The 55,827-nt window shown below is 70.3% G+C and carries 53 protein-coding genes, 4 tRNA genes and 1 pseudogene (2 of these 58 running past the window's edge); 28 read left to right on the top strand and 30 right to left on the bottom strand.

Translation table 11 applies throughout. From position 1 onward, the window contains the following. Both UG56_RS03790 and UG56_RS29190 read left to right on the top strand, forming a co-directional pair. On the top strand, positions 1–275 hold the 3' end of the coding sequence (locus tag UG56_RS03790) for an OFA family MFS transporter (RefSeq protein WP_143054894.1). It extends 1,123 nt beyond the left edge of the window; the window shows 275 of its 1,398 coding nt (coding positions 1,124–1,398); the start codon falls outside the window, past its left edge; the stop codon is at positions 273–275. Beyond that, the gene (locus tag UG56_RS29190) at positions 272–373 is read left to right on the top strand and encodes an MFS transporter small subunit (protein WP_442756957.1); all 102 of its coding nucleotides are present in this window, start codon (positions 272–274) and stop codon (positions 371–373) included. Before UG56_RS03790 ends, UG56_RS29190 begins: the two co-directional genes overlap by 4 nt. Before the next feature lie 15 nt (positions 374–388). Here the strand turns inward: UG56_RS29190 and UG56_RS03795 are convergent, their stop codons facing one another. Further along, positions 389–1,210, bottom strand: a complete 822-nt coding sequence (locus tag UG56_RS03795) for an aminotransferase class IV (RefSeq protein ID WP_045547579.1) — start codon at positions 1,208–1,210, stop codon at positions 389–391. Between the two features lie 168 nt (positions 1,211–1,378). On the opposite strand from UG56_RS03795, the gene UG56_RS03800 reads away from it, so the two are divergent. The 4 genes from UG56_RS03800 to UG56_RS03815 all read left to right on the top strand — a co-directional run bounded on the left by UG56_RS03800 (position 1,379) and on the right by UG56_RS03815 (position 2,455). Next, positions 1,379–1,451 (top strand) — tRNA-Gly (locus UG56_RS03800). Positions 1,452–1,486: 35 nt separating this feature from the next. Next, positions 1,487–1,557: transfer RNA gene (locus UG56_RS03805), tRNA-Cys, on the top strand. A 33-nt stretch (positions 1,558–1,590) separates the two neighbouring features. Continuing rightward, positions 1,591–1,665 (top strand) — tRNA-Val (locus UG56_RS03810). Positions 1,666–1,945: 280 nt separating this feature from the next. Then, positions 1,946–2,455, top strand: coding sequence for a DinB family protein (locus tag UG56_RS03815; protein WP_052693258.1), 510 nt, complete (start codon positions 1,946–1,948; stop codon positions 2,453–2,455). A gap of 51 nt (positions 2,456–2,506) precedes the next feature. Here the strand turns inward: UG56_RS03815 and UG56_RS27440 are convergent. Together UG56_RS27440 and UG56_RS03820 are read right to left on the bottom strand one after the other, a co-directional pair. Then, positions 2,507–2,687, bottom strand: a pseudogene (locus UG56_RS27440) (ISL3 family transposase); the annotation flags it as partial. 34 nt (positions 2,688–2,721) lie between these two features. Then, the gene (locus tag UG56_RS03820; protein ID WP_371264373.1) at positions 2,722–3,486 is read right to left on the bottom strand and encodes a DeoR/GlpR family DNA-binding transcription regulator; all 765 of its coding nucleotides are present in this window, start codon (positions 3,484–3,486) and stop codon (positions 2,722–2,724) included. 116 nt (positions 3,487–3,602) lie between these two features. Here UG56_RS03820 and UG56_RS03825 point away from each other — a divergent pair, with 116 nt between their 5' ends. Both UG56_RS03825 and UG56_RS27795 read left to right on the top strand, forming a co-directional pair. Further along, positions 3,603–4,793 (top strand): MFS transporter, encoded by a 1,191-nt coding sequence (locus UG56_RS03825; RefSeq protein WP_052693261.1) that lies wholly within the window; start codon positions 3,603–3,605, stop codon positions 4,791–4,793. A gap of 106 nt (positions 4,794–4,899) precedes the next feature. Next, positions 4,900–5,238 carry a hypothetical protein gene (locus UG56_RS27795; protein ID WP_143054895.1) on the top strand — a complete coding sequence of 113 codons (339 nt, stop codon included), beginning with the start codon at positions 4,900–4,902 and terminating at the stop codon, positions 5,236–5,238. A 9-nt stretch (positions 5,239–5,247) separates the two neighbouring features. Here the strand turns inward: UG56_RS27795 and UG56_RS03835 are convergent, their stop codons facing one another. The 5 genes from UG56_RS03835 to UG56_RS03855 form a co-directional block, all read right to left on the bottom strand. Further along, the gene (locus UG56_RS03835; protein ID WP_177191415.1) at positions 5,248–5,811 is read right to left on the bottom strand and encodes a flavoprotein; all 564 of its coding nucleotides are present in this window, start codon (positions 5,809–5,811) and stop codon (positions 5,248–5,250) included. A gap of 37 nt (positions 5,812–5,848) precedes the next feature. Continuing rightward, positions 5,849–6,331, bottom strand: a complete 483-nt coding sequence (locus tag UG56_RS03840; protein WP_045547583.1) for a (2Fe-2S)-binding protein — start codon at positions 6,329–6,331, stop codon at positions 5,849–5,851. A 15-nt stretch (positions 6,332–6,346) separates the two neighbouring features. After that, positions 6,347–8,752 carry a molybdopterin cofactor-binding domain-containing protein gene (locus UG56_RS03845; RefSeq protein WP_045547584.1) on the bottom strand — a complete coding sequence of 802 codons (2,406 nt, stop codon included), beginning with the start codon at positions 8,750–8,752 and terminating at the stop codon, positions 6,347–6,349. Between the two features lie 118 nt (positions 8,753–8,870). Then, positions 8,871–9,806, bottom strand: a complete 936-nt coding sequence (locus UG56_RS03850; RefSeq protein ID WP_084100459.1) for a helix-turn-helix domain-containing protein — start codon at positions 9,804–9,806, stop codon at positions 8,871–8,873. 56 nt (positions 9,807–9,862) lie between these two features. Then, complete coding sequence (locus tag UG56_RS03855) at positions 9,863–10,744, bottom strand: helix-turn-helix transcriptional regulator (RefSeq protein ID WP_045547586.1); 882 nt, start codon at positions 10,742–10,744, stop codon at positions 9,863–9,865. Positions 10,745–10,879: 135 nt separating this feature from the next. Between UG56_RS03855 and UG56_RS03860 the strand changes: the two genes are divergently transcribed. From UG56_RS03860 to UG56_RS03870, 3 genes are read left to right on the top strand one after another with little or no spacing between them, the layout of a single operon-like run. Next, positions 10,880–12,196 (top strand): MFS transporter, encoded by a 1,317-nt coding sequence (locus UG56_RS03860; RefSeq protein WP_045547587.1) that lies wholly within the window; start codon positions 10,880–10,882, stop codon positions 12,194–12,196. A gap of 54 nt (positions 12,197–12,250) precedes the next feature. Then, entirely contained in the window at positions 12,251–13,894 is a 1,644-nt protein-coding gene (locus UG56_RS03865; RefSeq protein ID WP_143054896.1) for an AMP-binding protein, read from the top strand. An 8-nt stretch (positions 13,895–13,902) separates the two neighbouring features. Beyond that, positions 13,903–14,670, top strand: a complete 768-nt coding sequence (locus UG56_RS03870; protein WP_045547588.1) for a thioesterase family protein — start codon at positions 13,903–13,905, stop codon at positions 14,668–14,670. 6 nt (positions 14,671–14,676) lie between these two features. On the opposite strand, the gene UG56_RS03875 is transcribed toward UG56_RS03870, so the two are convergent. Further along, positions 14,677–16,119 (bottom strand): MFS transporter, encoded by a 1,443-nt coding sequence (locus UG56_RS03875; RefSeq protein WP_045547589.1) that lies wholly within the window; start codon positions 16,117–16,119, stop codon positions 14,677–14,679. Between the two features lie 99 nt (positions 16,120–16,218). Here UG56_RS03875 and UG56_RS03880 point away from each other — a divergent pair, with 99 nt between their 5' ends. Further along, complete coding sequence (locus tag UG56_RS03880; RefSeq protein WP_045547590.1) at positions 16,219–16,779, top strand: TetR/AcrR family transcriptional regulator; 561 nt, start codon at positions 16,219–16,221, stop codon at positions 16,777–16,779. A 13-nt stretch (positions 16,780–16,792) separates the two neighbouring features. Here UG56_RS03880 and UG56_RS03885 read toward each other — a convergent pair whose 3' ends face one another. Together UG56_RS03885 and UG56_RS03890 are read right to left on the bottom strand one after the other, a co-directional pair. After that, the gene (locus UG56_RS03885) at positions 16,793–18,496 is read right to left on the bottom strand and encodes an AMP-binding protein (protein WP_045547591.1); all 1,704 of its coding nucleotides are present in this window, start codon (positions 18,494–18,496) and stop codon (positions 16,793–16,795) included. 52 nt (positions 18,497–18,548) lie between these two features. Continuing rightward, on the bottom strand, positions 18,549–19,028 hold the full coding sequence (locus UG56_RS03890) for an OsmC family protein (RefSeq protein ID WP_045547592.1): 480 nt from the start codon (positions 19,026–19,028) through the stop codon (positions 18,549–18,551). A gap of 101 nt (positions 19,029–19,129) precedes the next feature. Here UG56_RS03890 and UG56_RS03895 point away from each other — a divergent pair, with 101 nt between their 5' ends. Next, positions 19,130–20,794: an alpha-glucosidase gene (locus UG56_RS03895; protein WP_071326858.1), complete on the top strand. Its 1,665-nt coding sequence runs from the start codon at positions 19,130–19,132 to the stop codon at positions 20,792–20,794. A 6-nt stretch (positions 20,795–20,800) separates the two neighbouring features. On the opposite strand, the gene UG56_RS03900 is transcribed toward UG56_RS03895, so the two are convergent. The 4 genes from UG56_RS03900 to UG56_RS03915 all read right to left on the bottom strand — a co-directional run bounded on the left by UG56_RS03900 (position 20,801) and on the right by UG56_RS03915 (position 26,478). After that, positions 20,801–22,339: a glycoside hydrolase family 13 protein gene (locus UG56_RS03900; RefSeq protein ID WP_256206416.1), complete on the bottom strand. Its 1,539-nt coding sequence runs from the start codon at positions 22,337–22,339 to the stop codon at positions 20,801–20,803. Positions 22,340–22,428: 89 nt separating this feature from the next. Continuing rightward, positions 22,429–23,931 carry an MFS transporter gene (locus tag UG56_RS03905; protein WP_071326859.1) on the bottom strand — a complete coding sequence of 501 codons (1,503 nt, stop codon included), beginning with the start codon at positions 23,929–23,931 and terminating at the stop codon, positions 22,429–22,431. Between the two features lie 43 nt (positions 23,932–23,974). Continuing rightward, on the bottom strand, positions 23,975–25,144 hold the full coding sequence (locus UG56_RS03910; protein WP_045550700.1) for a CaiB/BaiF CoA transferase family protein: 1,170 nt from the start codon (positions 25,142–25,144) through the stop codon (positions 23,975–23,977). Positions 25,145–25,149: 5 nt separating this feature from the next. Next, complete coding sequence (locus UG56_RS03915) at positions 25,150–26,478, bottom strand: SLC13 family permease (RefSeq protein WP_045550701.1); 1,329 nt, start codon at positions 26,476–26,478, stop codon at positions 25,150–25,152. A 193-nt stretch (positions 26,479–26,671) separates the two neighbouring features. On the opposite strand from UG56_RS03915, the gene UG56_RS03920 reads away from it, so the two are divergent. The 4 genes from UG56_RS03920 (at position 26,672) to UG56_RS03935 (ending at position 30,572) form a co-directional block, all read left to right on the top strand. After that, positions 26,672–27,280, top strand: a complete 609-nt coding sequence (locus UG56_RS03920) for a TetR/AcrR family transcriptional regulator (RefSeq protein ID WP_045550715.1) — start codon at positions 26,672–26,674, stop codon at positions 27,278–27,280. A 28-nt stretch (positions 27,281–27,308) separates the two neighbouring features. After that, positions 27,309–28,976 carry an MFS transporter gene (locus tag UG56_RS03925; protein ID WP_045550702.1) on the top strand — a complete coding sequence of 556 codons (1,668 nt, stop codon included), beginning with the start codon at positions 27,309–27,311 and terminating at the stop codon, positions 28,974–28,976. Between the two features lie 136 nt (positions 28,977–29,112). Further along, positions 29,113–29,811, top strand: a complete 699-nt coding sequence (locus UG56_RS03930) for a FadR/GntR family transcriptional regulator (protein WP_045550703.1) — start codon at positions 29,113–29,115, stop codon at positions 29,809–29,811. After that, complete coding sequence (locus tag UG56_RS03935; RefSeq protein ID WP_045550704.1) at positions 29,811–30,572, top strand: sulfite exporter TauE/SafE family protein; 762 nt, start codon at positions 29,811–29,813, stop codon at positions 30,570–30,572. The genes UG56_RS03930 and UG56_RS03935 overlap by 1 nt, the downstream gene beginning before the upstream one ends. Before the next feature lie 13 nt (positions 30,573–30,585). On the opposite strand, the gene UG56_RS03940 is transcribed toward UG56_RS03935, so the two are convergent. Next, complete coding sequence (locus UG56_RS03940; protein WP_045550705.1) at positions 30,586–30,861, bottom strand: DUF4873 domain-containing protein; 276 nt, start codon at positions 30,859–30,861, stop codon at positions 30,586–30,588. Then, entirely contained in the window at positions 30,858–31,538 is a 681-nt protein-coding gene (locus UG56_RS03945) for a TetR/AcrR family transcriptional regulator (RefSeq protein WP_045550706.1), read from the bottom strand. The genes UG56_RS03940 and UG56_RS03945 overlap by 4 nt, the downstream gene beginning before the upstream one ends. 60 nt (positions 31,539–31,598) lie before the next feature. On the opposite strand from UG56_RS03945, the gene UG56_RS03950 reads away from it, so the two are divergent. After that, positions 31,599–32,486, top strand: coding sequence for an AurF N-oxygenase family protein (locus tag UG56_RS03950; protein ID WP_045550707.1), 888 nt, complete (start codon positions 31,599–31,601; stop codon positions 32,484–32,486). Positions 32,487–32,495: 9 nt separating this feature from the next. Here UG56_RS03950 and UG56_RS03955 read toward each other — a convergent pair whose 3' ends face one another. Beyond that, the gene (locus UG56_RS03955) at positions 32,496–33,074 is read right to left on the bottom strand and encodes a TetR/AcrR family transcriptional regulator (protein WP_045550708.1); all 579 of its coding nucleotides are present in this window, start codon (positions 33,072–33,074) and stop codon (positions 32,496–32,498) included. Positions 33,075–33,163: 89 nt separating this feature from the next. On the opposite strand from UG56_RS03955, the gene UG56_RS03960 reads away from it, so the two are divergent. After that, positions 33,164–33,610: a DUF1772 domain-containing protein gene (locus UG56_RS03960; protein ID WP_045550709.1), complete on the top strand. Its 447-nt coding sequence runs from the start codon at positions 33,164–33,166 to the stop codon at positions 33,608–33,610. 33 nt (positions 33,611–33,643) lie between these two features. After that, positions 33,644–34,072, top strand: coding sequence for a DUF4267 domain-containing protein (locus UG56_RS03965; protein ID WP_045550710.1), 429 nt, complete (start codon positions 33,644–33,646; stop codon positions 34,070–34,072). 78 nt (positions 34,073–34,150) lie between these two features. Here UG56_RS03965 and UG56_RS03970 read toward each other — a convergent pair whose 3' ends face one another. Next, a complete protein-coding gene (locus UG56_RS03970; protein WP_045550711.1) occupies positions 34,151–35,332 on the bottom strand; it encodes an acyl-CoA dehydrogenase family protein in 1,182 nt (393 codons plus the stop codon). Positions 35,333–35,473: 141 nt separating this feature from the next. Between UG56_RS03970 and UG56_RS03975 the strand changes: the two genes are divergently transcribed. From UG56_RS03975 to UG56_RS03985, 3 genes are read left to right on the top strand one after another with little or no spacing between them, the layout of a single operon-like run. Further along, positions 35,474–36,142: a YceI family protein gene (locus tag UG56_RS03975; protein WP_045550712.1), complete on the top strand. Its 669-nt coding sequence runs from the start codon at positions 35,474–35,476 to the stop codon at positions 36,140–36,142. Between the two features lie 32 nt (positions 36,143–36,174). Continuing rightward, on the top strand, positions 36,175–36,678 hold the full coding sequence (locus tag UG56_RS03980; RefSeq protein ID WP_045550713.1) for a sigma-70 family RNA polymerase sigma factor: 504 nt from the start codon (positions 36,175–36,177) through the stop codon (positions 36,676–36,678). Beyond that, the gene (locus tag UG56_RS03985) at positions 36,675–37,445 is read left to right on the top strand and encodes a zf-HC2 domain-containing protein (RefSeq protein ID WP_071326860.1); all 771 of its coding nucleotides are present in this window, start codon (positions 36,675–36,677) and stop codon (positions 37,443–37,445) included. The genes UG56_RS03980 and UG56_RS03985 overlap by 4 nt, the downstream gene beginning before the upstream one ends. Before the next feature lie 4 nt (positions 37,446–37,449). Here UG56_RS03985 and UG56_RS03990 read toward each other — a convergent pair whose 3' ends face one another. From UG56_RS03990 to UG56_RS04000, 3 genes are all read right to left on the bottom strand, one after another. Beyond that, positions 37,450–39,060, bottom strand: a complete 1,611-nt coding sequence (locus tag UG56_RS03990) for an AMP-binding protein (RefSeq protein ID WP_045551809.1) — start codon at positions 39,058–39,060, stop codon at positions 37,450–37,452. A gap of 31 nt (positions 39,061–39,091) precedes the next feature. After that, positions 39,092–40,690: a GMC family oxidoreductase gene (locus UG56_RS03995; protein WP_045551808.1), complete on the bottom strand. Its 1,599-nt coding sequence runs from the start codon at positions 40,688–40,690 to the stop codon at positions 39,092–39,094. A gap of 81 nt (positions 40,691–40,771) precedes the next feature. Then, positions 40,772–41,686 (bottom strand): tyrosine-type recombinase/integrase, encoded by a 915-nt coding sequence (locus UG56_RS04000; RefSeq protein WP_218145121.1) that lies wholly within the window; start codon positions 41,684–41,686, stop codon positions 40,772–40,774. A 149-nt stretch (positions 41,687–41,835) separates the two neighbouring features. On the opposite strand from UG56_RS04000, the gene UG56_RS04005 reads away from it, so the two are divergent. From UG56_RS04005 to UG56_RS04015, 3 genes are all read left to right on the top strand, one after another. Continuing rightward, positions 41,836–42,930, top strand: coding sequence for a hypothetical protein (locus UG56_RS04005; protein WP_071326861.1), 1,095 nt, complete (start codon positions 41,836–41,838; stop codon positions 42,928–42,930). 58 nt (positions 42,931–42,988) lie between these two features. Further along, positions 42,989–43,064, top strand: a tRNA-Gly gene (locus tag UG56_RS04010). Positions 43,065–43,203: 139 nt separating this feature from the next. Continuing rightward, entirely contained in the window at positions 43,204–44,097 is an 894-nt protein-coding gene (locus UG56_RS04015) for a DnaJ domain-containing protein (RefSeq protein WP_071326862.1), read from the top strand. 10 nt (positions 44,098–44,107) lie between these two features. Here UG56_RS04015 and UG56_RS04020 read toward each other — a convergent pair whose 3' ends face one another. Then, positions 44,108–44,656, bottom strand: a complete 549-nt coding sequence (locus UG56_RS04020) for a 2'-5' RNA ligase family protein (protein WP_045550128.1) — start codon at positions 44,654–44,656, stop codon at positions 44,108–44,110. A gap of 46 nt (positions 44,657–44,702) precedes the next feature. Between UG56_RS04020 and UG56_RS04025 the strand changes: the two genes are divergently transcribed. Continuing rightward, positions 44,703–45,341: a class I SAM-dependent methyltransferase gene (locus UG56_RS04025; RefSeq protein WP_256206417.1), complete on the top strand. Its 639-nt coding sequence runs from the start codon at positions 44,703–44,705 to the stop codon at positions 45,339–45,341. Here the strand turns inward: UG56_RS04025 and UG56_RS04030 are convergent. From UG56_RS04030 to UG56_RS04040, 3 genes are read right to left on the bottom strand one after another with little or no spacing between them, the layout of a single operon-like run. Then, positions 45,334–46,437 carry a prenyltransferase gene (locus tag UG56_RS04030; RefSeq protein WP_045550130.1) on the bottom strand — a complete coding sequence of 368 codons (1,104 nt, stop codon included), beginning with the start codon at positions 46,435–46,437 and terminating at the stop codon, positions 45,334–45,336. The two genes, UG56_RS04025 and UG56_RS04030, sit on opposite strands and share 8 nt — an antisense overlap. A gap of 7 nt (positions 46,438–46,444) precedes the next feature. Then, positions 46,445–47,212 carry a class I SAM-dependent methyltransferase gene (locus UG56_RS04035; RefSeq protein WP_045550131.1) on the bottom strand — a complete coding sequence of 256 codons (768 nt, stop codon included), beginning with the start codon at positions 47,210–47,212 and terminating at the stop codon, positions 46,445–46,447. 3 nt (positions 47,213–47,215) lie between these two features. Continuing rightward, positions 47,216–48,472: a glycosyltransferase family 4 protein gene (locus UG56_RS04040; RefSeq protein ID WP_045550132.1), complete on the bottom strand. Its 1,257-nt coding sequence runs from the start codon at positions 48,470–48,472 to the stop codon at positions 47,216–47,218. Positions 48,473–48,600: 128 nt separating this feature from the next. Between UG56_RS04040 and UG56_RS04045 the strand changes: the two genes are divergently transcribed. Next, positions 48,601–49,221, top strand: coding sequence for a DUF1707 domain-containing protein (locus UG56_RS04045; protein WP_052693844.1), 621 nt, complete (start codon positions 48,601–48,603; stop codon positions 49,219–49,221). Here the strand turns inward: UG56_RS04045 and UG56_RS04050 are convergent. The 4 genes from UG56_RS04050 to UG56_RS04065 all read right to left on the bottom strand — a co-directional run. Beyond that, a complete protein-coding gene (locus tag UG56_RS04050) occupies positions 49,218–51,203 on the bottom strand; it encodes a phosphocholine-specific phospholipase C (RefSeq protein ID WP_045550133.1) in 1,986 nt (661 codons plus the stop codon). The genes UG56_RS04045 and UG56_RS04050 overlap by 4 nt on opposite strands. A gap of 42 nt (positions 51,204–51,245) precedes the next feature. After that, positions 51,246–52,841, bottom strand: coding sequence for an ArnT family glycosyltransferase (locus tag UG56_RS04055; RefSeq protein WP_045550134.1), 1,596 nt, complete (start codon positions 52,839–52,841; stop codon positions 51,246–51,248). A 64-nt stretch (positions 52,842–52,905) separates the two neighbouring features. Next, a complete protein-coding gene (locus UG56_RS04060; protein WP_256206418.1) occupies positions 52,906–54,204 on the bottom strand; it encodes an MFS transporter in 1,299 nt (432 codons plus the stop codon). Between the two features lie 9 nt (positions 54,205–54,213). After that, a protein-coding gene (locus UG56_RS04065; RefSeq protein ID WP_177191416.1) for an ArnT family glycosyltransferase crosses the window boundary here: on the bottom strand, positions 54,214–55,827 show its 3' portion. Its footprint extends 36 nt past the window's final position; the window shows 1,614 of its 1,650 coding nt (coding positions 37–1,650); the start codon falls outside the window, past its right edge; the stop codon is at positions 54,214–54,216.

Genomic DNA, 55,827 nt, shown 5'->3' on the forward strand with positions numbered 1-55,827 from the left:
TCTTCGGCACCTTCCAGGTCGGCGCCATCCACGGTCGCCTGCTGACCGCCTGGTCGGCCGCGGGGATCGCCGGACCGCTCATCATCAACGCCTTCCTCGACGCGCAGGGCGAGCCCGGCACCCTCACCGCGGCGGCCTACCGGCCGGCGCTGCTGACCATGGTCGGGCTCCTGGCGGTCGGCTTCATCGCCAACCTCCTGGTCCACCAGGTGCCGGACCGGTTCCACGAGCCGACGGCCGCCGATCCGTCCACGACCGAGAGGAGCGCAGCATGAACCCCAAGATCGTCGTCGCCTGGGCCCTGGTCGGGATCCCCCTGGCCTACGGGATCATCGAGACGCTGCGCCGGGCGGCGCAGCTCTTCACCGGCTGAGACTCTCCTCCCGGCTCAGAGGCCGAGAAGGCTCGGCTCGTTCGTACGCCACGCCTCCTGCGCCGCCCGGGTCACCGGGCCGTGCGGGAGGGTGCGCGTGCCCCACGTCGTCACGGCCTGCACGTCGCGCAGGCTGGAGGTGAGGAAGACCTCCGTGGCGTACTCCTCGACCTCGGCCAGCGGCTCGTCGGTCTCCTCGGCGCCGAACCACTCCAGCACCAGGGCGCGGGTGATCCCGGCCAGCGGGCCGCTGGAGAGCGTCGGGGTCTTCAGCACCCCGTCGAGCACGTAGAAGACGTTGCTCCCGGTGCCCTCGCACAGGTCGCCCACGGTGTTGGCGAAGATCGCCTCGGTCGCCCCGTGCTCACGGGCCTGGGCGAGGGCGATGACGTTCTCGGCGTACGACGTCGTCTTGAGGCCGGTCGTCGCGCCGTGCTCGTTGCGGCGCCACGGCACGCTGACGACCTTGGTCGTGTCCGGGTTCGGGGTGGCGTCCTCGAGGCCGATGATGATCGTCGGCGCCACCTCCACGCGGCCGGAGCCGAACGGGGCCGGCCCGCCCGTGACGGTGATCCGAAGTCGTCCGTACGCCGTCGGGGCTGCCCCGAGCACGGCCTCGACGCCCTTCGTGATGGCGCCGCGGTCCAGGGTGGGCAGGCCGAGGCCGGCCGCCGACCGCTCCAGGCGGTCGAGGTGGCGGTCGAGGGCGAACGGCTGATCCTCGATCACCTTGAGCGTCTCGAAGACGCCGTCGCCCACCACCAGACCATGGTCACGGATGGAGACCGCCGGAGCGGCCGGGTTGTCGAGAAGCTGGCCATCGATCCACGCGCGCATGCGGCAACTCTAAGACGTCCCTGGTCAGGGCCCGGAATGCCCGTCGATGGGACTCCTGGGGCTGCTGGTGAATGACACGAAGGTGACCCCCGATTTGTCCCCCGGGAGCGGCTCCGTTAATGTTCTTCTCGTCGCCAAGGGCACGGGAAACCGGGCCGGAAGCAACAAGCGGACGTAGCTCAGTTGGTAGAGCGCAACCTTGCCAAGGTTGAGGTCGCGAGTTCGAGCCTCGTCGTCCGCTCGGAGTAGGTCTCCACCGGAGGCAATGCCTCCAGCGGTGGGTTGGCCGAGAGGCGAGGCAACGGACTGCAAATCCGTGTACACGGGTTCAAATCCCGTACCCACCTCGAAGCACCACCCTGATAAAATTGAATAACCACGGACGATTGGCGCAGCGGTAGCGCGCTTCCTTGACACGGAAGAGGTCACTGGTTCAAACCCAGTATCGTCCACCACGGAAACCAGCCCCTGATCAGTGGAAACGCTGATCAGGGGCTGGTTCGATTTCATCGCTTCGGAAGAGTGTTCGACGGTGCCTGACAAAGTGCCTGACTAGCTGGCTTCAGTTGGGGGCGCAATGCCGCCTGTCTCGACGGCATAGTCACCTCCATCCTTCGGGAAACCTCGACCCCTGCCCGGCCACCGACGCACCGACCGGACTACACCCTCATCTGCGACTGCGAAGAGCCCAAATAGCCCCGGTGCGAGGGTCGGCCCGCGTGCTACGTTCGGGCCATGACCAGACCCGGTGAGATCCTCGGCAGCGTGGTCGCCGCCAGCGAGCGCGAACAGCTCGGGACGTACCTGGATTATCTGCGCGACGCCGTCGTGCGCAAGGCCCGCGGGGTGTCGGAGGAGGACGCCCGGCGCAGCCCGGTGCCGACCGGCACGAGCCTCGGCGGCCTGATCAAACACCTGCGGTGGGTGGAACTGGGCGGGTTCGCCCAGCAGATCGGGCAGATCCCCGCCGCGGAGTTGCCCACGCCGCCGTGGACCGCCGAAGACCCGGAGGCCGACCTGCGGCTGGAGCCGAACGAGAAGCTCGACGACGTCATCGCCGCCTACCAGGCAGAGTGCGACCGCTCCCGCGAGATCGCCGCCCAGCACAGCCTTGACCACGCCGTCACCACACCGCGGGGCAGGGAGCTGACGTGGATGTACCTGCACGTGATCGTGGAGACCGCCCGGCACGCGGGCCACGCGGACATCCTGCGCGAGATGATCGACGGCAGCGTCGGCGACTGACGGCTCGCGGCGCGTCGTCGGTCAGCGTTCCGGGTCGTCGGAGGCGGCGTTACAACGGTATCGGCGGAGGCTGACCTCCAACACCGTGGGCCACCGTGTCCCTGGCCGCGCCCTGGCATCCACAGCGACGACGCCATCTGTCAGGCTCGACAACCCGGCACCGGAGAATCGCCCGATCGGGCTCCAACCGCTGCCCGAGCACTTCGAGCCCGAGATCATGGTCACCCCCCATCCTCGGGAGACCTCCGACAAAGGTGCCTCGGGCGTCAGCTCCCAGCCGAAGGCGGAGGTGGGGTTTCGACGAGGTGGATCTCGACGCCGTCGGCACGGAAGGGTGCGAGCCTGTCGGGATCGGCGTCGGCGGTGGTGACGAGGTGGGTGAGGTCGCCGAACTCGCCGAACCGGAACGTCGACGTACGGGTCAGCTTCTCGGCGGTGGTGATCAAGACGCGGCGGGCGCCGGCGGCGAGGCAGGCGCGTTTGACCTGCGCGTCCTCGTAGGTGGTGGAGGTCAGCCCGAAACCGGGCTGTGCCGAACAAGCTCCGATGATGACGACGTCGGCGTTGGTCTCGCTGATGGCGCGCATGGCGGCGTGACTGGTGAAGGCGAGGGTGTCGTTCTCGACCGGTCCACCCGGAACGATCACGGTCGCGCCGGGACGCGTTGCCAGAGCCGCGGCGGCGTGAAGGGAGAGCGCCAGCGCGGTGACCGGGCGACCCACCAGATGGCGAGCGACCGCGTAGCACGTGGTGCCGTTGTCGATGACGAGGGACTCACCGTCGGCAACCAGCCCGGCCGCGACCGCCGCGAGCGCGTCTTTGCGCTCCCGATCGGTCTCGAACCGAACCGCGAAGGGCATCAACGTGCCGCGCGCGTCGGCACGGGTGACGCCGCCACGCACACGGCGCACCATGCCCTGGTCGGCGAGCTCGGTGAGGTCGCGGCGGATCGTGACGGCCGAGGCGCCGGTCAGGTCGCAGAGGGCCTCGACGCTGACGGTGGCCCCGGAGGCGACAGATCGGATGATCATTTTGTGCCGAAGTGATCGTTGCACGTGATCATTCAAGCACCTACCTTGCCGACGTGCCTCAACTCCTCCCCTTCCCCGCCGCCTCCCCCGGACGTGCTCGTACTGGCGTCTCACTGATGTTCTTCACCAACGGTGTCCTGTTCAGCGCGCTCCTGCCTCGCTACCCCGAGATCAAGGCGGCATTCGGGTTGACCAACAGCCAGTTCGGGCTGTTGGTCATCGCCTTCCCGGTCGGGGCGCTTGTCGCGGCCGCGTTCGGTGGCCGGGTCATCCGGAGAGTCGGCGCGCTGCGAACCAATGGGTACGGCTCGATCGTCCTTGCCGCGGCGCTGGGTGTGGCCGGGTTCAGCCACTCGGTGTGGCTGTTCGCTGCCGCGCTGGTGGTCGCGGGAGCTGTCGACTCGGTCGTGGATGCGGCGCAGAACGTGCAGGGTGTCGTGGCGGAGCAATGGCGGGGACGCTCGGTGATGAACTCCTTCCACGCGCTGTGGTCTGTCGGCGCTGCCACCGGCGGCGTGATCGGTGCCGCCGCCGCGGCGGCGAACGTCGCCCCGTCCACGCAGATGCTGGTCAACGGCATCGTGTGGGCCGTGGTCGCCGTGCTCGCGTGCCGGCTCGCGGCTGTGCCCGCCGAAGTCCGCGGCACGCTCCGGGTCGAGGCGGACCATCACGGCGTCCCTGCCGGAACAGCAGACCGGTCGGCGCGCCGCCACGCGTGGCGACTGCTGCTCCCGCTGGTCGTGCTGGCGATCTGCGGCACCCTGGTCGAGGACGTCGCGAACAACTGGGCCGTGCTCTTCCTCGGCGATGCCGGCGCTTCGACCGCCATCGCCGGGCTCGGGCTCACGGTCGCCCTCGGTGCCCAGTTCATCGGCCGACTCCTCGGCGACCCGATGACCGACAGGTGGGGCCGTGAGGGCGTCGCCCGGGCCGGTGGCCTGCTCATCGGCGGCGGAGCACTGCTGATCGTGACCTCCCCGGTCTACCCGCTCGCCTTCGCAGGGTTCGCCATCGCAGGGTTCGGCTGCGCGACCCTCGTGCCCGCCGCTTTTGCCGCCGCCGGCCGCATCTCCGGGTTGCCCGAAGGCACCGGCATCGCGATCCTCGGGTGGCTCATGCGGATCGGGTTCCTCATCACCTCACCGATCATCGGCTGGCTCTCCGACCTCACCAGTCTCCGCACGGCGATGCTCGTCCCCGTCGTCGCCGGGCTCCTCGCCGCCCTCATCGCCCACACCCAGCTCCCGAAGCGGACATCCCGACAGGACACCGCGGAGGCGACGCGCACGGGGGCCACCGTCGACTGACCACGAAACGATCGCTGTTGTCGGTCTATGCACCGGGCTCTTCGCCCGCGAGACCGGCGCCCTACCCATCGATCACCTCTGCATGAATCGAACGTATGATCGATTCATGACCCGCGCGCCAGGTTCCTCGAAGCCACCCGGCCTTGAGCCACCGATCATCGTGCCCCGCCCGGAGGCACGGCACTGCTGGCGGCACCTGTCGCCCTCGCCGGGGAGCGAAGGCGACCCGGTGTTCCTTCTGGCCTGGGCACACTCGCCGGCCGATCAGTTCGGCAAGTACGTCTGGTGGGCTCAGATCGTGCGCATGACGACACCGACGGACTGGTCGACGGAATGGGTCTCCGCCGACCAGCTCTCGACCGAGCGCTACGCTCCGGGCGAGCCGACGCCTGGTCGTCGGCCTTCGTCCAACGGGAACCGCTCGGCGCTTCCTGGGGTGTCGTGAGCGACGACGTCACCCGCGCCGTTCGTCTCCTCTGAGTCCTCGCTCGATGGCCTCGACGATCGCTCCCCACGGCAGCTTCTGGTCCGGGGGCAGCTGGCGGGGCGGGTGGAGGGGCCAGAGGTCGGGGCCCTCGATGAGGTGAACGCCGGCGACGCGGAGTGCGGCCATGTGGGAGGCCCAGGCGGGGTGCTCGGCGTGGGCGGCGTTGATGAGCGGGAAGAGCACGACCGGGACGGTCGTGAGGCTCTCGGTGACGACGGTGAGGGCCTGGTTGTCGGCGAGACCCAGCGCGATCTTGGCGGTGCTGTTGAAGGTCGCGGGGGCCACGACGATGGCGTCGAGCTGGGCGGGGTGGGCGCGCGGCTCCCACGGGAGACGGCTGGGTCCGCGTACGGGGAAGCCGGTCGACGCCTCGATCCGGTCGGCCTCACCGTTGGCGCGGAGCCAGCTGAACGCGGTGGGCGTCAGGGTCACCGGCACCTGGTGGCCGGCGCGCAGCAGCGGGGTGACCAGCTCGTCGCAGAGTTGCTCCACACCGCCTGCGGCGCAGGCGATGACTCCGACGGTGGCCACCCCGCGAGCGTACGTGACGGGGATCGCGCGTGAGGGATCAGCCCATCTTGGCGGCGCCGGCCTTGATCGCCTCCCGGATCCGGAAGTACGTGCCGCAGCGGCAGATGTTGCGGATCTGGTCGATGTCGGCGTCGGTGACCGAGCGGCCCTCGGCGTGCGCCTTGTTGACGGTCGCGACGGCGGCCATGATCTGGCCGGGCTGACAGTAGCCGCACTGCGCGACGTCGGCGTCGAGCCAGGCCTCCTGCATGGGGTGCAGGCCGTCGCCCGGGGCGGTGTCCGCGAGACCCTCGATGGTGGTGATCTCGTCGTCCTCGTCGAGCGCGCTGACCGGGGTGGCGCAGGGATTGAAGGCCTTGCCGTTGATGTGGGAGGTGCAGGCCTTGCAGACGTTGATGCCGCAGCCGTACTTGGGGCCACGCACGCCGAGCACGTCGCGCAGCACCCACAGCAGGCGCTCGCTGTCCTCGACGTCGACCGTGACCTTCTCCCCGTTGAGCTTGAAGGTGTAGTTGGGCATGCTCTTCCTCTTTACTCAGTAGGTGTGGCTGAGGCCGTCGGTCGGCGACGCGGGCACGGGCGGGACGAAGGACTTCACCTCGAAGCCGATCGGGTCGTGGTGGTTGATCGGGAACGAGGTGGGCGTCGTGCCCGTCGCCCGGGCATAGGCGCAGGCCACCGCGGCGAACGAGGCCGCGACCCCGGCCTCGCCGGCGCCCCCGGGGATGTCGGTGACCGGGTCCATCACGAAGACGCGTACGTCGGGTGGGGTGTTCCACTGACGGGTGTAGAAGTAGTTGTCCCAGCTGGCCTCGAGGTAGTGGCCGTCCTCGAGGTGCGTGCTGGCGGTCAGCGCGAGCGCGATGCCGTCCATGATCCCGCCCTGCATCTGCGCCTCGACTCCCTTGGGGTTGATCACCTCGCCGCAGTCGATGGCGAAGGTGACCTTGGTGACCCGGGGGCCGGTGACGCCGTGGTAGACCTTCCGGCCGACGGTCTCCGGGCGGCAGTCGATCTCGACCAGGCAGGCCGAGTAGCCCTTGTACTCCTGGTGGATCGCGATGCCCTGAGCCGTGCCGGCCGGCATCGACCTGCCCCAGCTGCCGGCGGCCGCCACCTGCTTGATGACGCGGCGCAGGCGGTCCTCCTTGGCGTACTTCAGGCGGAACTCGACGGGGCTCAGCCGCATCCTCTTGGCTATCTGGTCCACGGTCAGCTCCAGGGCCGTGCGTACGTCGGGTGAGTAGACGTTGCGGACCGCACCCGAGTTGATCGCCCGACTGGTCGTCTCCATGAGTCCCTGGGTGGTGACGCCGAAGTCGTACGGCACCTGCTGGGAGGTCACGAAGATGGTCTCGGACACGCCCAGGTTGCTCACTCCGGCCGGGAGCGAGATGGCGGAGGAGGTCAGGATCTCGCCGAAGCCGTGACGGTAGTCGGTGGCGGTGCAGGTGTGCTGCTGCTCGACGGAGAGGATGTTGTCCCCCGCCCAGACCGTACGCACCCGGGAGGTCGCCATCGGGTGGTTGCGGCCCTGGCGGGGCTCGTCGGCGCGGTGCCACATCAGCCGGACCGGCGCCTGGCACTTCTGCGAGATCAGGGCCGCCTCCAGGGCGGCGTCCCAGAAGAGCTTGCGGCCGAAGGAACCACCGGACTCCATCACGTTGAACGTCACCGCCGTCGGCGCGAGACCGAGCTCGAGCGCGATGCTCTCCGCCGCGACGATCGGGGTCTTCGAGCCGGCCCAGATCGTGGCCTTGTCGGCTCGGACGTCGGCCACGGCACAGTTGGTCTCCAGGGGCGAGCCGCTGCGGGTGTAGAAGACGTAGTCCGTGTCCAGCGTCTTCACGTCGGCCGCGGTGAGACCACCGGCCAGGCCGCCGACCGCATCCGTCACCGTGCCGAGCAGCTCCTCGACGTTCGGCACCGCCATCGGTCGCTGGATGCCGCGGAGCTCCTCGAGGACGTCCGCGTCCGAGCGGCCGCTCACGCTTCCGGGGTTCCACTCGACATCGAGGGCGCGGATCGCGTTGATGCACTGTCCGAAGGTCTTGGCGCGTACGGCCACACCGGTCGGGATGGTGACGACGTGCGTCACGCCCGGCATCGCCTCGACGTCCTTCTGGTTGCGGACGGACTTCACCGTGCCGTTGTGCTCGGGGGCGCGGCAGACCATGGCCGGCAGCGCGTCCGGGACATCGATGTCCATCGCGAACTGCTTCTTGCCGGTCACCGCGTCCAGGGCGTCCTTGCGGCGACGCGGGGTGCCGATGACCGCGAAGTCGGACTTAGGCTTGAGCTCGACGTCGACGGCCTTCGTGACCAGAGCCGCGGCGGAGGTCGCGAGCTCGCCGTAGGAGATGGAGGCACCGCCGGGGGCGGAGATGACACCCTCGTAGACGGAGAGCGTGTCGTGGGGCTGGGCGAGCGCGATCGCCGCCGCGTCGAGCAGGGCCTTGCGGGCGATGGCGGCGGCGACGCGTACGGGCGTGTACATCGCGTGGATGGTGTTGGAGCCGCCGGTCATCTGGTTCCAGATCAGCTCCGGACGCGCCTTCGACAGGGTCACGTGCACCTTGCCGAGCGGGAGATCGAGCTCCTCGGCGATCAGCATCGCGATGGAGGTGGTGATGCCCTGGCCGACCTCGGCGCGGGGCAGTTCGAACGACGCGGTGCCGTCTTCCTCGACGACGACCTGGATCAGGTTCGCGGTGGGACGGGCGGCATCGGTCAGCAGGTCGTTGAGGTCGTAGAGGTCGGCCGGCTGCGGCACCCCCGGGACGACGGCCGCGGCCGGCGTGCCGAGGCCGATCCCGATCTGGGCCGCCCCGGTGACGGTGGCTGCCGCCAGGAGGTAGCCGACGAAGCGGCGGCGACCGAGCTCGTGCTCGGCAAGGCCCGATACGGACAGGCCCGGTGACGTCTCGGGATGTGTTGACAAGGCGGTTACCTCCGTAGGTCCGGTCAGGGTCCTGGTCACGTTATGTGTGCCGCGTCACACCTGTGTCGCCATGGAACGCCAACTTCGTTGACATTCCGCGCCACCTCGCGCGATCGGCTCACACCGAGGTCAGGGCCTGCTTTCGGAGCGCGCCCGGAGTGATCCCGAAGCGCGACCTGAAGGTGCGGGCGAAGTGGGAGGGGTCGGGATATCCCCACCGGCCGGCGATCGACGCGGTCGAGTACGCCGCACGGGCCGGATCGAGCAGCGCGTCCCGGATCCGCATCAGCCGGAACTCCCGCAGGTGGGCCATCGCGGAGAGCGGCTCGCTCTCGAAGAGCCGATGCAGACTCCTGGGCGAGAGCCCGTGCGCGGCCGCCACCGCATCGTGGCCGAGGCCCGGGTCGGTGGCGTGGGCCTCGACGTAGGCGATGATGCGGGCGCGCAGCGCCTCCCCGGGATCGACCAGGTCGTCACCGCCGACCAGGCTTGAGAGCAGCTGGATCGCGGCCTCACCCAGGTGCGTCGCTCCCCCGGCCTGCGGGGTCTGACGGACGGCGCTGCCCAGCAGATGCCCGAGTACGCCGGTCCTGCCGTCGAACGCGGTCCAGCCGTGCGCCATCGACCGCTCGATCACGGCGTCCGAGGCCGCCAGCGCACGGCGCGGAAGCGTCATCGCGAGGACCTCCCAGGTCTCGTCGAAGCGCAGCTCGTAGGGGCGGCTGGTGTCGTAGATCGCGATGTCGCCCGGCCTCAGGACGATCTCGGTGCCGCCCTGCCGGACGACGGACCGGCCGTGGCGCTGGACGCACACCTTGAACGGCTCGTCGGGTACGTCGGCGAGCGAGCGGCGGGTGCGGCGTACGACCTGCGGGGTGCCGCCGACCCGGAAGGCGTCGACCCGTCCCAGGCCGGCGTGCTCGATCGCTCCGGCCAGCGGGCCGGGCGACACGTGCTGACCTGGTGGCAGCCGCTCCGCCTGCAGTCCCGCGAAGGCGTCGCCCAGGGCGGTCCGCCATCGCTCCGACACTCCACCCGAGTCTCCATGTGTCATGCCGTGATCCTGCGCACCGGGCCGACCGGGCGGTACCCCCGTACGAGGGGCCTTCGTCAGTCGATCAGGCCGGCCTCGCGCGCCATCCGGACCGCGTGGACGCGGTTGTTGGCGTTGAGCTTGCGGGTGGCGCTCTTCAGGTAGGACTTCACCGTGCTCTCCACGATCCCGAGGGCCTCGGCGGCCTCCCGGTTGCTGTTCCCGAGCGCCACCTGGCGGAGCACGTCGATCTCGCGCGCGGCCAGGCGTACGGCAGGAGCGAGCTGAGCCGGCCGCTTCTCCCCCGGTCCGGCGGTGAGCCGCAGCACCATGGCCTCGAGCCGCCTGCGCACCTCGGGGTCGATCACCTGGCCGGCCAGGTCGCTGAGCTCGGCGGCCATCTCGCGGCGCTCGGCGAGATCGCGCTTCGCCGAGCCGTCGGTCGGGCTCGGGGCCGGAGCAGGCGCCAGCCGGGAGAGCCGGTTGCGGACCTCGTCGTCGATCAGGATCTCCCGCTCGAGGGTGCGGATCAGCGGCCGCAGCGCGTCGAACCAGACGCCGCCGAGACCGAGCCGCGAGCGGGAGGCGAGATAGATGAGCATCCGCGGGGCCCGGTCGACCAGGATCGGCAGGGCCGCGACGGTCTGGATCTGCTCTTGGGCGACGGCGGTGTCGTAGAGGTGGGTGATCCCGCGCGCGGTGTAGTAGTGGTCGACGGAGCCGGGCTGACGGGTCTGCAGGGTCTTCCCGCCCAGGCCCTCCCCGTTGACGACCCGCAGGCCGCGCAGCGAGACCCCCTTCGCGCCACAGGTCGCGGTGATGTCGATGGCGCTGCCGTCGCCGCGGACCGGACCACCGAAGGCGAGATCCAGCCCCGACGCGGTCCGGAAGGAGGCCAGCGTCTGGGCGATCCGGGACCCGTCGTAGGGCGCCTCAGGGGCGATCGCGCTCGTGCTCATGGCCTTGAGGGTAAGTGACGATCATCACAAGCAACAAGAGGCACACCCCCTCTTTCGAGGGCATTCTTCCGGGGGTATCGGACGGGTGGTGACAGCCCCACACTCGGTTCACCAATCCGACAGGAAGGCACGATCATGGCCCAAATCGCGGCTAACCGAGCCGAGGTCGACGGGCGCACCATGCGCCGCGTCGCGACGGCGTCACTGACCGGCACGACCATCGAGTTCTACGACTTCCTCATCTACGGCCTGGCAGCGGCCCTGGTGTTCAACGCCATCTTCTTCCCCTCCATGGGCGGGCCCGAAGGCACCCTGGCCTCGATCGCGACCTTCGGCGTCGCGTTCGTCTTCCGGCCGCTCGGCGCGATCCTCTTCGGCCACTACGGCGATCGGATCGGCCGCAAGGCCACCTTGATCACGACCCTGCTGATCATGGGCACCTCGACGTTCGCGATCGGCCTCATCCCGAGCGTGGAGTCGATCGGCAAGAGCGCCGTGGTGATCCTGGTGCTGCTGCGCGCGCTGCAAGGCATCGCGCTCGGCGGCGAATGGGCCGGCGCCGCCCTCCTCACCACGGAGTACGCAGCCCACGGCCAGCGCGGCCGCTACAGCATGTTCCCGCAGCTCGGTCCCAGCCTCGGCCTGATCATCGCGGCCGGCGCGATGCTGACCACCTTCCGCCTGATGGAGCCCGACGCGTTCGCCGCCTGGGGCTGGCGGATCCCGTTCCTGGCCAGCGCCGTCCTGGTCGGCGTCGGCCTGTGGGTGCGCCTGAACATCGCCGAGACCCCGTCGTTCAAGAAGATCCAGTCGGCCGGCTCGCGCAGCGCGCTGCCGATCCTCGGCTGCCTGCGGGACCAGTGGCGGCAGGTGCTCCTCGGCGGCGGCATCATGGCAATCGTCTTCGGCGCCTTCTACACCGGCGCGAGCTTCATGGTCGCCCACGCGGTCGGCACCCTCGGCCTGAGCCTGACCCAGGCGCTGCTCGGGGTCATCGTCGCCGCGGTCGCGATGAGCGTGACGGTCATCGTCTCCGCCTGGCTCTCCGACGTGCTCGGCCGCCGGACGGTCCTGCTCCTGGGTGCCGCCTTCGGCATCGTGGCCGGCCCGCTGGCCTTCGGGGTCATGGAGCCCGGCAGCTTCGCGAGCTTCGCCCTCGGCAACAGCCTGCTGCTGTGCGTGCTCGGGCTCAACTACGGCCCGATCGCGGCGTTCCTGCCGGAGACCTTCCAGGCGAAGTACCGCTATACCGGCGCCGGACTCGGCTACAACATCGCAGGCATCCTGGGCGGCGCCGTCCCGCTCGTCATCGCCGAGGAGCTGCTGGCCCGGTGGGGCACCGACGGGATCGCGTACTTCCTCACCGCGCTGGCCCTGCTGAGCGTCGTCTGCCTGCTGGTCGCCAAGGAGACCAGCCGCGTGGAGCTCGACGCCGAGCCGGCACCCGCCTGATCCACCCCCTTTCGGGGGTGTGGCTGTGACCACGGTCTCGGTCATGCTCACGGCATGACCGAGACCTCATCCATCACCGCATCGTCGGCTCGTGGCGACATCGACGTTCCGCTCCTCGAGGAGACGATCGGAGCCAACTTCGAACGCACCGTCGCCCGCCACGGAGACCGTGAGGCCCTCGTCGAGATCGCCACCGGACGGCGCTGGACCTACGCCTCGCTGAACGCGGATGTCGACGCCCTCGCGGTCGGCCTCCGCAAGGCGGGCATCGGCAAGGGTGACCGGGTCGGCATCTGGGCCCCCAACTGCGCCGAGTGGACGATGGTCCAGTTCGCCACCGCGAAGATCGGGGCGATCCTGGTCAACATCAACCCGGCCTACCGCACCCACGAGCTCGCCTACGCGCTCAACCAGTCCGGGGTCCGGCTGCTGATCAGCGCGACCGCCTTCAAGACCAGCGACTACGTCTCCCTCGTCCGGGAGGTGGAAGGCGACTGCGGCGCGCTGGAGCAGACGGTCTTCCTGGGGTCACCGGAGTGGGAGTCCCTCCTGGCCGCAGGCCGTGGCGAGCGGCTGGCCGACCACGTCGACTACCCGCTCGACCCGAACGACGCGATCAACATCCAGTACACCTCCGGGACCACCGGCTTCCCGAAGGGCGCGACGCTCTCGCACCGCAACATCCTCAACAACGGCTTCTTCGTCACCGAGACGATCCACTTCACCGAGCAGGACCGGCTCTGCATCCCGGTGCCCTTCTACCACTGCTTCGGCATGGTGATGGCCAACCTCGGCTGCACCACCCACGGCGCGACCATGGTCATCCCGGGCCCCGGCTTCGACCCGCGTACGACGCTGCAGACGGTCCAGGACGAGAGGTGCACCGCGTTGTACGGTGTGCCGACGATGTTCATCGCGATGCAGGACGACCCGGAGTTCGCCTCGTTCGACCTCTCGACGCTGCGCACCGGGATCATGGCCGGCGCGCTGTGCCCGATCGAGGTCATGAAGCGCTGCGTCAGCGAGATGCACATGAGCGAGGTCGCGATCGCGTACGGGATGACCGAGACCTCGCCGGTCTCCTGCCAGACCCGCACCGACGACGACCTCGAGCGGCGCACCGAGACGATCGGCCGGGCCGCACCGCACGTCGAGATCAAGATCGTCGATCCGTCCACCGGCGAGGTGGTCCCCCGCGGCACCGCCGGCGAGTTCTGCACCCGCGGCTACTCGGTGATGCTCGGCTACTGGCCTCTGCACGATGAAGAGGGCTCGACCAAGACCGCCGAGGCGATCGACGCCGAGGGCTGGATGCACACCGGCGACCTGGCCGTGATGCGCGAGGACGGCTACTGCGTGGTGGTGGGAAGGATCAAGGACATGGTCATCCGTGGCGGGGAGAACATCTACCCGCGCGAGATCGAGGAGTTCCTCTTCACCCACCCCGACATCGCCGAGGCCCAGGTGGTGGGCGTGCCGGACGAGCGGTACGGCGAGGAGCTCTGTGCCTGGATCCGGATGCGCCCCGGGGCCGAGCCGCTGGACGCCGCCGCGGTCTGGGCCTTCGCCGACGGCAAGCTCGCGCACTACAAGTCGCCGCGCTACGTGCTCATCGTCGACGAGTTCCCGATGACGGTGACCGGCAAGGTCCGCAAGATCGACATGCGCGAGCAGAGCGTCGCTCTGCTCGGCCTGTGAGCCGCCGCATGGCCTATTGGCACCGCACCGGCCCGCACACGTTCACGCCGACCGAGCACGTCGGCGGCGCCTGGGACCTGAACACCCAGCACATCGCCACCCTGCTCGGCGTGCTCGCGCACGAGGTCGAGCGGGACCGCGACGCCCGCCGAGACGACGGGCTGCGGCTCACCCGGATCAGCTACGACATCCTCGGCACGATCCCGCTCGAGCCGGTCGACGTGGAGGTGGCCGTCCTCCGGGCGGGCCGCACGATCGAGCTCGTCGAGGCCCGGGCGAGCCACGGCGGCAGGCCCGTGGTGCTCCTCCGCGCCTGGCTCACCGCCGGCTATCCCACCGATGAGCTCGCGGGCACCGACCACCGGCCGATGCCCGCGCCCGACGAGGTCCCCGCCTGGGACATGACCACGCTGTGGGACGGAGGCTTCATCGCCTCGGTCCAGGTGCGTCGTTGCGACCTCGGCCCCGGGCGGGCGCAGACCTGGGTGCGTACGCCGCACCCGATCGTGGCCGGCGAGGAGGTGAGCCGGCTGGCGCAGGTCGCCGGCCTGCTCGACATCACCAACGGCGTCGCCGTCCGGGCCGACCCGAAGGAGGTCAGCTTCCCCAACCTCGACCTGACCGCGCACCTGTTCCGCGCTCCGGGCGACGGTTGGCTGGGCCTGGACACGACCGTCTCGTTCGGCCCCGAGGGCGCCGGCGTGACGACCACCGTGCTCCACGACGAGCACGGCGCCTTCGGCGTCAGTACGCAGTGCCTGACCGTCCGCCCGTGAGACATCTCAACCCGCGGCGGCGGCCATCGCGACGGCGGTGCTCGATCGGTTCGCACGCCGCGCGGCCACGAGGATGACCACCGCGACGAGGACGGCCAGGGCGTAGAACCCGGTCGCCACGTCGAAGACGGTCGAGTAGCCGTGGGCCTGGGTCACGGCGCCCGGCGCGGGGTCGTGGTGCACGGCGCTGCCGTAGACCACGGTGAGGAGGGCGAGCCCGATCGAGCCACCGATCTGATGGGCGGTGTTGACCAGCCCCGAGGCCGCGCCGGCGTCGCCCGGGTCCACCTCGGCCATCCCGAAGTCGGTGAGGAGGATGATCGCGATGCCCTGGCCGACACCCAGCACGAGCAGCGGCGGGAGGACCCACGCCACGGTGGTCGTGCTGTCGATCCGGCTGAGCCAGGCCATGCCGATCGCGGCGGTGGCCAGGGAGGTCAGCAGCAGCGCCGGCTTGCTGACCCGCGGGGCGGCCCAGCGCACGACGTACACCATCGCGAAGAACATGCCGGTCATCGGGATGTAGACGAACCCGGTGGCGAGCGGGCTGAGGCCGAGGACGTTCTGGAGATACTGCGAGAGGAAGTAGAACGTCGAGAACATCGCGCCGACGATCAGGATCCGGCCGACGTACGCCCCCGAGCGCTGCACGCTGCGGAAGAGCCGGAGCGGCACGATCGGCTGAGATGCCCGCAGCTCGACGAGCACGAAGGCGACGAGCAGGACCACCGACGCGGCCAGGGGAAGCACGGTTCGGGTGCTGGTCCAGCCGATCTCCGCGGCCTCGACGAGCCCGTAGACCAGTGCCGACATCCCGACGGTGACGCTCAGCGCTCCAAGCACGTCGACGCGGCCGGGCTGAGGCTCGGTCTCTGGCAGGAAACGCGGGGAGAGCGCGAGGATCAGGATCCCGATCGGGACGTTGACCAGAAGGCCCCAGCGCCAGGAGAGGTACTCGGTGAAGACGCCGCCGACGATGATCCCGACACTCGCTCCGGCGCCGATGACCGCGCTGTAGATGGCGATCGCCCGGGTGCGCTCCCCCGGTTCGGGAAAGGTCGTGATCAGGAGCGCCAACGTCGACGGGATCGCGAGAGCCGAGGCCACGCCCTGCAACGTGCGTGCCGCGACGAGAAGGCCGGCCGAGGGCGCCAGTCCGGCCAGCAGCGAGGCCGCGGTGAACAGCGCCGCGCCGGCGATGAAAACGCGCCGCCGGCCGAACAGGTCACCGGCTCGTGCGCCGAGCAGCAGGAGGCCTCCGAAGGCGAGGACGTAGGCGTTCTGGATCCAGGACAACGAGGAGTCGGTGAAGCCGAGCTCCGCCTTGATGTGGGTCAACGCCGTGGTCACGATCGAGGCGTCGAGGGTCATCATCAGCTGGCAGCCGAGGATCACCATGAGCACGACCGCCCGGTGACGGCCACGGGCGCTCGGGGGTGTCTGGGACATGCGTACACACTTCCTAAGTAACTAACGAGTTGGTTTCTTCAGTGAAGCACTGATCCTCGAAAAAGACAACTAACTAGTTACTTGCTTTAGAGTGGGCACATGGCCAGAGACTCCGAGGCGACCCGTGCCCGCATCCTCGACGCTGCCGAGGCCGAGTTCGCGGCGTACGGCATCGCCGGTTCGCGCGTCGACCGGATCGCCGATGCGGCGCTCGCGAACAAGGCGCTGATCTACAAGTACTTCGGCACCAAGGACGAGCTCTTCGACGCCGTCTTCGCGCACCGGGTGCTCGCGTTCGTCGACGAGGTCGAGTTCGACGCGACCGACCTGCCCGGCTACGCCGGGCGGTCCTTCGACCTCTACGAGCGCTTCCCCACGACCCTTCGGCTGACCACGTGGTATCAGCTCGAGCGCCCGGACGGGAAGCTCCCGGCGATCGTCGCCTCCAACGACGCGAAGCTCGCCAAGATCGAGGAGGCACAACGCGCCGGGAAGCTGACGACGGCCTACTCGCCGCTCGAGCTGCTCACCGAGGTGCGCGCGCTCGCGATGAGCTGGCACCTCCACACCCCCGAGCTGGCTCTCGTACGCCGCCCGAGCCGTGCCAGGTGCCGGGAGGTCGTCGTCGAGAGCGTCCGGCGCCTGGTGGAGCACGACTAGCGAGACACCACCCCTAGCTGCGAGGGAAGAAGTCCTCGTAGCGGTGCTCGCCCGGCGGCCGCTGGTCGACCACGTCCTGCTCACGCACCCGGAGCTCGACGCGGCGGATCTTCCCGGAGATCGTCTTGGGCAGGTCGAAGAACTCCAGGCGACGCACGCGCAGGTAGGGCGGCAGGTGGTCGCGGGCGAACTCGAGGATGGCCTTGGCGGTCTCGGCGGTCGGCTCGTGGCCCGAGGTGAGCGAGACGTACGCCTTGGGGACGGCCAGCCGCACCGGGTCCGGGGCGGGGACGACCGCGGCCTCGGCCACGGCGGGGTGCTCGATCAGGACCGACTCCAGCTCGAAGGGCGAGACCTTGTAGTCGGAGGCCTTGAAGACGTCGTCGGTGCGCCCGACGTAGGTGATGTAGCCGTCCTCGTCGCGGCCGGCGACGTCGCCGGTGTGGAAGAAGCCGCCGCGCATCGCCTCGGCGGTGCGCTTCTCGTCGTCGCGGTAGCCGGTCATCAGCGTGGCCGGGTGCGCGGAGAGGTCGAGGCAGAGCTCGCCCTCGCCCGCTCCCTCGATCACGGTGCCCTCGATCGGGTCGACCAGCACGACCGGGACGCCGGGCAGCGCGCGACCCATCGATCCCGGCCGCACCGGCTGACCCGGGCTGTTGGCGACCGTCGCGGTCATCTCGGTCTGGCCGAAGCCGTCGCGGATGGTCAGGCCCCAGGCCTGGCGCACCTGGCTGATCACCTCGGGGTTGAGCGGCTCCCCCGCGCTGATCGCCTCACGTAGCGAGCCGCAGCCACCGCTGAGGTCGGCCTGGATGAGCATCCGCCACACCGTCGGCGGGGCGCACATGCTGGTGACGTGCTCCTCGCGGATCCGCTGCAGCAGGGTGGTCGCCTCGAAGCGCGTGTAGTTGAGGACGAAGACCGTGGCACCGGCCAGCCACGGCGCGAAGAAGTTCGACCAGGCGTGCTTGGCCCAGCCGGGGCTGGAGATGTTCATGTGCACATCGCCGGGGCGCAGCCCCAGCCAGTACATCGTCGACAGGTGCCCGACCGGGTAGGTGTAGTGGGTGTGCTCGACCAGCTTCGGCCGGCTCGTGGTGCCGCTGGTGAAGTAGAGCAGCAGCGCGTCGGTGGTGGCGTTGCCGGGGTGCTCCAGCGGCTCCTGGCTCTCCTCGGCGGCCTCGGCGTAGCCGTGCCAGCCGTCCTGCTCCCCCACGCTGATCCGCACGTAGTCACCGGGCACGCCGTCGAACTTGCCCGTGTCCTCGGCGTTGCAGACCACGGCCTTCGCCCGTCCTCGGGCGAGCCGGTCGACCAGCTCGGCCGTGCCGACGGCCGTGGTGGTCGGCATCAGGACCGCGCCGACCTTCATCGCGGCGAGCATCGTCTCCCACAGCTCGACCTGGTTGCCGAGCATGACGACCACGCTGTCGCCTCGCCCGATCCCGAGACGGCGGAGGTAGCGCGCCACCGCGTCCGAGCGACGGGCGAGCTCGTCGAAGGAGTACGCCGCTCGCGACCCGTCCGCCTCCGCGATGATCAGCCCCGGCGCGTCGTTGCCGCGCGCCATCGGGTCGAACCAGTCGTGGGCGAAGTTGAAGCTCTCCCCCACGTCGGGCCAGCGGAAGGTCTCGAGTGCCGCGGCGTAGTCGAGGCGCTGGGCGATCAGCGCGTCCCGGGCGGCAAGCAGGGCATCCGTCGAAGTCGTACTCGTCATGACGGCATCTTCGTGGCGCGCCCGACTCCCGACCTACCCCCGGAAGAGGGTGCTAGAGCCTCAGGCCGCCGACGATCACGGTGGGCTCGGTCTCGACCGGGAAGTTCACGCTGTTGGCGATGAAGCAGTCCAGGTGGGCCTGGTGGTGGGCAGTGGTCGCGGCCTCGATCATGGACTCGTCGGCCACCGTGACGACCGGGTGCAGCACGGCGCGGGTGAACCGGCCGCCGGTCCCCTGCGTCTCCATGGTGGCGGTCGCGGCGTCGTGGTAGTCGAGCACGACCACACCCACCGTCACCGCCTGGTGCAGGTAGGAGAGCATGTGGCACTGCGCCAGCGAGGCCAGCAGGAGCTGCTCGGGGTTGTGCCGGCTCGCGTCGCCCCGGAAGGTCGGATCGGCCGAGCCAAGGATGTCGGGCAGCCCGTCGATGCGTACGACATGGTCTCGGGAGTAGTCGCGGTAGCCGCTGGTCCCGGTGCCACGGTTGCCCGTCCACTCCACCGAGACCGCGTAGTCGTGGGTCAGTGCCATGCCCACACGCTAGCGGCCGCCCGAGCGCGGCAAGCATGCGCGGCGACCGACCCGGTTACCGCTTGCGGGGACCGCCGTCCGCTCACCAGGAGGAAACCAGGATGCCTTCGAACCTCACCGAACCCGCTGGTCGCACCGGACCGGGCTGGTGGCGATCCGCTGTCGTCTACCAGGTCTACCCGCGCAGCTTCGCCGACGGGAACGGGGACGGTGTGGGCGACCTGCGCGGGATCAGGGACCGGCTCGACCACCTCGAGTGGCTCGGGGTCGACGTGCTGTGGATCTCGCCGGTCTATCCCTCGCCGATGGCCGACAACGGCTACGACGTCAGCGACTATCACGACGTCGACCCGACGTACGGGACGCTTGCGGAGCTGGACGCGCTGATCGCCGAGCTCCATGAGCGGGGGATGAAGCTGGTGATGGATCTGGTCGCGAACCACACCTCCGACGAACACCCCTGGTTCGTGGACTCGACCATGAGCCCCGAGAGCCCGAAGCGCGACTGGTACTGGTGGCGCGAGGAGCCCAACAACTGGGGCTCGTTCTTCTCCGGGCCGGCCTGGACCTACAGCGAGGGCAGGGCCGCCTACTACCTGCACCTGTTCAGGAAGCAGCCGGACCTCAACTGGGAGAACCCCGAGGTCAGGCAGGCGGTCTACGAGGTGATGCGCTGGTGGCTCGACCGTGGCGTCGACGGCTTCCGGATGGACGTGGTGAACCTGATCTCCAAGGACCCGGAGCTGCCGGAGGCGCCGGTCCTGCCGGGGCAGCGCTACGGCAACATGCGCGGGTCGGTGATCGACGGGCCGCGCGTCCACGAGTTCCTCGCCGAGATGCACCGGGAGGTCTTCGACCGCTACGACCGCGACCTGCTGCTCGTCGGGGAGACCGGCGAGACGACGGTCGAGGAAGGCCGGAAGTACACCGATCCGGCACGCCGCGAGCTCGACATGGTCCTGCACTACGAGCACGTCGAGATCGACCACGGCACCTTCAAGTGGGACGTACGCCCCTTCGACCTCGGTCGCCTCCGCGACCGGTTCGCGGCCTGGCAGGAGGGCCTGGCGGACGTGGGCTGGAACAGCCTCTACTGGGACAACCATGACCAGCCGCGGGTGGTGTCGCGGTACGGCAACGACGGCCGCTGGCGGACCGAGTCGGCCAAGCTGCTCGCGACCGTCCTGCACCTGCAGCGGGGCACCCCGTTCGTCTACCAGGGCGACGAGATCGGGATGACGAACTTCCCGTTCGCCTCCATCGACGAGTTCGACGACGTGGAGGCGGTGAACTACTACCACGAGGCGATCGCCGCCGGCCATGATCACGAGGACGTGATGCGCTCGCTGCGGGCGATGTCTCGTGACAACGGACGCACGCCGATGCAGTGGGACGCCTCCCCCGGTGCCGGATTCACCACCGGGAAGCCCTGGCTCGCCGTCAACCCGAACCACACCGAGATCAACGTCGCCGCACAGCGTGAGGACCCGGACTCGGTGCTCTCGCACTATCGCCGGCTGATCCGGCTGCGGCACGAGGACCCGGTGGTGGTCGACGGTGACTTCAGCCTGCTCGCCGAGAGCCATCCGCAGCTCTTCGCCTTCCGCCGGCGTCACGAGAGCGGGCAGCTGACGGTGCTCGCCAACTTCAGCGGCACCGAGGCCGACCTCGGCGAACTCGTCGAGGAGTGCCGGGGCGAGCTGGTCGTCGGCTCCGGACGCGGTCCGGTGATGGCGCCGTGGGAGTCGCGGGTCTACCGCCGCTGACCCGGCTCAGCCGTCGTCGTCGAGCAGCCAGACCGCGGTGTCCGGCGGCAGCTCGGCGCCGACGGGCTCGCCGCTGCAGATCACCACGTCGCCGGAGGGCAGGGGCGTCGGCACCGCCCCGCAGTTGAGGACGGCGGTCAGCCGGCCGCGACGGAAGGCGATGACGTCGTCGGGCATGTCGAGGAAGCTCACCTCGCTCCCCCGGGCGTAGCGGCGCCGGGACGCGATCGCCGACCGGTAGAACTCCAGGGTCGAGCCGGGCCTGCCGGTCTGTGCTGCCACGGTCAGGTCGGCCCACTGCACCGGCTGCGGCAGCCAGGGCTGTCCCTCGCCGGGACCGAAGCCGAAGGGCGGCGCGTCGCCGCTCCACGGCAGCGGCACCCGGCAGCCGTCGCGGCCGTTCCCGCCCTTCGCCCACGGATCCTGCTGGTGCTCCGGGGGCAGCTCCACGTGCGGCAGCCCGAGCTCCTCGCCCTGGTAGAGGTACGCCGACCCGGGCAGCGCCAGCATCGTCAGCGTCGCCGCGCGGGCGCGGGCGAGCGCCTGGGCCCCGTCGCCGTAGCGGGTGCGGTGGCGTACGGCATCGTGGTTGGAGAGCACCCACGTCGGCCAGGCCCGAGACGGGCGCAGCGCCTCCAGGGTGGACACGATCGCCTCGGTGAACTGGACCGCCGACCACGGCGACTGCAACCACTGGAAGTTGAACGCCTGCTCGAACTCGTCGGCACGCAGGTAGCCACGCAGGTTCGCCGGGCCCTGGGTCCACGCCTCGGCGATCAGCATCCGCTCGCCGGGGTAGGAGGAGACGACCTCGTGCCAGTCCCGGTAGACCTCGTGAACGTCCGGGTGGTCCCACATCGGGTCGTCCTCGATGCCGGCGTCGTACATCACCGCAGGGTCGGAGTTGGGTTCCTGTCCCTCCGGGACGCGCTGGTCCCGCAGCGCCTTGACCAGGCCGTGGGCGACGTCGACCCGGAAGCCGTCGACGCCCCGGTCCAGCCACCACCGCAGCACGGACCTGAACTCCTCGGCCACCTCCGGATGGCGCCAGTTGAGGTCGGGTTCCTCCTCGGCGAACATGTGCAGGTACCACTGCCCGTCATCGATCCGCGTCCACGCCGGGGCGCCGAAGACGGAGGTCCAGTTGGTCGGCGGCTCGTCGCCGTCGTCCCCTCGACCGTCGCGGAAGATGTAGCGATCACGCTCCGGCGAGCCGGGACCGGCCGCGAGCGCCTCGGCGAACCACGGGTGGTCCGAGGAGGTGTGGTTGGGGATCAGGTCGATGATCACCTTCAGGCCCACCTCGTGCGCCTTGGTGAGCAGGTCCTCGGCGTCGGAGAGCTTCCCGAAGAGCGGGTCCACGCCACGCGCGTCGGTGACGTCGTAGCCGTAGTCCTTCTGCGGCGAGGGATAGAACGGCGAGAGCCAGATCGCGTCCACACCGAGGCCGGCCATATGGTCCAGCCGCGAGGTGATCCCCGCGAGATCCCCGGTACCGTCCCCGTCCGCATCGGCGAACGAGCGCGGATATATCTGGTACGTCACGGCCTCACGCCACCATGGAGAATCCACGGAGCCCCAGTAACCGGACACCGCTCAGGTCATGCCTCCGCCGGCGCCGCAGGGGGCCGACGTCAGCCGTCGTGGTCGGCCGGGTGCAGCTGCGTCCCGGTCACACCGCAGTGCGCACATGTCTCGATGTGCACGCGGTGCTCGTCAGGCTCGGGTGCGGCCGCCAGCGGGCGGCGTACGAACGCCACCGCGATCAGCGCGCCGAGGATCAGGAGGCCGGCGTCGAGGACCATCGCCATGCCGTAGCCGGCGTCGAAGGCCTTCGGGTCGGTGTAGTCGTCGCCGGCGATCCCGACCGCCGCCGGGACGACGGCCACGGCCAGCAGCCCGGCGGTCCGGGCCACCGCGTTGTTGACCCCCGAGGCGATGCCGGCATGCCGGTCGTCGGCCGCATCGAGCACGGTCGCGGTCAGCGGTGCGACCAGCAGGGTGAGCCCGGTGGCGAAGAGCAGGACCGGCGCGAGCACGTCGAGGACGTACGACGCCTGGGGGCCGATCCGCCCCATCCAGAGCACCCCACCGGCCGCGAGCAGCGGCCCGAGGGTCATCGGGAGACGCGGGCCGATGCGTTGGGCCAGCGCGCCCGCGCGGGACGAGAAGAGCAGCATCACCACGGTCACCGGGAGCATGGCCGATCCCGCGGCGAGGGGTGACCAGCCGCTGACGACCTGGAGCTGCAGGACGAGCAGCACGAAGATCACCCCGAGCGCGGCGTAGACGAGCAGGGTGACCGCGTTGGCCGCGCTGAACTGCGGGTTGCGGAAGAGCTCGAGCGGCACCAGCGGGTGGGTCGATCGGGCCTCGACGATCACGAAGGCGGCCAGGCACGCGACGCCGGCTGCCGCGGTCGCCGCCACCGAGCCGGCGAACCCGACCTCGCCCGCACGGGTCAGCCCGAAGGTCAGGGCGCCCAGCCCGGCCGCGGCGAGCACCGTGCCGGTCAGGTCGAGCCGGCCACGTGCGTCCGGGTCGCGGCTCTCCGGGACGTGGCGCGTGGCCACCACCACGATCAGCACCGCGACCGGCACGTTGACGAGGAAGACCAGCCGCCAGTCGAGCTCGACCAGCCAGCCGCCGACGAGCGGCCCGATCGCGGCCGCGATGCCGCTGAGCCCCGACCAGGCGCCCACGGCTGCGGACCTGTCGTCGGCGTGGAACGACGCGGCGATGATCGCCAGGCTCCCCGGGGTCAGGAGCGCGCCCCCGACCCCCTGCAGCCCGCGCGCCGCGATCAGCAGATCGATGGAGGGCGCCAGCCCGCACAGCAACGAGGCGACGGCGAACCACACCACGCCGATCAGGAACACCCGGCGTCGTCCGAAGCGGTCGCCGAGCGAGCCACCGAGGAGGATCAGCGCCGCGAGGCTCAGCGTGTAGGCGTTGACCGTCCACTGCAGGCCCGAGAAGCCGGCGTCGAGATCCTCCCCGATCCGGCCGAGGGCGACGTTGACGACGGTCGAGTCGAGCATCGCCAGCCCCGAGCCCAGCACCGTGGTCAGCAGCACCCAGCGACCCTGGGCACTCTTCAGCCGGAGAGGGGCGCCGTCGCTCGGAGATTCGTCCATGATCCTGGAGTATCCCAGCCGGGCGCCCCTCCCTCTCCTCATTTCAGGCCTGGTCCGCCACCCACGTACGCAGCTGGGAGCCGTGCTGGTCGAGGGTGGGCGGCGCGGCGTGGTCGGACGGCGTCACCTCGGCGCCCTCCGCGAAGAAGCGCAGCGGCGGTCCGGGCAGGGTGAGGTGGCCCAGGGTGGAGTGGTCGACGTCGATCAGCAGACCCTGGCTGGCCGTCTGCTCCCATGCGTAGACCTCGTCCAGGGAGCGCACCTTGCCGGCCGGGACACCGGCCTCGGCGAGCTTGGCGAGCAGCTCCTCGGCCGGCCACGGCGCGAACAGCCCCTCGACCAGCTCGACGACCTTCTCCCGGTTGGCCGCGCGCTCGGGGTTGGTGGCCATCCCGTCGAGGTCGGGCGAGATGTCGAACGCGGTGCAGAACCGCCGCCACAGCCCCTCGCTCCCCACCGCGATCTGCACGGTCCCGTCGGCGCAGCGGAACAGGCCGTACGGGGAGATGCTCGGGTGGTGGTTGCCCTGCGCTCGGCCGACCTCGCCCGCCACCGTCCAGCGGGTGCCCTGGAAGCCGTGGACGCCGACGACGGCGGAGAGCAGCGAGGTGCGGACGACGGTGCCGCGACCGGTGCGATCCCGCTCGTGAAGAGCGGCGAGCACGCCGTAGGCGCCGTACATCCCGGCCAGCAGGTCGGCGATGGGGGTGCCGACCCGCTGGGGGTCATCGGGGCCCGAGCCGGTGAGCGACATCAGGCCGGCCTCGCCCTGTGCGATCTGGTCGTAGCCGGACCGTCCGCCCTCGGGGCCGTCGTGGCCGAACCCGGTGATCGAGAGCACGACGAGGCGTGGATTGCGGGCCTGGAGCTCGTCGATGCCGAGCCCGAGACGATCGAGGACACCCGTGCGGAAGTTCTCGATGAGCACGTCGGCCCGGTCGACCAGCCGCAGCAGCACGTCCTTGTCGTCGGTGTCCTTGAGGTCGAGGGTGATCGACTCCTTGTTGCGGTTGGCCGAGAGGAAGTACGTCGCCTCCCGCTGTCCCTCCTCCCCCACGAACGGCGGACCCCAGCCGCGGGTGTCGTCGCCGTGCCCGGGCGCCTCCACCTTGATGACCCGGGCGCCGAGGTCACCCATCATCATCGCGGCGTGCGGCCCGGCCAGGGCGCGGGAGAGGTCGAGGACGACGACGTCGTCGAGTGGTCCACGCATGCGCGTCACCAGCCCGGGAGGACCATGGTGGCCCAGACCAGGAGGGGACCGACGAGCACCACGATGACGCTGTAGCCGAGGATCTGCTTGTAGTAGCGCTCCTCGGTGATGCTCTCGGGCCGGTTGGCCAGCATGAGAGCGCCGTTGGTGGAGAACGGGCTCACGTCGACGATGGTCGAGGAGATCGCCAGCGCTGCCACGAACATCGCCGCCGAGATGCCGCCCTCGGCGATCAGCGGCACCGCGATCGGGATGATCACCGGCAGCAGCGCCGTGGAGGACGCGAACGCGGAGACCACGCCGCCGACGTAGCAGAGGATGAGCGCGCCGATCGCCGCGGCGCCCAGGCCCGCGGCCCAGCCACCCACGAACTCCGGCGATCCGGCGGTGTTCAGGATCGTGGCGTACGTCGAGACGCCGGCGACCAGGAGCACGGTCGGCCAGGCGATCTGGCGGATGGCGTCCTTGTGCTGGCTCGGCGAGAGCGCCGCGAGAACGGTCGCCGCGGTGATCGAAGCGAAGCCGATGTTCTTGTCGAAGAACAGGGCGATGGCGGCCACGATCACGAAGGCGGCCAGGGTCAGGACCTGCTCGGTGCGGATGCCCGGCTTGGTGCCGGTCGGGGCGACGGTGCCGTAGCCGCGGGCCGGGACGGTCACGCCGCCCTCGTTCAGCTCACCCGGTACGCCGGCGGCGGCGCTGGCCGCCTCGTCGGGGTCGAGCCGCGTGTTCATCAGCGCACGTCCACCGAGGGCGAAGAAGAGGATCGTCGCCATGATCAGGTTGACCACCAGGCTGGTCAGGAAGACCGTCATCTCGCTGGCGGGCAGGCCGTTGTCGACCATGACCGAGTTGGTGATCGTGCCGTAGATGCTGATCGGCGAGAAGCCACCGCCCTGGGCGCCGTGCACGACGAACATGCCCATCATCAGCGGGTTGATCTTGTAGCGGCCCGCGAAGCCGAGCGCCACCGGGCCGATGATCGCGCAGGCCGCCGGGCTGGCGGCACCCATGGCGGTCAGCAGCGCGGTCACCGCGAACATCACCCACGGGATGAGCGCGACTCTTCCGCCGACCGCGCGGACGGCGCTGCTGACGATCAGGTCGACCGTGCCGTTGTTCCTCGCGATCGCGAACAGATAGGTGACACCTATCAGCGTCAGGATCAGGTCGGCGCTGACGCCGGCGAGGATCTCCTTCTCGTCGAGGTTCAGCGCGAACATCCCGACCAGCCAGGCCGCGACGTACGCCAGAGCTCCCATGTTGATCGGCAGCAACGTGCCGGCCACGAACAAGGCGACCAACGCGATGATCGCCACCCATTCCGGTCCCATCGGACTTCCCTTCTGTTTGGCCCCCACGTGGCGCCGGTGTGACTCGCATCACCATCGGCTCAGTGGCCTAGCCAATAGGACAATCCCGGGAACGTCAATACCGAAAGCCGACTTGCCTGGAACGAAACGACTCCGTACCATCTTTTGAAACGAAACCGTACCGTTTCATCCACGACCGATCTGCGAGGTGCCGATGTCCCCCACCCGAGCCGCCCGAGCCGCCGCTGACGCGCAGTCTCGCCCGCGAGTCGAGGGTGAGCGGGAGCAGGAGATCTTCGACGCGACGATCGACATCCTGGCCGAGCTGGGCTACGACCGGCTCACGATGGACGCCGTCGCCGGGCGGGCCAAGGCCTCCAAGGCGACGCTCTACCGCCGGTGGAACGGCAAGGCCCAGCTCGTGATCGACGCGCTCACCTCGACCAAGGAGCCGATGACGGCTCCCGACACCGGCGACCTGCGCGAGGACCTGCTGGGCGCATTCTGCGGCATGGGCGGTCTCACCGACCAGCGCCAGATCGCGATCTTCGGCAGCGTCGTCACCGCGATCACCCGTGATGCCGAGTTCGCCGAGGCGTTCCGGCGCGGCGTCGTCGGTCCCAAGAAGGCCATCGCGACCGAGATGTTCCGCCGCGCGCAGGAGCGCGGCGAGCTCCGCGACGACCTCGATCTCGAGCTGATCTCCTCCGCCCTCCCGGGCATCGTCCTGCACCACACATTCCTCCTCGGGGAGCCGCCGACGAACCAGCTGATCGCCAAGGTGGTCGACCAGCTGATCCTCCCTGCCGTGATCCGCGGCTGACTCCAACCCACACCAAGGAATCCAACTGATGACCAACACCGAATCCCTCGGCGCCGAAGGGACGATCTCCCCGACCGCGCCGCCGGAACAGGAGAAGGCCAAGGTCCCGCACGCCGGTCTCGCCCTCGTCCTCATCCTCACCGCTCAGCTGATGGTGGTGCTCGACTCGACCATCGCCAACATCGCGTTGCCCTACATCGGTAGGGACCTCGACATCTCGCAGGCCAACCTGACCTGGATCGTCACCGGCTACGCGCTCGCGTTCGGTGGCCTGCTGCTCCTCGGCGGCCGCCTCGGCGACCTCTACGGACGGCGCCGCCTGTTCATGAGCGGCCTCACCGTCTTCGCGATCGGCTCGCTGCTCGGCGGTCTCGCGCAGAACGAGGCACTGCTGCTGGGCTCGCGAGGCCTGCAGGGTGTCGGTGCCGCGCTCGCCGCACCGGCGGCGCTCGCGCTGATCACCACGACGTTCCCCGCCGGTCCGCAGCGCAACCGCGCGATGGCGGCGTACGCGACCATGTCGGGAATCGGCGCCGCGATCGGCCTGATCCTCGGCGGGTGGCTCACCGGCCTCGACCAGCCCCTGGGCGTCGACGGCTGGCGGCTCACCTTCCTGATCAACGTCCCGATCGGCCTGGGCGCCGCCTTCGCGGCTCCCCGCATCCTGCGGGAGTCGGAGAAGCACACCGGCTGGCTGGACATCCCGGGCGCCATCACCGGCACCCTCGGCCTGCTGGGCATCGTGTTCGGTCTCTCCCGCGCCGGCGAGGAGGCCTACGGCTGGGACCACGTCCAGACCATCAGCTCGCTCGTCGCGGGCGTCGCCCTGCTGATCGCGTTCGTCGTCATCGAGTCGCGGGTCGACCACCCGCTGCTGCCGATGCGGATCTTCGCGAACCGGACACGGGCCACGAGCTTCGTGGCCATGATGATCGCCCCGGCCGCGATGTTCGCGATGTTCTTCTACCTGAGCCTGTTCGTGCAGCAGATCAAGGGGTTCAGCCCGCTCGAGGCCGGCTTCTCGTTCCTGCCGTTCTCGTTCGGCATCGTGATCGGTGCAGCCGTGTCGTCCAACCTGGTGGCCCGGATCGCTCCGCGCTACCTCGCCGGCACGGGCACCCTGCTCGCCGCGATCTCGTTGTTCATGTTCTCCCGGATCGACGTCGACGACAGCCCCTCGGCCGTCCTCTCGGCGCTCGGCGCGGGCAACCCCGTCGGTGCCGACGTGAACTACTGGACCAACCTGTTCCCGTACATCATCCTGATGGCGATCGGCATGGGCATGGTGTTCGTGCCGCTCACCCTGACCGCGGTGCACAACGTGCGGACCGAGGACTCGGGCATCGGCTCCGGCGTCCTCAACACGATGCAGCAGGTCGGCGGTGCGCTCGGCCTCGCGATCCTGAGCACGGTGGCGCTCCAGTTCAGCAACGACCGTGGTCATGACATCGCTGCTCCGCTGCGCGACGGCATCACCAAGGCCGGGATGGACCCGAACGCCCTGATCCCGGGCAGCGACCTGTCCTTCTTCCAGGGCGCGCTGTTCCAGGGCACGTTCACCTCCGGCGCCCAGGCGGCGTTCCTGGTCGGCTCCATGATGATGCTCGCGGCCTCCGCGGTCATCTGGATCTTCCTCAACGTCAAGCACACCGAGCTGGCGACGGACGGGCCGGAAGGCGGCGTGCACGTGGGCTGACCAGCCTGACACCGTACGACGACCGACGTGGCCGCTCCCTCCCGAGGGGCGGCCACGTCCCCGTTGTGACGTGTCCCACAGACATTGGTGGCCTAGCCAATAGGTCAATCCGCCCTGACGTCCATACTCTGTAGTCATGAGTGAGTCCGCGCGCTTTCCGCGTCCGCTGCAGCGAACCCGCCTGTACGAGCAGGTCGCGGAGCAGATCACGGCCTGGATCTCGGAGAAGGGCCTGAAGGCCGGCGACCGGTTGCCGCCGGAGCGACAGCTGGCCACGAGTCTCGGGGTGAGCCGGGCGACCCTCAGCCAGGCCCTCGTCGCGCTCGAGGTGATCGGCGTCGTCGCGGTGCGCCACGGCGACGGCACGGTGCTGACCGACAAGCCCAGGGTCGAGCGCATCACCGATGCGATCCGGGCTCACGCCGAGCGGATCCCCGACGTCATCGAGGCCCGGGATGCGCTGGAGACCAAGATCGCCGCGCTGGCCGCGCAGCGGCGTACGCCGGAGGACCTCGAGCACATCGACGCGGCACTGAAGGCGATGGAGGCCGACATCGAGGGCGGCGGCCGCGGCGTCCAGGGTGACGAGCTCTTCCATCGGGCGGTCACCGAGGCCGCCCACTCCCCTCTGCTCGAGCAGATGATGACCGAGATCAGCGAGCTGATCCGGGAGACGCGCATCGAGTCGCTCTCCCAGCCGGACCGGCCCAAGACCTCGCTCGCCGGCCACCAGAAGATCGCCGACGCGATCGCCTCGGGCGACGCCGAGGCCGCCGCGGCCGCGATGCACGGGCACGTCATGCTCGTCAGCGACGTCGCCCTGCTCCGCGACTGATGACCTGGGCCGACCAGCTCGCGGTGCTCGCCGCGGGCCTCGGCGCGGGCATCCTCACCTCCACGGTGGGTGTCGCCTCGCTGCTCAGCTTCCCCGTGCTGGTCGCCGTCGGGCTGCCGCCGGTGGTGGCCAACACCTCCAACACGGTCGGGATGACGCCGGCCGGGCTCAGCGGTTCCTTCGGCTACCGGCGCGAGCTGGCCGAGCATCCGGGCGTGACCGCGGCCGTGCTCGTGACGGCGGCCGGCGGCGGCATCGTCGGATCGCTGCTCCTGCTGTGGCTGCCGGGCTCGGTGTTCGAGGCGGTCGTGCCCTGGTTGATCCTGGGCACCTGCGTACTGGTGGGGGTCCAGCCGCGGCTGAGCCGGTTCCTGCGCCAGCATGCCGCCGATGACGAGCCGCGGGTGCGGATCTCGGGGCTCACCACGGTCTTCGCGACGCTGACCGGGGTCTATGGCGGCTACTTCGGCGCGGGGTCGGGCGTGATGATGATGGCCGTGCTCGGCCTCGGCACGGACCTGGAGTTCCGGACGGTCAACGCGCTCAAGACGTTCGCGGTGATGGCCTCGAACGTGGTCGCAACCGTGATCTTCCTGGCCATCGCCGACCTCGACTGGCTGGCCGTGGGACTGCTGGCGGGAGGCTCGGTCGTGGGCGGGTACGTCGGGGCCCACATCGGGCGGCGGCTGCCGGCCACGGTCCTGCGCTCGCTGATCGTCGTGGTCGGGATCGGCGCGGCGGCGCTCATGCTCGTGCGCTGAGGTCAGGGCTGCCTCAGAAGGGCGGCCTGCCCGTTCCGGAGACGCGGAACCGGCCCCAGGGGTCGAGGTCCGAGAGCCGGCCCTCGGCCGCGCCGTGATCGGTGCGGACGGTGACGGTCTGGCCGTTGCGCACACCGTCGAGGGCCGTGGCGACACGGCCGTACCAGTGGAAGTGGCCGTCGATCGGCTGGAAGGCGCCGCGCAGGGCGACCTCGACCTCCCAGGAGTCCTGGTCGGACTCGAGGCGGGCGGGGCCGTCGTAGAGGTGCTGGGGTTCGTGCTCGCTCATCGGGGGCTCTTTCGCAGCGGGGTGACGATCTCGGGGCGGTCCAAGGCGCTCAGGTCGACGCCGTACTCGGCCGTGGTGCCCTCCAGCGCGTGCCAGACGAACTCGCTGAGATAGCGCGTGAACGCGGCGCGCGACATGGTGCGCCGGTCGAGCCACCACTGGCCCGCCGACTCACCGATCCCGACCAGGCTGTGGGCCCAGGGCTCGGCGCCGGCGGCGTCGACGCCGAGGCGGCCGAAGGTGTCGCCGAGCAGGCGTGCGAAGGTCGCCGCGATGAGCTGCTTGCCGTCGGCGAGCGGATCCGTCCCGCCGGTGTGCTGGCGCACCAGGAGCAGGTAGACGTTGGGGTGGCCGGCGATGGTCTCGACGTACGCAGCGACCCCGGCCTCGACGCGCTCGCGGGTCGGCGCGGGGGCGAGCACGGCGTCGACGACCGCGTCGAGGATCTGCCGCGCGGCCCACATCCCCACCGCGCCGTGCAGCTCGGCCTTGTCGGCGAAGTAGCGGTAGAGCACCGGCTTGCTGACGCCGGCCTCCGCGGCGATGTCGGCGATCGAGACGTCGGTGCCGCCCGAGTCGACGGCACGTACGGCTGCTGCGACCAGCTCTGCCCGCCTGGTCTCGCGGTGGGAGTCCCAGCGCGAGGAGCGGCCGTCGTCCTTGACGTTCCGTGTCATGTCATGCACTCTAGCAACTACCCGTAACTCTCGGTAACACGTAATTCAGTCTGGAGAAGAATGACCATCGCCGACCCGACCTCCGACCGGCTTCTGCGCTCCACCGCGCGTCAGTCCTACGACCCGGAGGTCGATCTCGACTGGGACGCCGCGCCCGTCGACGGGCTGTGGTGGATGCAGCCCGAGCGCGTCTCCCTCTACGGCACGCCGATGTGGGACCGGCTCAGCCAGGAGCAGCAGATCGAGCTCTCCCGGCACGAGGTGGCCAGCATCATGAGCGTCGGGCTGTGGTTCGAGGTGCTGCTGATGCAGCTGCTGCTCCGCGAGGTCTACGGCGCCGACCCGCGCACGGCGCGCACGCAGTACGCGCTGACCGAGATCGGTGACGAGACCCGTCACTCGGTCATGTTCGGCCGGGCGATCGCGGCGATGGGCGCACCGGCGTACGGCCCACGGCCCGCCGTCCTGCGTATCGGGAAGCTCGCTCCCCTGCTGCACGGGCCCAGCGTCTTCTCCGCGACCCTCGTCGGCGAGGAACCGCTCGACCGGTGGCAGCGCGAGCTGATGAAGGACGAGCGCTGCCAGCCGCTGACCCGGATGGCCTCCCGCATCCACGTCACCGAGGAGGCCCGCCACGTCACCTTCGCCCGCGAGGAGCTGGCCGCGGCGATGTCGCAGAAGATCGGGCGTACGCAGCTCCGGCTGCACCAGAACCTCACCGCCCGTGCGGCCTATGTGATGGCTCGCTCGCTGGTCCACCCGGACTGCTACTCGGCCGTCGGGCTGGACCCGATGGCGGCCCGGCGCGAGGCGCTCGGCAACGAGCACTACCGCGCGACGCTGGCCTGGATGGGCGAGAAGATGATGCCCTACCTCACCGAGCACGGGATGGTCTCGGAGAAGGACCGCAAGCTCTGGCGGGCCTCCTTCCTGGTCCCGCGCGACTGACGGGGGTCCTCAGAGCACGGCGAGGCGGTCGACCAGCAGCTCGAGTCTCTTCTCCGCGTCCTCGGGCAGCAGTCGCCTCGACCGGCTCAGGGTCGCGATCCCGTGCAGGGAGGCCCAGAAGACCTCGGTGAACACCCCCGGGTCGACGCCGTCACCGGCAACCTCACTCAGGGTCTCCATCAGTGCAGCGAAGGCGTCCTTGAGCTGCTCCGGGGTGTCGTCCTGTGCGTACGCCAGGCCGCCGTCGAGCTGGAACAGGGCGTCGTAGACCGCCGGGTTGCGGTCGGCGAAGTCGAGGTAGGCGTGAGCCAGCGCGGCGACGCGCTCGCGTGGGGTGTCGGCGGCCGCGGTGGCCGCGCGCATCGCCACGGCCATCTCGGAGGCACCCTCCAGCGCCACGGCGCCGATGATCTCGCGCTTGCCACGGAAGTGGCTGTAGAGCACGGGCTGGCTGTATTCGATCCGCTCGGCGAGCCGGCGCGTGGTCACCGCGTCCCAACCCTGCTGCTCGGCGAGCTCACGGGCCGTGGCCACGATGAGTCGCTCACGGTCCGCCCGCTCGCGCTGCTTGCGCTCCTGTACCGACATGACTCGAATCCTAGCACTGCTAGACATCCGAGCGGCGGCACTGCTAGCGTTGAACCTCGTTCTAGCAATGCTAGTTTCCAAGGAGCGTCATGTTCAGCACACTCGAGATCGTCACCACCGTGGTCGTCGGCGTCATGGTGGGCGTCGAGTTCTCCGTCGCCTTCATCATGAGCCGGATCCTCAACGCGCTCCCGGAGGACAGCAGCCAGCTCGGCCACGCTCACGGCGGCCGGATGCTCGGCGCGGTGATGCCGGTCTGGTACATCGGCTCGCTCGTGCTCGTGGGCATCTGGGCGGTCGCCGGGTGGCACCACCAGGGCACTGCCCTCGTCGTCACCGCCGGCGCGCTCCTGGCCCTCAGCGTCGTCATGTCGGTCCTGCTGCTTGTTCCGATCAACAACCGGAACAAGGCCTGGACCCCCGAGAACCGGCCCGAGGACTGGCGGACGCAGCTGAACCGCTGGGAACGCTGGCACTACCTCCGCGTCGCCGTCATCGTCGCCGCCTTCGCGCTCCTGGTCACCGCCCTGAGCTGAGCACCCCTTCCGAACCCCACAAGGAGAAGCACCATGTCACTGAAGACCGCCAACACCATCCTCGCCACCGCCGTCACCCTGTTCGCCTTCTACCTCGGGTTCTCCTTCATCCTGAGTCCCGAGACGACGGCCCCCGGCGTCGGTCTGCCCACCTGGCCCGAGGGCGACGGCGGCGGGTTCCTCGTCATGAAGGGCATCCGGGAGCTCTCGATGGGCCTGATGACCGGGATCCTGCTGGTGACCGGCCACCGCCGCGCCCTGGGCCTGGTCCTGCTGATGGAGGCCGTCGCCCCGTTCGGCGACATGATCAACGTGCTGACCCACCACGGCACCGTCGCCGCCGCTCTCGGCATCCACGGCTTCACCGCGCTGGTGATCGCGATCAGCGGCCTGCTGATCCTGCGGGAGACCCGCAGGGACTCGGGTGTTTCCGTCCCGACCTCGGAGGCGTTGACCGCCTGACCCGGTCCGTGCCGAGATGCCTCGCGGGGTGAACGAAGACTCGTTCACCCCGCGAGGCGCTGCTCGTGCAAGGCCGCGTCAGCGGAAGGCGGACTCCCCCGTGAGCGCCTGCCCGATGATGAGCTGGTGGACCTCACTGGTGCCCTCGTACGTCAGGACCGACTCGAGGTTGTTGGCGTGGCGCAGGACCGGGTATTCGAGCGTGACACCGTTGGCCGCCAGGATGGTGCGGCACTCGCGGGCGATGGCGATGGCCTCGCGGACGTTGTTGAGCTTGCCGAGCGAGATCTGCTCCGAGCGTAGGGTGCCTTCGTCCTTCAGCCGTCCCAGGTGCAGCGCCAGGAGCATCGCCTTGCCGAGCTCGAGGGTCATGTCGGCGAGCTTGGTCTGGGTGATCTGGTAGCCGGCCAGCGGCTTGTCGTAGATCTCGCGGGAGGCGGCGTACGCGATGGCCGACTCCAGGCAGTCACGGGCCGCGCCGACGGCGCCGAAGACGATCCCGAAGCGGGCCTCGTTGAGGCAGGACAGCGGCCCCTTCAGACCCCTGACCTCGGGGAACGCGGCGGACGCCGGCAGCCGGACCGAGTCCAGGACGATCTCGCCGGTGACCGAGGCACGCAGGGAGAGCTTCTGCTTGATCACCGGGGCGGAGAAGCCCGGGGTGTCGGTGGGGACCACGAACCCGCGGATCCCCTTGCCGTTCTCGCCCTCGTCGGTCTGGGCCCAGACGACCGCGACGTCGGCGACGGGGGCGTTGGTGATCCACATCTTCGTTCCGGAGAGCACCCAGTCGTCACCGTCCTTCCGGGCACGCGTACGCATCCCGGCCGGGTTGGAGCCGAAGTCGGGCTCGGTGAGCCCGAAACAGCCGATCGCCTCCCCCGCCGCCATCCGCGGCAGCCACTCCTGCTTCTGCTCCTCGCTCCCCCACCTCCAGATCGCGAACATCGCCAGCGACCCCTGCACCGAGACCAGGGAGCGGATCCCGGAGTCGGCGGCCTCGAGTTCGAGGCAGGCCAGGCCGTACGCCGTGGCGCTGGTGCCCGCACAGCCGTAGCCCTCCAGATGCATGCCGAGTACGCCCAGCTTGCCGAGCTCGGGAGCCAGCTCCTTGACCGGGACCGAGCCCGCCTCGAACCAGTCGGCGAGGTGCGGCTTGATCTCGTTCTCCGCGAAGGATCTCACCGTGTCTCGGATCGCGCGGTCCTCATCGCCGATGAGGACCTCGGTGCCGAAGAGCTCGAGCGGGGTCTGGGGCATGGGGAGTCTCCTTGGGGTCGATCGGGGGCCGCGACCGATTGTGTCACCCGTCACGGAGACTCGTTTGAACCGTTCGCCGCAGCGCTCCGTAGTAGGGGTGAAGGCCGGCATCGGGTCGGCCTCGTGGCGAGAGGAAGCGGCGTGCGGACACGTACGAAAGCAGCAGTCGGGATCGGTGCAGCAGTGGTCGTGGTCGGGGGCGCCGCGGCGATCTTCGGACCGGGTTGGTACGCGGACCGCGCCGAGGAGGCCGCAGCCGACGAGCCCAGCCTGAGCGCGTCGGCAGCACCCGCAGCCGGCACCGACACCACCGGGACCTGGGCCGTCTCCGACGGCTCCTACGCTGGCTACCGCCTCGACGAGGTGCTGCAGGGCGAGGACGTCACCGTCACCGGCCGCACCGAGGACGTGACCGGCCAGGTCACCATCTCCGACAGCGAGGTCACCGAGGCGAGCATCGAGGTCAAGGTGGCCACGATCGCCACCGACTCGGGCAACCGGGACGGCTACTTCCGCGACAACGCGATCGAGGCCGAGAAGTTCCCGACCGCCACCTTCGAGCTCACCGAGCCCGCCGCTCTCGAGGCGGGTGCGACCGAGGTCGAGCTGGTCGGCGACCTCACCGTGCACGGCGTGACGACGTCGGTGACGGTGGAAGCGGAGGTCGGCGGCGACGCCGACGCTCTTCAGGTCGTCGGCAGCGTGCCGATCACCTTCGCCGACTTCGGCGTCGAGGCGCCGAACCTCGGCTTCGTGAAGGTCGAGGACACCGGCAGCGTCGAGTTCTCGCTCGAGCTCGCCAAGGGCTGATCTGGGACGCTAGGGGTGTGCGAGGAGGTGACATGGGCGCGGAGGACGAGCTGCTCGTAGCGGTGCACGACGCCCACTCCGAGGCGCTCTACCGCTACGTCGTACGCCGCACCGGCGACGCCGAGGAGGCCCGCGACGTGGTGCAGGAGACGCTGCTGCGCGCCTGGCGCAACCCGGAGGTGCTGCAGCGGCCCGACGAGGGCGTACGCGCCTGGCTGTTCACCACCGCCCGCAACCTCGTCATCGACGACCTGCGCAGCGCGCGCCGGAGGCGGGAGTACGCCGCGGAGACACCGCCCGAGGGCACCCGGGCCGACGAGACCCAGGCCGTGCTCGACTCGTGGGTGGTGGCCGACGCCCTGCTCGCCCTCTCCCCCGACCACCGGGCGGTGGTGGTCGGGGCCTACTACGGCGGCCGGTCGGTCGCCGAGCTCGCCCGCGAGCTCGACATCCCGCCCGGAACGGTCAAGTCCCGGCTGCACTACGGTCTGCGAGCCCTGCGTCTCGCCCTGCAAGAGAAGGGGGTCACCTCATGAACGACCTGGATGGCTCCGCACACGAGAGGTTCGCCGAGTGGGACGCCTCCTACGTACTCGGGGCGCTGAGCCCGAGCGACCGGCGGGCCTACGAGCGACACCTGACCGGCTGCGCCCTGTGCCGCGACGCCGTCGCCGAGCTCGCCGGGATGCCGGGGCTGCTCGGTGCGCTCTCGCGCGAGGAGGCCGAGGAGCTCCTCGAGGACTCGGCCGCGCAGGTCGCCGCACCGCCGCTCGCGGACCTGGCCGGGGCCGTACGCAGGGCGCGACTGCGCCGCCGGGGGCTCGCGGCCGCGGCCGCCGTCGTCCTCCTCGCCGGCGGGACGGCGATCGGCGGCCTGCTGCTCGACCGTGACGGCGCCCGGGAGCCGCTCGCCACCCCGCCCGGCTCCGCCACGCCGTCGGCCTCCACAGGAACGAACGTACGCACCGTCGACCTGCGACCCGTCGGCAGCGTGGACATGTGGGCCCAGCTGGTCGTCACCCCGACCTCCTGGGGCACCAAGCTGAAATGGAGCTGTCACTACCCGCCCCAGCCGGGGCAGAGCCCGCCGGCGTCGTCGGAGTTCCAAGGTGAGCCGGTGACGTACGACCTGGTGCTGGTCGGGCGCGACGGCGCCCGCACGGTCGCCGGCTCGTGGACGTGGTCGGGCGGGGAGACGCTCGGGCTCGACGCCTCCTCCGCGGTGCCGATCGCCGACGTCGAGCGGGTCGAGATCACCCTCGACGGCGAGGACACCGCGGTCGCGGCGGCGTCGCTGACCTGAGGCTCTACAGCCCGAGCTCAGAGACGGTCTTCTCCCGCATCTCGACCTTGCGGACCTTGCCGGTCACGGTCATCGGGAACTCCTCGACGACCAGGACGTAGCGCGGGATCTTGTAGTGGGCGAGCTTGCCGGTGGCGTACGTCTTCAGGGTCTCGGCCGTCATCGGCTCGGCGCCGGGACGCAGCCGGACCCAAGCGCAGAGCTCCTCGCCGTACTTCTCGTCGGGGACGCCGATCACCTGGACGTCCTCGATGTCGGGGTGGGTGTAGAGGAACTCCTCGATCTCGCGGGGGTAGATGTTCTCGCCACCGCGGATGACCATGTCCTTGATCCGGCCGACGATGTTGCAGTAGCCGTCGGGGTTCATCACGGCGAGGTCGCCGGTGTGCATCCAGCCCTCCTCGTCGATCGCCGCCCGCGTCTTCTCCTCGTCGGCCCAGTAGCCGAGCATCACCGAGTAGCCGCGGGTCTGGAACTCGCCGGCCTCACCGCGGGGAAGCACCTCGCCCGAGGCGGGGTCGACGACGCGTACCTCGACGTGCGGGTGCACCCGGCCGACGGTGGCGGTGCGGTGCTCGAGGTCGTCGTCCCGCCTGGTCTGGGTCGAGACCGGTGACGTCTCGGTCATGCCGTAGGCGATCGAGACCTCGCTCATGTGCATCTCGTTGACGCACCGCTTCATCACCTCGACCGGGCATGGGCTGCCGGCCATGATCCCGGTGCGCAGCGTGCTCAGGTCGAACGTGGCGAAGTCAGGGTGGTTCTGCATGGCGATGAACATGGTCGGTACGCCGTAGACGGCCGTGCAGCGCTCGTCCTGGACCGCCTGCAGGGTGGCCGCCGGGTCGAAGGCCGGGCCCGGGATGACCATCGTGGCCCCGTGGGTGATGCAGCCCAGGTTGCCCATCACCATCCCGAAGCAGTGGTAGAACGGCACCGGGATCGCCAGCCGGTCGTGCTCGGTGAAGCCGATCGTCTCGGTGGTGAAGTAGCCGTTGTTGAGGATGTTGCGGTGGCTCAGCGTCGCGCCCTTGGGATAGCCCGTGGTGCCCGAGGTGTACTGGATGTTGATCGGGTCGTCCGGGCTCAGCTCGTCGGTGACGTGCTCGCTCAGCGTCTCGCCGGCGCCGGCCTCGAGGAGCGCGGCCCACTCCGGGTCGCCGATGAAGACGGTCCGCTCGAGGTCGGGGCAGTCGCCGCTGACCTCGGCCACCATGCTCCGGTAGTCCGAGGTCTTGAACTCCTGCGCGGAGATCAGGAGCTTGATGCCGGACTGGGTCAGCGCGTACGCCAGCTCGTGGGTGCGGTAGGCCGGGTTGATGTTGACCAGGATCGCGCCGATCTTCGCGGTCGCCACCTGGGTCAGCGTCCACTCCGCGCAGTTGGGCGCCCAGATGCCGACCCGGTCGCCCTTCCCGATCCCGGCCTTGCGGAGACCGACGGCCAGCGCGTCGACGTCGCGGTTCATCTCGGCGTACGTCCAGCGTCTGCCGGTCGCCACCTCGACCAGCGCCTCCCGGTCTCCGAATCTGGCGACGGTGCGGTCGAAGCTGACCCCGATCGTCTCCTCCAGCAGCGGGGTGGTGGTCTCTCCGGCAGCGTAGGAATCCGTCATGAGCCCAGTGTGACCTGAGTCACGGGTGGGTTCAACGGGCCTGCTGAGCATCCTTCGCGATCAGCTCCGAGGCGCGCTCCCCGATCAGGATCGCGGGCGCATTCGTGTGACCGCGCACGATCCTCGGCATCACGGAGGCATCGGCGACGCGGAGGCCTTCGACGCCGCGTACGCGCAGATGGGGGTCGACCACGCTGGCCTCGTCCGTGCCCATCCGGCAGGTGCCGGTCGGGTGGTAGAGGGTGTGGGCGTGCCGGGCCAGCAGCGCGTCGGCGACCTCGTCCGCCGACGAGTCCACGGGTACGTCGGGGCGCAGGAACTTGCCGAGGATGGGCTTGAGCGCGGGCTGCGAGGCGATCTCCAGAGCGACCCGGACGCCCTCGACCATCGCCGCCCGGTCCCTGCCCTCGGGGTCGGAGAGGTAGCGCGGGTCGATGACCGCCTTGGCCGACGGGTCTGTGGAGGCCAGCGTGATCCGGCCGCGGCTGGCCGGGTCGACCAGGATCGGGCCGGCGACGACGGCCTCGCCCGCGAACGGCACCAGGCCCTCGTCGAAGAAGCCGACCGGCGCGAAGATCATCTCGATGTCGGGCGCGTCCAAGTCGGGGCGTGAGCGCAGGAAGCCGTAGGCCTCGCCAACGTTGGAGGTGAGCATCCCGCGCCGGCGCAGCAGGTAGTTGCCCAGGTGACGCAGCGACTCGGCGGTCGCCAGCGAGCCCTGCTCGACCTCCCAGCCGATCCCGGCGACCAGGTGGTCGGTGAGGTTCTCCCCCACCTCCGGCGCGTCGTGGAGGACGTCGATGCCGAGGTCCTTCAGCTGGGCGGCCGGACCGATCCCGGAGAGCATCAGCAGCTGCGGGGTGTTGATCGCACCACCGCAGAGGATCACCTCGCGCCGTGCGGTGATCGTCGTGCGCCGGCCGTCGACGACGGCGTCGACACCGGTCGCGCGGGCGCCGTCGAAGATCACCCGGGACGCCTGCGCGCCGGTGACCACGTTCAGGTTGGCACGCCTGGCAGCGGGCTTGAGGTAGGCCGCGGCCGTGCTCCACCGCGCGCCCCGGCGCTGGGTGACCATGGTCTCGACGTACGCCTCGGGGTTGGGGCCGTTGGCCCGGCCGCGCGGGTAGCCGGCCTGCTCGGCGGCCTGGAGGAAGGACTCGGTGTAGGGCCGGGGGCTGCGCTGCCGCTCGACGCGGACGGGGCCACCGGTGCCGTCCAGGGCGGTGGCGTCCTCGACGTCCTCGAGCTCTGCGTACGTCTGCTTCACGACGTCCCAGCCCCACTCGGGTCCGGCGGCCGCGCCCCATTCCTCGTAGTCGGCCTGGAGGCCCTTGACCCACATCATCGCGTTCATCGAGGACGAGCCGCCGAGCATCCGTCCGCGCGGCCAGTAGATCCGTCGGCCGCCGAGCGCCGGCTGCGGCTCGGTGAAGTAGTCCCAGTCGTGCTCGGACTGGAAGAGCTTGGAGAACGCCGCCGGGATGTGGATGTTCATGCTCTTGTCGCGTGGCCCGGCCTCGAGCAGCGTCACCTGGACGCTCGGGTCCTCGCTGAGTCTCGCCGCGAGCACGGCGCCCGACGATCCGGCCCCCACCACCACGTAGTCGCTGGTCAGTTCCTGGTTCATACCGGATCTCCTTCGTCAGCGTTGACGGGCTCTCGGAAGGCTACCGCCGCGAAGGTGCGGTTGGGGAGGGTCTGCTCGCACTCAGTCGGCGAGGAAGGCGCCCAGGGCGTAGGCGGGGTGGCGGTCGAGGTTGTGACGGCCGCGGTCGTAGCGGCGGGTGGTGCGCGGGTCAGCGTGGCCGGCGGCGTCCTGGACGTCCTCGAGAGGTACGCCGGCCTCGCGGGCTAGGGTGACGAAGGTGTGGCGGAGGCTGTGCGGGGACAGCTTGTCGCCGTGCTCGATGCCGGCGGAGGCACCCAGTCTGCGGATCAGCCGGAAGGCCTCGGAGCGGTGCCAGCGGTTGCCGGTGCTGGTGACGAAGACTGGTCCGTCTGCTCGCGCGTCCAGATAGGCGTCGAGCGCCTGGGAGGTGGCCGGGTTGAGCACGACGTCGCGACGGGCACCGCCCTTGCGGGTGATCGTCAGGACCCGGTGGCCACGGGAGTGGCTCAGGTCGGTCACGTCGGCGCCCAGCGCCTCGGAGATGCGCAGGCCGTCGTGAAGCAGGAGCGTCACCAGCGCGGCGGCGCGGCTGGAGTGATCCCGAGCCGCGGCGAGGAATGCCCGGGCCTCTCCCCTGTCCATGCCCAGCGTCTGGGAGTCGTTGCTGGTCTTGGGGCGCTTGATGTGCTCGGCCGGGGACGAGCTCAGGACGTCCTCCGCGACGCCGTAGCGGTAGAAGCCGGCGATCGCGGAGAGCCGCCGGGCGATCGTCGCCGGGCTCCGCCGGGTCTCGAGGTGGCGGGCGTAGCCGTCGACGATCGCCCGGTTGGCGGCCAGCGGATCGATCTCCAGTGCCGCGCACCAGGCGAACCAGTCGGCGAGGTCTCGTCCGTACGCGGCGCGGGTGTGTCCGGCGTAGGAGAGCAGGAACCTCCTCGCGAGCGCGTCGGCCCTCTTCTCCTGGGGGAGCTCGTTCAGGTCTTCGAGGAAGAGCTCTCTGACGGATTCCGTCACCGAGAGGGCTGTGGTGGGGGCCTGGGGACCATGCTCGATCGCGCTCACAAGCGCACATCATAATGCCGGTTATGTTGTGTGGCGTTCCTGGGTCTCAAAAAGGCTTCGTTTCGTATTCGTTACGTCTTTCGTCACGCTAGGATGACGGAATGACGGAAACGATCGTGGTCGACGAGAAGCTCTGCCGATTCCCCGGCTGTCCCCTGCCAGCGGCGGCTTCGGAGAACGGGAGCGGCCGGCCGCCGGAGTACTGCGACGACCCGACCCACAACCGGGCCGCCGCCTGGCGCGAGCGGAAGCGCCTGCAGCGGCTCGCGGAGGAACGGTCGCCCGAAGAGGCCGCACGGCCTGTCCAGGCAGCCCAGCAGCGGGCAGCGGAGATCACCACCCAGCTCACCCAGCTCGCCGACCGGTTCCTCGACCAGCTCCCGAAGGCGCTCGAGGAACTGCGTACGCTCGGCGACCTCACCGCGGCCGAGGCCCAGATCGCCACCGTGCAGAGCGAGGCGCAGGAGCAGATCGCCGCGGCGAGCGCCCGGGCCGTGCGGGCCGAGCAGGCGCAGCGTACGGCCGAGGCGGAGCGCGACGAGGCGGATGCCGCGGCAGCGGAGGCGCTGGAGGAGTCGGAGCGCTCGGCCGACATCCTGAGGCAGGCACTGGCCGCCACGAGCGCGGCAGAGGAGTCGCGCCACGCCGCGCAGGTGGCGCTGGAGAGAGCCGAGTCCGAGGCGGCGACCGCTGCCGAGACCGCAGCCACGACGATCGCCGCGCTCGAGAAGCAGCTCGCGGAGGCCACGTCCGCCCGTGCGGCGCTGGCCGATGACCTCGACAAGCTCCGGGGCGAGCACGCCTCGGCCGTGCAGCGCCGGCGCAGCGAGACGGCACGCGCCGACCACGCCGAGAAGGCGATGGCGCGCCTGCAGGAGCAGCTGATCGCGGAGAAGAAGGCGTCCGAGAAGGCAGCGGCGAGCGCGGAGGCGACCACCACGGCCCTGCGTACGCAGCGCGACGCCGCCCGCGAGCAGATCGAGGCGCTGCGGGACCAGGTGGCCGACCTCCGCGGCAGCGAGGCAGCGGCGAAGGCGGATCGCGATGCCACCCGAGCCGAGCTGGAGCGTGAGCGGGCCCACGCGAGCGAGCGGCTCGAGGATCTGCGGGCGGCCCACCAGGCCCAGGTGGCACAGCTGGTCGAGCAGATCGAGAGGCGTACGCCGTCGTCCGATGTTCCCGAAGGAGGTGCGTGACACGCGGGACCCCCAGTTGGAGGTGAACGGACGACATCCGCTACTGTTCTTCTCGCAAGCGGACGTAGCTCAGTTGGTAGAGCGCAACCTTGCCAAGGTTGAGGTCGCGAGTTCGAGCCTCGTCGTCCGCTCCACTGCGAGGGCCATCCGATCGGGTGGCCCTCGGTCAATTTCCCGTGGCGAAACCAGTATCTTGCCGTGACTGCTCTAGGATTTCACTGCTCTGGGATATCTGAGACAGACGATCGAAGGACTGTGCGTGGGGGGCGTTGAGTGAGCGGGAAGTTCATCGACGCCTATGCCGTGCTCGAGATCGGTCCGGACGCGGACGATGCGGCCGTGCGCGCGCGCCATCGTGAGCTCGCCAAGCAGTTCCATCCCGACCGTGGCGGCCGCGCCGCCGACGGCGAGCTGATGATGCGCATCAACCGTGCGCGCGACGTGCTTCTCGACCCCGTCGCCCGGGCGACCCTGGACGAGGAGCTCGCCCGGCGCCGGCGAGAAGCCACTCCCCCGGTGACGCCGGCGAGCGCACCTGAGCCTGCCGCCGGCACGCCGCCGCTCAGCCGCGACCGCCGCTGGCGGGCCGCGTGGACCAGCGGGCCTGCGTGGACCACTCCGCCGGCCGACAGCAGCGCGCCCGGCCCGGTGCCGCCGGCGACTGCTCGGGTGCGGCCCTCCGCCAACCGGCTCCGTCAGGCCACGCGTCAGTCCCGAGCCGCGAACTCGGTGCTCTCCTCCCGGCAGCGGCCCGCGGCGCCGAAGCCTCCGCCCGCTCAGCCCACGGCGACAGAGACGCCGCGTCCTCAGCCGGCCGCCCCGCGGCCCCCGACGCCCCAGCCGGTCGCTCCCCAGCCGGTCGCTCCCCAGCCGGTCGCTCCGCAGCCGACGGCTCCTCAGCAGCCTTCCCCGGCGGCCGAGAAACCGGCCCACGCCTGGTCTCTCTACGCCGCGCCGCTCGACGGGGTCTCGGTCGCGTCGCTGCTGGCCAGCGTGCTGATGTGCGGCCCGCTCGGGCTGATCCTCGGCGTCATCGGTCTGTTCCGCACGGCCGACGACAAGCGTCGCGGCCGCTGGGCAGCGATCGCCGGCATCGCCATCAGCAGCCTGACCATCCTGGTGGCGATCGGCTACGTGATGCAGGCGATGTCCGCGCCGGCACCCTGACGCGGAGCCATCATCCTCCGAGCGGCCACTCGGCGATCACCCGGCAGTCGTGGTTCGCGTACCACTGCAGGCTGATCCGGTCCGCGCGACAGCGCGCGGGCAGGTGAGGAGCCAGAGACGTACGCGTCGAGCCGAGGTCCACTCCCCCGGCGACGTGGTCGACGGTCAGGTGCGGCACCGGCTCGAAGAGCCCGTCGTAGGGCGGGCACTGAGGGAACACCGCGCTCAGCTCGGCGGTCAGCGCGGCGAACGGCTCCGCGGGTTCGGGATGCAGATAGATCGTGCCACCGGCGAAGAGGCGTACGTCCTCGAGCACGAAGTCGAACGCCCGTGCCGCGGCCGCGATCTTCCCGACCAGCCTCAGGTCGTCGCTGGTGGGCGAGGCGAGGAACGGCGCGAGCAGGGTGATGTGCGCATGGACGAACGCCGGGTCGGTCGACACGAACGAGTCGTCGTAGTGGCGTGTCCGCTCCAGGACGTACGTCTCCAGCTCGGGCACCGGGACGACGAGCACCGAGTGCCCGGCCGATGCCGGCGCTGCGCCCTGGGTGTTCGTCATGGACCGGATTGTCGCCGACGCCCGGCGGCTCGGCTAGGGTGCCCGGGTGTCTACGCCTGAGATGCCCGCGGAACTGCTCAAGCACGCTCTCGACGCCACGGGGTTCATGCCTCCCGAGGAGGGCATCGCGCTGTTCGAGTACGCCGTGGAGCGGTTGCCTCACGGCCCGGCGGTCGAGATCGGCACCTACTGCGGGAAGTCGTCGGTCTACCTGGGCGCCGCGGCGAAGCTGACCGGTGGCACGGTCTTCACCGTCGACCACCACCACGGCAGCGAGGAGAACCAGGCCGGCTGGGAGCACCACGACACGACCCTGGTCGACCCTTCCACCGGACGCCTCGACACGCTGCCGACCTTCCGGCGCACCATCGAGCAGGCCGGCCTGGAGGACGAGGTGGTCGCGGTGATCGGCACCTCGACGACCGTGAGCCGGTGGTGGACCACGCCGGTCTCGTTCCTCTTCATCGACGGCGGCCACGGCGTGGAGCCGGCGCAGCTTGACTACCGCGGCTGGGCGCCGAAGGTGATGCCGGGTGGCCTGCTGCTGGTCCACGACGTGTTCCCCGACCCGGCCGACGGCGGCCGGCCGCCGTACGAGGAGATCTACCTCCCCGCGCTCGCCTCGAGGCAGTTCGAGGAGATCGACGCGGTCGGGTCGCTGCGGGTCCTGCGCCGGCTCAGCTGACCCCGGCCGGGCTCGTCTCGCACCCACACTCCAGCGCCAGCTCCTCGAACGGAGCCGCGAGGGAGGTGCCGCGCATGATCCCGGAGCCTGCGGTGGAGCCGCCGTAGCGCTCCCCGAGCGCGTCCGCGGCGAGGATGACGGCGGCGGCGGTGAAGGTCGAGTGCTCCTCGGGCCAGAACGCGTTGGGGTTCGGGTTGGGGTAGTCGGGCGACTCGTAGACCCAGCCGGTCCAGTAGCCGCCGTCCTCGGCGCGCAGGTGCTGCATGTCCGTCAGCAGCGTCAGCGCCCGGCGGTGGTCACCGAGGTTGTCGAGCGCCATCACCAGCTCGCAGGTCTCCGCACCGGTGACCCACGGGTTGGTGTCGACGCAGAGGGCGCCGAGGCCGGGGCGTACGAAGTGGTCCCAGCGGGACCGGATCAGGTCGTGCCCGGCCGCGCCGACGACGGCGCCGCCGAGGACCGGGTAGTACCAGTCCATCGAGTGGTGCGACTTGTCCTCGAACGAGTCGCGGTGATGGCGCAGCGCGTGGCCGAGGCGGCCGCCGACGATCTCCCACTCCGGCTGCGGGTCGTCCATCAGGTCGGCCAGGGCGACGCCGGCGCGCAGCGACTGGTAGATCGAGGAGGAGCCGGTGAGCAGCGCGAACGGGTCGCGCGGCGTCCAGGCGATCCCACCGAAGGGCAGCTGCAGGCCGACCACGAAGTCGAGCCCGGCGCGTACGGAGGGCCAGTGCCGTTCCACGAACGCCCGATCGCGCCGGATCAGCCAGTGGTGCCAGAGCCCGACCGCGAAGTAGGCGGACATGTTGGACTCGCCGATCGTCTCCACCGCAGCCCCGGAGACGATCTTCATCGGCCAGGAGCCGTCGGCGTTCTGGAGAGTCGGGATCCACGAGTACGCAGCCTCGGCCTCCTCCACCAGGCCACCGACGAGCAGCCCCATCGCCGCCTCGACGTGGTTCCAGATGTCGGTGTGCTGGCCGGGCACCCACGGGATCGCGCCCGACGGCTCCTGGGCGCGGGCGATCGACCCGGCCGTGGCGACGATCTGGGCAGGGGTCAGCACCCCGTCGACGTACGGGATCTCGACTCTCATCCGCGAATCAGTCGGCCGTGGTCGGGTCGGAGGCGACCGGATGCGGCTTGCGGAAGTAGAGGACCATGCTCTTGCCGATCACCGGGTCGAGGACCTTGCCGGCCAGGCGCAGCGGCAGCGGGTTCTTCATGATCTCCCAGACCAGGAGCTGGTGATACACCTTCACCAAGACGTGCTTGTCGTTGTCGACGCCGACGGCGGACTTCAGCCACCAGTAGGGCGCGTGCAGGCCATGGGCGTAGGACTTGCCCTCGAAGATCATCGCCTCGCCGGGGGTGCCGTCGTTGGGGCGGCCGGCCTTGGTGACCTTGTCGATCAGCTCGTGGTCGGTGTAGATGCGGATGTGGCCACCGGTGGTGTTGTGGTAGTCCGCCGACAGCTTCCAGTTGACGACCTCGGGCAGCCAGCGCGGCACCGAGATGGCCAGGGTGCCGCCGGGCCGGAGCACCCGGACGAGCTCCTTGATCGCGTCGACGTCGTGGTGGATGTGCTCGAGCACCTCGGCGGCCACGATCCGGTCGAACTCACCGTCGGCGAACGGTAGGGAGAGCGCGTCGCCCTCCTTCACCTCGGCGTTCGCGCCCTCGGGGACCTCCTCGCGCATCGCGAAGAACCACTCCGAGACCTTGGCGAGCTCCTCCGCGTCCTGGTCGAAGGCGATCACGTCGGCACCGCGGCGATACATCTCGAAGGCGTGCCGGCCACCGCCGGCACCCATGTCGAGCACGCGCTCTCCGGCCTTCAGGCCAAGGCGGTCGAAGTCAACGGTGAGCACGGCTCACTTCCTCTCGTCTGTGTGGAACTCGTCGATGGACTGCTGATAGAGGGCCGTCATCCGCTCGGCGACGGCGTGCCAGGAGAAGTGCTCCTCGACCCGGGCGCGCCCCGCGGCCGAGTAGCGGGCCCGGCGCTCGGGGTCGTCGAGCAGCGCCGCGACGGCCTGCTCGAGCTCCTCGGTGTCGCCCGGGGTGACCAGCTTCGCGCACAGGTCGTCGGGGCCGACGACCTCGGGGATCGCGCCGGCGCGAGAGACGACGAGCGGGGTCCCGCACGCCATCAGCTCGGCGGTGGGCAGCGAGAAGCCCTCGTAGAGCGAGGGCACGCAGGCGATCTCCGCGGAGCCCATCAGCTCGACGAGCTCGGCGTCGGAGATGCCGTTGACGAAACGTACGTGGTCCTTGATCGCGAGCTTCTCGATGAGCTGCTCGGTCGGCCCGCCCTTCTTGGGCTTGGAGACCAGGACCAGCTCGAGGTCACGCTCGGTGCGCAGCTTGGCGAAGGCCTCCAGCAGGAACGCGATGCCCTTCAGCGGGGCGTCCGCGCTGGCCATGGCCAGGATCCGGCCCTCGACGCGCGGCGTGGTCGGCGGCACGAACTCCTCGGGGACGCCGAGGTGCACGGTCTGCACCCGCTCCGAGGGGACGCCGAAGTCGGTGAGGATGTCGCGCTTGGAGTTGTCCGAGGGCGTGATCACGTGGCGGAGCTGCGAGGCGACCTTGGCCTGCATCTTCACGAACGAGTACCAGCGCCAGACACCGAACTTCTTCTTCCAGCCCTCGGCGCTCTCCAGCTCGATGCGCCGGTCGAAGGAGATCGGGTGGTGGATCGTGGTCACCAGCGGCAGGCCGAGCTCGGGCTCGATGCTGAGCAGCGGCGTGGCCAGGGTCTGGTTGTCGTGGACGATGTCGAAGTCGTCCGTGCGCTCCTTCAGGACCTTGAGGACGCGCTTGGCGAAGGTCAGCGGCTCCGGGAAGGCACCCGTGCGCATCCGCGCCCACTCCTCGACGTCGACCAGGTCGCGGATCTCGGAGAGCTTCGGATTGCCGAACGGGTTGGGCTCCTCGTAGAGGCCCAGGCTCGGCACCTTGGTGAGGGTGACGCCCTCCCCGTCGAGGTCGAGATCGGGATAGGGCTGCCCGGAGAAGACCTCCACGGTGTGCCCGAGCTTGGCGAGCTCCCTGCTCAGATGGCGGATATAGACGCCTTGACCGCCGACGTGCGGCTTGCTGCGATACGACAGCAGAGCGATCCGCATCCGCCACCTCCCTCGAAACTGGGCAGAGAAAACTAGAACGTGTTCTATACTAGCAGGTAGCCAGCGCCAGTCACTCTAATGCAGCCGCTTCAACAGACGGTGTCGGGCTGGGCGTCTAGGCTGGTGGTGTGGAGGGTTTCTGGACCCGGTTCCGTCTCGATCCGAGGCAGACCGACAACGCACGCATGCGCGCCTCCGATGCCGATCGCGAGGTGGTGCGCACCGTTCTCGCCGACGCCTTCGCCGACGGCCGGCTGACCCGTGAGGAGCACGACGAGAGGGTCGGCACCCTGCTCGAGGCCCGTACGCTCGGCGAGCTGCCCGCACTGGTCGACGATCTGGTGGTCGTCTCGCCGGTTCCGGCGGAGGCCGCGGAGAACCTGCCCGAGGCGCTCAGCTTCCGCGAGCAGGGGGCGGCTGCGTACCGCAAGGAGTTCCAGGAGGCGATCGCCACCTTCCTGATGGTCAGCCTCATCACCTGGGGCATCTGGCTGTTCACCAGCGGACCCGGCGGGCATCCCTGGCCGATCTACCCGATGCTCTTCCTCGTCGTGAACCTGGTCGGCACCGGCGTACGCCGCGAGGCGATCGTGCAGCGCGAGGTGCACCGCCTCGAGAAGAAGGCCGCCAAGAAGGCGGCGAAGAAGGCCGAGCGGGCCGAGATCGAGGCAGCCCCCGAGACTGCCGCCCCGATCCTCGACCCGCAGGTGGACCAGTCCGAGAAGGACCGGCCCACCGATCCCGCCTAGGCGCCCAGCTGTGGGTCGCTCACGGAGGGACGTCCGTTCTCCAGGTGGCCGGCGAACCCGCGTGCCCAGGTGGTGCCCGGGACCGTGAGGGTCAGGTCGTACCAGCCTCCGGTGGCGCGGGTGTCGAGGTGGGGCGAGCGGATCCTGCCTGCGTACGCGCTGGTGATCTCGGCCTTCTTCGGCGCGGCCACGGTGAGCCGCTGGGTGCGACCCTCCTGCCGCACGGTGGCGGGAGCCGGGTCCGCGCCGGCGGTGCCGGCGTAGGAGCGGAAGAACCCGTTGGGGCCGTGCAGGTGGATCTCGTAGTCGCCGCTGACCGGCCAGCGCACGGTGATGCTCTCGCCGGCGCCGACGGTGTAGCTGTGCGGCGCGCCCTGCGGAGCGAGCAGCCGGGCCTGGAAGTGGGCGCCGACGGTGCCGGTGTTGCGGATCTCGACGGCGATCGCGCCCGCTGCGGCGGTCTCGATCACCTCGAGCCGGTAGGGGGTCGGTCGCGCCGGGCGGGTGCCGCGCTCCTGCTTCGGCATCGTCCCCTTCGCCGGGGTCTTCGGGGAGTAGGAGGGGTGCCGCTCGCGGTCGGCCGGCTCCCACGCGCTCGTGTCCGGCAGCGCCGGCGGCTCGGCGGTGCGGGAGAAGTCGAAGGCCGAGGTCAGGTCGCCGCACACGGCGCGACGCCACGGGGTGATGTTGGGCTCGGCGACCCCGAAGCGCTCCTCCATGAACCGCAGGATCGAGGTGTGGTCGAAGGTCTCCGAGGCGACGTAGCCGCCAACGCTCCAGGGCGAGACGACGAACATCGGCACCCGCGGGCCGAGACCATAGTGGCCGTCGCCGTGGGAGCCGGTGTAGAGCTCGTGCTCGGTCGAGACGGTCGACTCCCCCGGCACCAGCGGGCTGCTGATGTGCGGCGGGACGAGGTGGTCGAAGAAGCCGTCGTTCTCGTCGTAGGTGATGAACAGCGCGGTCTTCGCCCATACCTCGGGGTTCGAGGTGAGCGCGTCGAGAACCTTGGAGATGTACCAGGCGCCGTAGTTGGTCGGCCAGTTCGAGTGCTCGGAGAAGGCCTCCGGCGCCGCGATCCAGCTGACCGAGGGCAGCCTGCCGGCCTCGACGTCGGCGCGCAGGATCTCGAAGTAGTCCTGGCCGTCGATCGCACGGGTGCCGGTGCGGGCCTTCTCGAAGAGCGGGTCGCCGGGCTGGGCGTCCTGGAAGCTGGTGAAGTAGAGCAGCGAGTTGTCGCCGTAGTTTCCGATGTAGGCGTCCTTGGTCCAGCCCCACCAGTTCTCGCCCTCGGCGTTCAGCCCGGTGCCCTCGTCCTGGTAGACCTTCCAGCTGACGCCGGCGGCCTCGAGCCGTTCCGCGTAGGTGGTCCAGCCGTAGCCGGCCTCGTCGTTGTAGAGCACCGGCCCGCCGCCCTTGCCGTCGTTGCCCGTCCAGCCCGACAGCATGTAGTAGCGGTTGGGGTCGGTGTTTCCGATGAAGGAGCAGTAGTAGGCGTCGCACACCGTGAACGCGTCCGCCAGCGCGAAGTGGAACGCCGCGTCCTGCCGTTCGAGGTACGCCATCGTGGTGGTGCCCTTCGCCGGCACCCACTGGTCGTAGCGACCGCGGTTGAACGCCTGCTGGCCGTCGGGCCAGCTGTGCGGGAGCCCCTCGAGGAAGGCGGCACCCAGGTCGTCGACCTCCGGGTGGAACGGGAGCAGCTCGCCGTTCCCGTTCGGCTGGTGCCACACCGGCTTGCCCGAGGGCAGGATCGCCGGGTGCGGGTCGCCGAAGCCGCGGACGCCGCGCAGCGTGCCCAGATAGTGCTCGAAGCTGCGGTTCTCCTGCATCAGGACGACCACGTGCTCGATGTCGCGGATCGTTCCGGTCCGGCGGGCGGCGGGGATGGAGGCGGCTCGCGCGATGCTCTGGTCGAGCATGGTCAGGGCGGCGGCGCCGCCGGCGAGTCCGAGGAACCGACGACGATCGATGTCAACCACAGGTGCTCCTTCAGCGTGGGGGTGGAACGCCACCATCGCCGCTCAGATGTTCACCGCGGCAACAGATGACTGGTCGTCAGGTGTCCGGCGGGCGAAGACTTCGCCCGCGGGCCGCGGGGTCGGCACGGTTTGCGCGGTCAGGCCGAAGACCTCCGGCCGCAGGCGGTGGCGCAGCTGCGCGGTGACGTACGCGGCGACGAGGAACATCACCAGGTCGGCGGCGATCAGCGCGAACAGCCAGGAGGCGTCGGCCGGGCCGTCGATCCGCTGCTGGATGTGGAGGTGGGCGACCATCGCCGAGACGATGAATCCGGCGCCGGCGTAGAGCGTGATCCGCAGGTCGACCGTCTCCTCGTCGACACCGCGGACCCAGCGCCGGCCGACGCGGAGGAGCGCGAGCGAGGTCAGCGCGGCGATCACCGGGAGGAACGGCATCGCGTAGCGCGCGTGGATCCAGCCGCCGCCGGCGTGGAAGGAGGCCAGGTTGATGATGATGATGACGCAGTAGATGCCCATCAGCGCCCGCACGGCCAGGTTCAGCCGGCGTTCCAGGAGCGTCGGCTCCGGTCCGGGGAACACGACACGGCGCATCATCCCGTCGGGCCGCGGCCGGGCCCTCGCGTTGACGTCGACCACCATGCCGGTGACGGTGACGGCCAGCGTCGCCGCGGCGGCCACGATCCAGATCTTCGGGATGACGTCGTCGGCCCACAGCGAGCCGTAGAGGTGCAGGTAGAGCTCGGGGTTGACCAGCTGGAAGAGCGTGTCACCGTGGGTCTGCCGGGAGAACTTCTCGAAGAGCGCCGCGGAGGCGGTCGGGTCGCCGTAGAGCACGATGTTGCGTACGTAGAACCAGCCGATCACGACCACCGGCGCGAGCCCGATCCGGGCGGCCAGGAGCACACCCCGGCGGAACGTACGCAGGGTCGGGTCGCGCAGCCACAGCGCGGCCAGCACACAGCCACCGAGCACGAGGACCGCCACCAGGCCGGTCGAGCGGAAGCTGGCCGCGGCGACGCCGGCGACCGTCGCCCAGATCAGCCGGTCGCGGGTGACGCCTTCGCGGACCATCTGGAAGCCCAGGAGCAGCGTCAGCGAGGCCGCGACCGTGCCCCAGCCGTCGTTGTAGATCGCGCCGCCGTCGTAGGTCACCGCGCCGCAGCCGAGCACCATCGCCGCGGAGAGCACCGGCACCACCCGGCGCCTGGGCACCAGCTCGCGGGCCAGCAGCCCGACCAGGATGATGCTCAGCGCGTAGCCGAGCGCGTTGAGCAGCCGCATCCCCAGCAGCGTCACGCCGACGTTGCCGACGGCGTCGCCGAGCCACACCAGCGGCACACTCATCACGTAGAACAGCGGCGGGTGGTTGGCGACCCAGATGTCACGACGCGGCTCGTCGAGCCCGAAGAGCGCCTCGGCGAACTGCGGATAGCGCACGGGGTCGGCCGGGGTGTTCGTGTCGATCGTCGGCAGCACGCCCTGGGACAGCACGATCGCGTACGCCGCGTGCTGCTTCTCGTCCGCCTTCAGCAGCGCCGGCATCCCGATCGCGTACTGCGCGCTCATCGCGAAGCCGAGCGCCCCCAGCAGGAGCAGGCATACGGTCACCTGGGACAGCGAGCGCGGAGGCGTGGGCACCTCGACAAGCTAGTGCTCCTCGGTGCCGTTCAGGTGACGTCTGGGCGAACGGTGTCGATCGCTTTCAGTCGGCGACCATCGAGGAGCCGGCAGCGACCTGCTCGCGGGTCGTACGCCGCCGCACGTCGCGCCGGTGGCGCCAGATCTGCACCACGCCGACGCCCCAGAACAGGTACTGCACCGACATCGCCCAGCGGAACGCCTCCGGCGTGTAGGAGGTCGAGTCGCCCGCGGTGCGCCAGTCGAGGATCCAGCCGACCAGCACGATCACGAGCAGCGCGGCGACGAAGCCGCCCTGGTTGATGATCCCGCTGGCGCTGGCCATGCGGGCGGGCGGGTTGCTGGTGCGGCCGACGTCGAAGCCGATCATGGAGGCGGGGCCGCCGAAACCGACCACGCACATCAGGAGCAGCAGGACCGGCAGCGGCGCCTCACCCGGCCAGGCGAGCACGAGGGTCCACACGGATGCGATCACCGCGATCATCGTCAGCGCCAGCGTCGAGCGGTGCCAGGGATGGCGGCCGGCGAGGATCCCCATCACCGGGCCCGCGGCCAGGGCGGCGACGACGGTGACCGAGAGCAGGGTGCCGGCGAGGGTGTCGGAGAGCCCTTCGGAGGTCACCAGGAACGGGAAGCCCCACAGCAGCCCCATCAGGTGGGAGCTGAACGGGGTGGAGAAGTGGATCCAGAAGCCGAGGCGGGTGCCGGGCTGGTACCAGGACGCCTTCAGGCTCCGGAAGACCTCGCGCGGGTTGAGCGCGATGCCGCGGCGGTGCCGGGTGCCCGGGCCGTCGTGGACGAAGAGCAGCAGGAGGACCAGCAGGACCGGGCCGATGAGGGCGGCCGTCAGGTAGGCGCGGGTCCAGCCGAGGTGGCCGAGCGCCCAGGTCATCGGGACGGCGGCGGCGATCGCGCCGATCTGGCCGATGGTGCCGGTCAGCTGGCTGACCAGCGGCACCTTGCGGGTCGGGAACCACGACGGCACCAGCCGCAGCACGCAGATGAACGTCATCGCGTCGCCCATCCCCACGAACGTACGTGCCAGCAGCGCCAGCGGGTAGGAGTCGGCGAAGGCGAAGCCGGCCTGTGCCACGGCCAGGATCACGGCCCCTGCCGAGAGGACCGTACGCGACCCGAACCGGTCCACCAGCAGCCCGACCGGCACCTGCATGAGCGCGTAGACGAGCAGCTGGAGCATCGTGAAGACGGCCAGCTGGCTGGCGCCGATCCCGAAGCGCTCGGTGGCCACCAGCCCGGCGACGGCGAGGCTGCTGCGATGGAAGACCGCCAGCCCGTAGACCGCTACGCCGATGCCCCACACGAGCCATGAGCGTGCGGATGACTGGGGATCTTCGTGGCTCACATAGGGATGCTACGGGGTCTTCGGGGTTGACGAGGTCGCGGTGCTGGCCCGTGGACGGCTGGGAGCGACCTCGGTCACAGCCCCGGTCTGCACCGGCGCGGCCAGGGTGCGGGCGGCGTCGAACGTGCCGGGTCGCATCCGCCTGCGCAGCTCGGTGGCGACGTAAGCGGCGACGGCGAACATCACCAGGTCGGCCGCCACCAGGGCGACCAGCGCGAAGGTGCTGCTGACCGGCCCGTCGACGTACTGCTCGGTGTCGAGGTGGCAGACCAGGCCCACGACCATGAAGGCCAGCGAGACGCCCAGGCCGATGCGCAGGTCGCGCGCCTCGTCGATCGCGGTCGGCCCCGGGTGCGGTCCCGTCGGGATGGATCGGAGCGGGAAGACGCGACCCAGGCGCAGCGCGGCGAGCCCGGCGCCGGCGGCGAGGAACGGCAGGAACGGCACCGCGTAGCGGGCGTGGATCCAGCCGCCGCCGGCGATGAACCCGGCGACGTTGACGAGGATCAGCAGGCAGTAGCCGCCCAGCAGGGCCCAGATCGCCAGGTCCTGGCGGTGCTGCATCGTGCTCTGCGGAGCGAGGCTGATGCGGCGCAGGACACCGGTGCGGCGTGGGTTGGCCTTCGCGGCCGCATCGAGCACCAGGCCGACCACGGTGAGCGTGAGCACGATGACCGCCGCCTGGCTCCAGGTGTTCGCGATGTTGCCGTCGGTCCACAGGCTCCCGAGGAGGTGACCGTAGAACTCCGGGTTGACCAGCTGGAACAGCGTGGTGCCGTTGGGCTCGCGCCCGAACTTCTCGAAGAGCGAGCTCGACGCGGTCGCGTCACCGTAGATCTGGATGTTGCGCACGTAGAACCAGCCGAACACGACCACCGGTGCCATCCCGATGCACGCCGCGATCGCGACCGCGCGCCAGAAGGAACCCCGCAGGAACGTACGCAGCGACGGCTCCCGCAGCCACATGGCCACCAGCACGCAGAGGCCGAGGAAGAAGACCGCAACCAGGCCGGTCGAGCGGAGCCCGGCCGCCGCGACCCCGACCGCGGCCGCGGCGATCAGGCGCTCGCGAGTCACCCCCTGGCGGATCATCCGGAACCCGAGGAAGAGCGTCAGGAAGGCCGCTGCCGATGACCAGCCGTCGTTGTAGATCCCGCCCCCGAGGAACGTCATCGCGCCACAGCCGATGCACATCGCGGCCGCGATCACCGGCACCGCGGGGCGCCTGGGCACGAGCTCACGCGCCAGCAGACCGACCATCACCGTGGTCAGGGCGAAGCCGAGGGCGTTGAGCAGCCGCATCCCCAGCAGGGTCAGCCCCGGGGAGCCGACCGCGTCGCCGAGCCACACCAGCGGCTGGCTCATCACGTAGAACAGCGGCGGGTGGTTGGCCACCCAGATGTCGCGGTGGGCCTCGTCGGCCCCGAAGAGGCTCTCGGCGAGCTGCGGGTAGCGCACCGGGTCGTCGGGGATGTCGGTGTCGATCGTCGGCAGCGTTCCCTGGGAGAGCGCCACCGCGTACGCCGCATGGGCCCGCTCGTCCGCCTTGAACAGGGCGGGCATCGCGATCGCCACCTGGGCGCTCATCGCGAAGCCGAGCACGCCCAGGAGCAGGACGCAGAT

Origin of the sequence: Nocardioides luteus, assembly GCF_000960475.2 — a bacterium.
Taxonomy (GTDB): Bacteria; Actinomycetota; Actinomycetes; order Propionibacteriales; family Nocardioidaceae; genus Nocardioides; species Nocardioides luteus_A.

Coding starts and splice junctions, on each gene's coding strand:
- UG56_RS29190 (WP_442756957.1), top strand. CDS start 272: ATGAACCCCAAGATCGTCGTCGCCTGGGCCCTGGTCGGGATCCCCCTG.
- UG56_RS03795 (WP_045547579.1), bottom strand. CDS start 1,210: ATGCGCGCGTGGATCGATGGCCAGCTTCTCGACAACCCGGCCGCTCCG.
- UG56_RS03815 (WP_052693258.1), top strand. CDS start 1,946: ATGACCAGACCCGGTGAGATCCTCGGCAGCGTGGTCGCCGCCAGCGAG.
- UG56_RS03820 (WP_371264373.1), bottom strand. CDS start 3,486: ATGATCATCCGATCTGTCGCCTCCGGGGCCACCGTCAGCGTCGAGGCC.
- UG56_RS03825 (WP_052693261.1), top strand. CDS start 3,603: ATGTTCTTCACCAACGGTGTCCTGTTCAGCGCGCTCCTGCCTCGCTAC.
- UG56_RS27795 (WP_143054895.1), top strand. CDS start 4,900: ATGACCCGCGCGCCAGGTTCCTCGAAGCCACCCGGCCTTGAGCCACCG.
- UG56_RS03840 (WP_045547583.1), bottom strand. CDS start 6,331: ATGCCCAACTACACCTTCAAGCTCAACGGGGAGAAGGTCACGGTCGAC.
- UG56_RS03850 (WP_084100459.1), bottom strand. CDS start 9,806: ATGACACATGGAGACTCGGGTGGAGTGTCGGAGCGATGGCGGACCGCC.
- UG56_RS03855 (WP_045547586.1), bottom strand. CDS start 10,744: ATGAGCACGAGCGCGATCGCCCCTGAGGCGCCCTACGACGGGTCCCGG.
- UG56_RS03860 (WP_045547587.1), top strand. CDS start 10,880: ATGGCCCAAATCGCGGCTAACCGAGCCGAGGTCGACGGGCGCACCATG.
- UG56_RS03865 (WP_143054896.1), top strand. CDS start 12,251: ATGACCGAGACCTCATCCATCACCGCATCGTCGGCTCGTGGCGACATC.
- UG56_RS03870 (WP_045547588.1), top strand. CDS start 13,903: ATGGCCTATTGGCACCGCACCGGCCCGCACACGTTCACGCCGACCGAG.
- UG56_RS03875 (WP_045547589.1), bottom strand. CDS start 16,119: ATGTCCCAGACACCCCCGAGCGCCCGTGGCCGTCACCGGGCGGTCGTG.
- UG56_RS03880 (WP_045547590.1), top strand. CDS start 16,219: ATGGCCAGAGACTCCGAGGCGACCCGTGCCCGCATCCTCGACGCTGCC.
- UG56_RS03885 (WP_045547591.1), bottom strand. CDS start 18,496: ATGACGAGTACGACTTCGACGGATGCCCTGCTTGCCGCCCGGGACGCG.
- UG56_RS03890 (WP_045547592.1), bottom strand. CDS start 19,028: ATGGCACTGACCCACGACTACGCGGTCTCGGTGGAGTGGACGGGCAAC.
- UG56_RS03895 (WP_071326858.1), top strand. CDS start 19,130: ATGCCTTCGAACCTCACCGAACCCGCTGGTCGCACCGGACCGGGCTGG.
- UG56_RS03905 (WP_071326859.1), bottom strand. CDS start 23,931: ATGGACGAATCTCCGAGCGACGGCGCCCCTCTCCGGCTGAAGAGTGCC.
- UG56_RS03910 (WP_045550700.1), bottom strand. CDS start 25,144: ATGCGTGGACCACTCGACGACGTCGTCGTCCTCGACCTCTCCCGCGCC.
- UG56_RS03915 (WP_045550701.1), bottom strand. CDS start 26,478: ATGGGACCGGAATGGGTGGCGATCATCGCGTTGGTCGCCTTGTTCGTG.
- UG56_RS03920 (WP_045550715.1), top strand. CDS start 26,672: ATGTCCCCCACCCGAGCCGCCCGAGCCGCCGCTGACGCGCAGTCTCGC.
- UG56_RS03925 (WP_045550702.1), top strand. CDS start 27,309: ATGACCAACACCGAATCCCTCGGCGCCGAAGGGACGATCTCCCCGACC.
- UG56_RS03930 (WP_045550703.1), top strand. CDS start 29,113: ATGAGTGAGTCCGCGCGCTTTCCGCGTCCGCTGCAGCGAACCCGCCTG.
- UG56_RS03935 (WP_045550704.1), top strand. CDS start 29,811: ATGACCTGGGCCGACCAGCTCGCGGTGCTCGCCGCGGGCCTCGGCGCG.
- UG56_RS03940 (WP_045550705.1), bottom strand. CDS start 30,861: ATGAGCGAGCACGAACCCCAGCACCTCTACGACGGCCCCGCCCGCCTC.
- UG56_RS03945 (WP_045550706.1), bottom strand. CDS start 31,538: ATGACACGGAACGTCAAGGACGACGGCCGCTCCTCGCGCTGGGACTCC.
- UG56_RS03950 (WP_045550707.1), top strand. CDS start 31,599: ATGACCATCGCCGACCCGACCTCCGACCGGCTTCTGCGCTCCACCGCG.
- UG56_RS03955 (WP_045550708.1), bottom strand. CDS start 33,074: ATGTCGGTACAGGAGCGCAAGCAGCGCGAGCGGGCGGACCGTGAGCGA.
- UG56_RS03960 (WP_045550709.1), top strand. CDS start 33,164: ATGTTCAGCACACTCGAGATCGTCACCACCGTGGTCGTCGGCGTCATG.
- UG56_RS03965 (WP_045550710.1), top strand. CDS start 33,644: ATGTCACTGAAGACCGCCAACACCATCCTCGCCACCGCCGTCACCCTG.
- UG56_RS03970 (WP_045550711.1), bottom strand. CDS start 35,332: ATGCCCCAGACCCCGCTCGAGCTCTTCGGCACCGAGGTCCTCATCGGC.
- UG56_RS03980 (WP_045550713.1), top strand. CDS start 36,175: ATGGGCGCGGAGGACGAGCTGCTCGTAGCGGTGCACGACGCCCACTCC.
- UG56_RS03985 (WP_071326860.1), top strand. CDS start 36,675: ATGAACGACCTGGATGGCTCCGCACACGAGAGGTTCGCCGAGTGGGAC.
- UG56_RS03990 (WP_045551809.1), bottom strand. CDS start 39,060: ATGACGGATTCCTACGCTGCCGGAGAGACCACCACCCCGCTGCTGGAG.
- UG56_RS03995 (WP_045551808.1), bottom strand. CDS start 40,690: ATGAACCAGGAACTGACCAGCGACTACGTGGTGGTGGGGGCCGGATCG.
- UG56_RS04005 (WP_071326861.1), top strand. CDS start 41,836: ATGACGGAAACGATCGTGGTCGACGAGAAGCTCTGCCGATTCCCCGGC.
- UG56_RS04020 (WP_045550128.1), bottom strand. CDS start 44,656: ATGACGAACACCCAGGGCGCAGCGCCGGCATCGGCCGGGCACTCGGTG.
- UG56_RS04030 (WP_045550130.1), bottom strand. CDS start 46,437: ATGAGAGTCGAGATCCCGTACGTCGACGGGGTGCTGACCCCTGCCCAG.
- UG56_RS04040 (WP_045550132.1), bottom strand. CDS start 48,472: ATGCGGATCGCTCTGCTGTCGTATCGCAGCAAGCCGCACGTCGGCGGT.